Source organism: Streptomyces coffeae (assembly GCF_016741875.1).
In the GTDB taxonomy this organism is placed as follows: domain Bacteria; phylum Actinomycetota; class Actinomycetes; order Streptomycetales; family Streptomycetaceae; genus Streptomyces; species Streptomyces coffeae.
This window is the reverse complement of the sequence record NZ_JAERRF010000044.1, coordinates 1-50,337: the sequence shown is the minus strand read 5'-3', so window position 1 is coordinate 50,337 and position 50,337 is coordinate 1. Positions and strand designations below refer to the sequence as shown.

32 protein-coding genes and 6 pseudogenes are annotated in these 50,337 nt (G+C 68.7%); 14 read left to right on the top strand and 24 right to left on the bottom strand.

What is annotated here, in order from left to right:
* Positions 1 to 384: 384 nt before the first annotated feature.
* The 4 genes from JK363_RS38520 to JK363_RS43375 all read right to left on the bottom strand — a co-directional run bounded on the left by JK363_RS38520 (position 385) and on the right by JK363_RS43375 (position 5,638).
* A complete protein-coding gene (locus tag JK363_RS38520; RefSeq protein ID WP_307822041.1) occupies positions 385 to 1,956 on the bottom strand; it encodes an ABC transporter substrate-binding protein in 1,572 nt (523 codons plus the stop codon).
* A 41-nt stretch (positions 1,957 to 1,997) separates the two neighbouring features.
* Complete coding sequence (locus tag JK363_RS38515; RefSeq protein ID WP_201882772.1) at positions 1,998 to 4,070, bottom strand: ATP-binding protein; 2,073 nt, start codon at positions 4,068 to 4,070, stop codon at positions 1,998 to 2,000.
* Positions 4,071 to 4,085: 15 nt separating this feature from the next.
* On the bottom strand, positions 4,086 to 5,057 hold the full coding sequence (locus tag JK363_RS38510; RefSeq protein WP_201882770.1) for a hypothetical protein: 972 nt from the start codon (positions 5,055 to 5,057) through the stop codon (positions 4,086 to 4,088).
* 311 nt (positions 5,058 to 5,368) lie between these two features.
* Positions 5,369 to 5,638, bottom strand: coding sequence for an integrase core domain-containing protein (locus tag JK363_RS43375; protein ID WP_236076479.1), 270 nt, complete (start codon positions 5,636 to 5,638; stop codon positions 5,369 to 5,371).
* Between the two features lie 627 nt (positions 5,639 to 6,265).
* On the opposite strand from JK363_RS43375, the pseudogene JK363_RS38500 reads away from it, so the two are divergent.
* A pseudogene (locus tag JK363_RS38500) lies at positions 6,266 to 6,742 on the top strand (transposase family protein); the annotation flags it as partial.
* A 159-nt stretch (positions 6,743 to 6,901) separates the two neighbouring features.
* On the opposite strand, the gene JK363_RS38495 reads toward JK363_RS38500, so the two are convergent.
* Together JK363_RS38495 and JK363_RS38490 are read right to left on the bottom strand one after the other, a co-directional pair.
* Positions 6,902 to 7,696 carry a tetratricopeptide repeat protein gene (locus JK363_RS38495; protein ID WP_236076475.1) on the bottom strand — a complete coding sequence of 265 codons (795 nt, stop codon included), beginning with the start codon at positions 7,694 to 7,696 and terminating at the stop codon, positions 6,902 to 6,904.
* 250 nt (positions 7,697 to 7,946) lie between these two features.
* Positions 7,947 to 8,090, bottom strand: a complete 144-nt coding sequence (locus tag JK363_RS38490; RefSeq protein WP_201882768.1) for a hypothetical protein — start codon at positions 8,088 to 8,090, stop codon at positions 7,947 to 7,949.
* Positions 8,091 to 8,203: 113 nt separating this feature from the next.
* On the opposite strand from JK363_RS38490, the gene JK363_RS38485 reads away from it, so the two are divergent.
* Positions 8,204 to 8,830: a HutD/Ves family protein gene (locus JK363_RS38485; protein WP_236076474.1), complete on the top strand. Its 627-nt coding sequence runs from the start codon at positions 8,204 to 8,206 to the stop codon at positions 8,828 to 8,830.
* A gap of 115 nt (positions 8,831 to 8,945) precedes the next feature.
* On the opposite strand, the gene JK363_RS38480 is transcribed toward JK363_RS38485, so the two are convergent.
* The gene (locus tag JK363_RS38480) at positions 8,946 to 9,497 is read right to left on the bottom strand and encodes an integrase core domain-containing protein (protein WP_307822040.1); all 552 of its coding nucleotides are present in this window, start codon (positions 9,495 to 9,497) and stop codon (positions 8,946 to 8,948) included.
* Positions 9,498 to 9,787: 290 nt separating this feature from the next.
* Between JK363_RS38480 and JK363_RS38475 the strand changes: the two genes are divergently transcribed.
* Complete coding sequence (locus tag JK363_RS38475) at positions 9,788 to 10,210, top strand: integrase core domain-containing protein (protein ID WP_201882766.1); 423 nt, start codon at positions 9,788 to 9,790, stop codon at positions 10,208 to 10,210.
* Positions 10,211 to 10,238: 28 nt separating this feature from the next.
* Positions 10,239 to 10,394 (top strand): annotated as a pseudogene (locus tag JK363_RS38470) (ISL3 family transposase); the annotation flags it as partial.
* Positions 10,395 to 10,626: 232 nt separating this feature from the next.
* Here the strand turns inward: JK363_RS38470 and JK363_RS38465 are convergent.
* Together JK363_RS38465 and JK363_RS38460 are read right to left on the bottom strand one after the other, a co-directional pair.
* The gene (locus JK363_RS38465) at positions 10,627 to 11,046 is read right to left on the bottom strand and encodes a PIN domain nuclease (protein WP_201882765.1); all 420 of its coding nucleotides are present in this window, start codon (positions 11,044 to 11,046) and stop codon (positions 10,627 to 10,629) included.
* Positions 11,043 to 11,255: a type II toxin-antitoxin system VapB family antitoxin gene (locus tag JK363_RS38460; protein ID WP_014059306.1), complete on the bottom strand. Its 213-nt coding sequence runs from the start codon at positions 11,253 to 11,255 to the stop codon at positions 11,043 to 11,045. The genes JK363_RS38465 and JK363_RS38460 overlap by 4 nt, the downstream gene beginning before the upstream one ends.
* A gap of 1,013 nt (positions 11,256 to 12,268) precedes the next feature.
* Here JK363_RS38460 and JK363_RS38455 point away from each other — a divergent pair.
* Positions 12,269 to 12,742 (top strand): GNAT family N-acetyltransferase, encoded by a 474-nt coding sequence (locus JK363_RS38455; protein ID WP_201882763.1) that lies wholly within the window; start codon positions 12,269 to 12,271, stop codon positions 12,740 to 12,742.
* A 27-nt stretch (positions 12,743 to 12,769) separates the two neighbouring features.
* On the opposite strand, the pseudogene JK363_RS38450 reads toward JK363_RS38455, so the two are convergent.
* Both JK363_RS38450 and JK363_RS38445 read right to left on the bottom strand, forming a co-directional pair.
* A pseudogene (locus JK363_RS38450) lies at positions 12,770 to 12,970 on the bottom strand (IS630 family transposase); the annotation flags it as partial.
* A gap of 3 nt (positions 12,971 to 12,973) precedes the next feature.
* Positions 12,974 to 13,307, bottom strand: a pseudogene (locus JK363_RS38445) (IS110 family transposase); the annotation flags it as partial.
* 749 nt (positions 13,308 to 14,056) lie between these two features.
* Here JK363_RS38445 and JK363_RS38440 point away from each other — a divergent pair.
* The gene (locus JK363_RS38440) at positions 14,057 to 14,962 is read left to right on the top strand and encodes a hypothetical protein (protein WP_307822039.1); all 906 of its coding nucleotides are present in this window, start codon (positions 14,057 to 14,059) and stop codon (positions 14,960 to 14,962) included.
* A 71-nt stretch (positions 14,963 to 15,033) separates the two neighbouring features.
* Entirely contained in the window at positions 15,034 to 16,164 is a 1,131-nt protein-coding gene (locus JK363_RS38435; protein ID WP_307822038.1) for a hypothetical protein, read from the top strand.
* Positions 16,165 to 16,683: 519 nt separating this feature from the next.
* Here the strand turns inward: JK363_RS38435 and JK363_RS43370 are convergent.
* Both JK363_RS43370 and JK363_RS38425 read right to left on the bottom strand, forming a co-directional pair.
* Positions 16,684 to 16,866, bottom strand: a complete 183-nt coding sequence (locus tag JK363_RS43370; protein WP_236076477.1) for a hypothetical protein — start codon at positions 16,864 to 16,866, stop codon at positions 16,684 to 16,686.
* A gap of 419 nt (positions 16,867 to 17,285) precedes the next feature.
* Positions 17,286 to 17,703: pseudogene (locus JK363_RS38425) on the bottom strand (dienelactone hydrolase family protein); the annotation flags it as partial.
* On the opposite strand from JK363_RS38425, the pseudogene JK363_RS38420 reads away from it, so the two are divergent.
* Together JK363_RS38420 and JK363_RS38415 are read left to right on the top strand one after the other, a co-directional pair.
* Positions 17,704 to 17,932, top strand: a pseudogene (locus tag JK363_RS38420) (Atu4866 domain-containing protein).
* Positions 17,933 to 18,100: 168 nt separating this feature from the next.
* Positions 18,101 to 19,696: a GMC family oxidoreductase gene (locus JK363_RS38415; RefSeq protein ID WP_201882760.1), complete on the top strand. Its 1,596-nt coding sequence runs from the start codon at positions 18,101 to 18,103 to the stop codon at positions 19,694 to 19,696.
* A gap of 207 nt (positions 19,697 to 19,903) precedes the next feature.
* Here the strand turns inward: JK363_RS38415 and JK363_RS38410 are convergent, their stop codons facing one another.
* The 5 genes from JK363_RS38410 to JK363_RS43365 all read right to left on the bottom strand — a co-directional run bounded on the left by JK363_RS38410 (position 19,904) and on the right by JK363_RS43365 (position 25,359).
* Positions 19,904 to 21,502, bottom strand: a complete 1,599-nt coding sequence (locus tag JK363_RS38410) for a hypothetical protein (RefSeq protein WP_201882759.1) — start codon at positions 21,500 to 21,502, stop codon at positions 19,904 to 19,906.
* A gap of 268 nt (positions 21,503 to 21,770) precedes the next feature.
* Positions 21,771 to 22,721: a hypothetical protein gene (locus JK363_RS38405; RefSeq protein WP_201882758.1), complete on the bottom strand. Its 951-nt coding sequence runs from the start codon at positions 22,719 to 22,721 to the stop codon at positions 21,771 to 21,773.
* 60 nt (positions 22,722 to 22,781) lie between these two features.
* Entirely contained in the window at positions 22,782 to 22,970 is a 189-nt protein-coding gene (locus tag JK363_RS38400; RefSeq protein ID WP_201882757.1) for a YbdD/YjiX family protein, read from the bottom strand.
* Complete coding sequence (locus JK363_RS38395) at positions 22,967 to 25,087, bottom strand: carbon starvation CstA family protein (protein WP_201882756.1); 2,121 nt, start codon at positions 25,085 to 25,087, stop codon at positions 22,967 to 22,969. Before JK363_RS38395 ends, JK363_RS38400 begins: the two co-directional genes overlap by 4 nt.
* 47 nt (positions 25,088 to 25,134) lie before the next feature.
* A complete protein-coding gene (locus tag JK363_RS43365; RefSeq protein WP_307822037.1) occupies positions 25,135 to 25,359 on the bottom strand; it encodes a DUF3311 domain-containing protein in 225 nt (74 codons plus the stop codon).
* 169 nt (positions 25,360 to 25,528) lie between these two features.
* Between JK363_RS43365 and JK363_RS38385 the strand changes: the two genes are divergently transcribed.
* From JK363_RS38385 to JK363_RS38375, 3 genes are read left to right on the top strand one after another with little or no spacing between them, the layout of a single operon-like run.
* Positions 25,529 to 27,100, top strand: coding sequence for a sodium:solute symporter family protein (locus tag JK363_RS38385; protein WP_201882753.1), 1,572 nt, complete (start codon positions 25,529 to 25,531; stop codon positions 27,098 to 27,100).
* Positions 27,097 to 27,738 carry an RNA polymerase sigma factor gene (locus JK363_RS38380; protein ID WP_201882752.1) on the top strand — a complete coding sequence of 214 codons (642 nt, stop codon included), beginning with the start codon at positions 27,097 to 27,099 and terminating at the stop codon, positions 27,736 to 27,738. The genes JK363_RS38385 and JK363_RS38380 overlap by 4 nt, the downstream gene beginning before the upstream one ends.
* Complete coding sequence (locus JK363_RS38375; RefSeq protein WP_201882751.1) at positions 27,735 to 28,040, top strand: hypothetical protein; 306 nt, start codon at positions 27,735 to 27,737, stop codon at positions 28,038 to 28,040. Before JK363_RS38380 ends, JK363_RS38375 begins: the two co-directional genes overlap by 4 nt.
* 78 nt (positions 28,041 to 28,118) lie before the next feature.
* Here the strand turns inward: JK363_RS38375 and JK363_RS44905 are convergent, their stop codons facing one another.
* The 6 genes from JK363_RS44905 to JK363_RS38340 all read right to left on the bottom strand — a co-directional run bounded on the left by JK363_RS44905 (position 28,119) and on the right by JK363_RS38340 (position 47,774).
* Positions 28,119 to 29,258 (bottom strand): tyrosine-type recombinase/integrase, encoded by a 1,140-nt coding sequence (locus JK363_RS44905; RefSeq protein ID WP_372444937.1) that lies wholly within the window; start codon positions 29,256 to 29,258, stop codon positions 28,119 to 28,121.
* 205 nt (positions 29,259 to 29,463) lie between these two features.
* Positions 29,464 to 30,231: a dienelactone hydrolase family protein gene (locus tag JK363_RS38360; protein ID WP_014173938.1), complete on the bottom strand. Its 768-nt coding sequence runs from the start codon at positions 30,229 to 30,231 to the stop codon at positions 29,464 to 29,466.
* A 243-nt stretch (positions 30,232 to 30,474) separates the two neighbouring features.
* Entirely contained in the window at positions 30,475 to 30,732 is a 258-nt protein-coding gene (locus JK363_RS38355) for a Tn3 family transposase (RefSeq protein WP_201882750.1), read from the bottom strand.
* A 180-nt stretch (positions 30,733 to 30,912) separates the two neighbouring features.
* Positions 30,913 to 31,776, bottom strand: coding sequence for an SAM-dependent methyltransferase (locus JK363_RS38350; protein ID WP_201882747.1), 864 nt, complete (start codon positions 31,774 to 31,776; stop codon positions 30,913 to 30,915).
* 74 nt (positions 31,777 to 31,850) lie between these two features.
* Entirely contained in the window at positions 31,851 to 35,918 is a 4,068-nt protein-coding gene (locus JK363_RS38345; protein WP_201882745.1) for a type I polyketide synthase, read from the bottom strand.
* Between the two features lie 54 nt (positions 35,919 to 35,972).
* Positions 35,973 to 47,774, bottom strand: coding sequence for a type I polyketide synthase (locus JK363_RS38340; protein WP_201882743.1), 11,802 nt, complete (start codon positions 47,772 to 47,774; stop codon positions 35,973 to 35,975).
* 378 nt (positions 47,775 to 48,152) lie between these two features.
* Between JK363_RS38340 and JK363_RS38335 the strand changes: the two genes are divergently transcribed.
* Entirely contained in the window at positions 48,153 to 48,674 is a 522-nt protein-coding gene (locus tag JK363_RS38335) for a pyridoxamine 5'-phosphate oxidase family protein (protein WP_201882736.1), read from the top strand.
* A gap of 318 nt (positions 48,675 to 48,992) precedes the next feature.
* A partial coding sequence (locus JK363_RS38330; RefSeq protein ID WP_307822036.1) for a beta-ketoacyl [acyl carrier protein] synthase domain-containing protein occupies positions 48,993 to 50,337 on the top strand: 1,345 nt, incomplete at its 3' end.

Here is a 50,337-nt window from a genome sequence, read left to right as displayed (position 1 = left end):
CGAAGCCTTCTACAACGCACACCGCCCGCACAGGGCCCTGAAGCAAGCCGCCCCATGCCGCCCGCTACCCCCACCCATCACGCAACAAGCCCAACTCGCCCACCTGGAAGTCAGCCGACGAGACCGACTCAGCGAACCCTCCACGCATACCAACACGCGGCCTGACCTGCGCGGATGACGTATCGGCACCCGCAGTGCTGACGGCAGCTGCGCGAGAGTGCCGGCTCAGATGACCGTGGCCAGATTTCGGGAAACCCGATGCACCGGCCCCTACCAGGACGGATGAGGTTTCTGGCAAGGGCACTGCTCGCCGACATCCCGGGCACCGACCGGGGAGGCTGTGTACGTCAACTTCAAACGCGACTGGCTCTGACGAGCGAGGTGTCACGGGCAGGCGCCGTCGAAGATGTCCTCGTGGGTCCGGTACAGCGTGCGGGGCTTCTTCCCGGCGGTGGAGGCGGCCGATGGCGGCGGGTATTCGATGACGGGGACGGGCTTGCAGACGGGCCACTTTTGTGTGTCGTGTGAGTCATCGAAACCGTACGTACCGCTGGCTCCGCGCACGCAGTTGACGCAGTCCGCGCCGTCGGCGGTACCGAGGATGTTCATGTCGATGATGGTGTTGTAGACATCGTCATTCGTCGGCATGCCCGGGGCGTTCGAGCTCTTCTTCCCGCTGTCGTTGACATCGTTGAACGTCTGGTCAACGGCCTGGGAGAGCACGGTGAAGGCATCGTGGTACATGATCGCGTATCCGTCGTCCAGCGGTCGTTCACCCAGGTCCTGCTCCTTGCCCAGGGCTTCGAACCGCTGGAGGAAACCGGCGAGGCCCGGCGGCTGTGTCGGCCGGCTCTCCGGGCTCCGCGTCCACCACTGAGGATCGACCGAGGCGGCGTCCACCAGGGTGATCTTGGATTCCCGCATCTGCCGGGTGAGGTCGGGCGTGGTGAGCACGGGGTCGATACCGATGCCCACTGTGAGGATGCGCAGCGGCTTGGCGTCGTCACAGGATGGCTCCTTCGCCAGCCTGCTCACCAGGTCCGGCAGATCGCCGTCGCGGCCGGCGTAGAAGACCGTGTCCGCACCGGTCACACAGATTTTCTGGGCGGCCGACGAGAAGCGGCGCGGAATCCCGGCTTCGGCACCGATCGCACCCAGAAAGTACGCCTGGCGCTTCCGCAAGCCGTATTTCTCGTCGAAGCGGTCCAGGAAGACCTTCCGGAGATCGATGGAGTAGTTATCCCGAGGCCGGTTGTCCGACACCAGGAATCCTTTCCCCGTCCCCGGCTCCTCGGCGAGATACTGTGCAAGCGCCTCCGCGAAGAGCCCGTTCGACGGGGAGGTCTTGAAGAAGTACTTGGCGTTCATGTCCGATGACGTAATGATGGGGCCGACCGCCGGAATCCGCTGGTCGGAGAGGGCTTGGACCGCGTGTAGCGTCTCCGGATTGCTGCTGGGCATCCCGATCACCCCGATCAACGGAGCCTTGTCGTCGACCATCGCGGTCAGCCGGTCGACGACGGGCCGCCAGTGGTTGAGGTCCTTGCCGTCGTTGGCCAGCAGTAGTTGGTAGTGCGGACCGGATTCCGAGTTGGCCCGCAGCTGGGCGGTGTGCGCGCCGGCCACACCACGCCTGATCTGCTCGATCGTCATGGCGCTGCTGGCGTCGGAGGTGAACGGCATCATGAGCGCGATCCGCACGTAGGGCATGGGGGGCTTCCCACCCTCCGGGGCCTCCCAGTCCTTCCTGACCCGGACATTCTCGCGCGCCACGGCGTGTACCAGGTCCTTGAGCTCCGGATCGGCGTCGGCCAGGGCCTTCTCGGTGACGCCCACGCACTCGCCCCCGGACTTCTCCAGACCATCACCACACTCTTCCGGGAGCAGGGACCAGACGACGACGGACAGCCCCGCGATCAGCGTGAGGCTCACCACCAGCACGATCGCCTTGTCCACAGGGCCCCAGACACGGCTTCGTAACCCTCTCAGCAGACCCCTCAGCACGGTGGTTCCCTTCGCAAGCTCGTCGGCCACGTCCGGGACGCCTGGTTCAGTGCGGCGCGGCCTGACGTATGCCGCATCGACAGGAATGCCAGCTCGGAGCCGATGCCGTCACAGATGTCAGCGAAGGGCTCCGCGTACGTTTCGCAGAGGTACCAGAGTCCGTGCAGCAGCCTGTTGACGGATCGTCGCACGTCGTCGGCTTCGGCGTAGCGGTGGTCGTGATCGCCCCGGGCGATCTGCAGGCGGTGATCGGTCCACTCGGCCCGTGGGGGGTGGGGCGCCGTGGCGACATGCCGCAGCGTCCGAAGCCAGCAGTCCGCGTCCCCGTCGGCGAAGTGCGCGGTCAGCTGGATCACCACCGGACGCGCGTCACCGGCGGCGAGTGTATGCCGCAGGATGTCCGCCGCGTCTCCCGTACCGAGGGCGGTGTGGTGCTCCCGCAGGATGCGGTGCAGGTCGGACCAGCGTCGGCCGGGGCCGGCCACGGCGGAGCCGTTCCGGGCGGCGTGGACCAAGAGGGCGTGGAGGAACGGGGCGGGGGCGAACGGCGAGGTGCCGCGGTACTCATGGCCTGGTGTGCCCACCTCATCCGGCCGGTCCGTCCACTGCTCCTCTTCCAGGTAGCGGGCGGCCGCGGCTACGGGGAGCGGGTCGGCGCCCGAGAGCGCGCACGCGGCCGCCAGTGCCTCCGCGGCGTCCCGGTCGCGGGCGAGGGACAGCAGCGCCAGATGGTCGCGGAGCTGGGGCGGCGGGATCAGCTGTGCCAGCAATCGTTCGGTGACGGACCGGCCTTCCGCCGTACACAGGTCGAGTAAGTCTTCAGGAAGAACGGGGCGTTGGGCGTTGGTATGCACGATGGCATCGCACAGAAGGCCGCTGCCCAGTGGATGGCCCCGGGTCAGGGTGTGCAGCGTCGATGGCAGCCGGCGGTGCAGCGGCTCTTCGGCCCGGTCGAGCATCATCAGCAGGTCATCGAGGCTCAGTGGCGCCAGTGCGACGGTGAGCAGTCCGGCGGACGGCGACCCGGGGGCGGTCCGCTCCCAGCCGGAGGCGACGGAGAGTTCGGGAAGCTCGCTGTGTGAGGCGTCCGGGTAGAGGTCCGCGCCGCCGCCCAGCCGGGTCGCTACGACGACCAGCGGGTCCGGATCATCGGAGCCGCGTCCGGCCCGGTGCTCGAGGATCAGGTCGAGTACGCGGCGCCCGGCCGCCGTGTGGACGTTGTCGAGCAGGATGAGCGGCTTGGGCGTCCGGTTCATCCGCTGCCAGCGGCCGTAGGCATCGCTGACGTCCTCGATCAGGGCGGAGGTCAGGAGCCGTTCGACGGCGTGCCGGAAGGCACCGCCTTGGTGGAAGCGGAGGCTGAGCCGTACGAGGGCGGCTTCGCCGTCGGCCGTCCCCGCGGACCGCTGGTGGTACCACTCCCGTACGGCCCGTCCGGCCCGGGCGCGGGTGTGCCGGCTGAAGTACTGCTGGACGACCGCGGCGGCGACCGGTTCCAGGCCGTGCTGCTGATCCGTGTCGGCCAGGCGTTCACTGACGTCGGACATCCAGTCCGTACCGGTGTCCGTACTCTCGTCGCCCTTCTCCAGTCCGCAGGCGGCGATGAGGCGGGCGATCCGGTCCCGCGCCAGGCGCTGCTCGTGCTCGTTGCCCCGGTGCCAGCTGGATATCGCGAACAGCCCTGGCAGCAGCCGGGGGAAGCGGAGCCGGCTGGTGCCGGGGACCACCGCCGCCAGCTCGCACACCAGTTGTTCCAGGAGTTCCAGCACGGGTGAGGTGTTCGATACGGCGAAGCCCGCCCAGCGCGCCGGGTCGACCTCCGCACTGTTGGCTCTGCCGAGCGGAACCCTGCCCCGATAGGCCGTCTCCAGGGCATCGAGGACAGCGGTCTTGCCCATGCCGTGGCGGCCGGTCAGCAGCACGACGGGCAGGTCGTCACGGTGCTCCTGGGGCACCAGGTTCCGCTTGTCGTACGCGAGGCCGACCAGCCGCGGCACCAGTGCGCGCAGGATCGGATCACGTGCGTACAGCCGCATGGCACCGCCCTCCTCGGTGTGTTCACGCATCGGCCTCGCCACGGCTCACCCTCCGAAGAGCCGCCCCAGCGCCTGGCCGACCGAGTCCAGCATGAGCTGTCTGCCGACCGTGTCGGGAGCGCCGCCCAGCAGGCGGCGCATCCGCTCCATCAGACCGCGCTGCCGGTCCCGCTCCGGTTCGTCGTCGGTGTCACCCCGCCGCCCCAGCGCCTCCGCGGTGCGAAGCAGCGCCGCCCGGGACTCCGTGTCGAGGCGCAGCGCGGGGGCCAACTCGCCTACAAGCCGGGCGAGATCATCGGGTGACAACCCCGTATGGACGTCGATGGTGTTGTGGATGTTGCTGTGGGTGCCGCCTTCCGCTGCGTAATGGACCGTGCCGGCCCTAATATGGGTCTGGCTGGCGGGCCGCGTCTCCTCGTGCCGCCGGGCCAGGTACTGGTCCGGTTCCTGGCTGTTCTGTACGGCTTCCACGCCCAGCGGCGTGAGCTCCACGTGCGATCCGACTCCGTTGTGGAACGTGGGCCCCGCACAGGTGATCAGTCCCGCCTCTTCCAGATAGGAGAGCGTCCGGGCGACCTCGCCCCGCGACAGGGCCTCACCGAGGAAGTAGATCCCTGGCGAGTCGAGGAATCCGCTGATCCGCAAGGGCCGCCGGTCGGCCTGCGCGTAGATCCAGTGCAGGACGGCCTTCACGGCATGCCGCCCGCGCTCGGTCGGGTCCGCCCGACGGACCTGCAACTGACGGGCCCGCTCGGCGCCCGCGGCGAGCAGGGTCACCACAGGGGCGTCCGCGTGGCCGCCGTACGAGCGGATCAGTGCCTGCCCGCTCAGATGGTCGGTGAGGGACCGGACGGCGCTCATGGGAATGCTCTGCCAGGAGCCGAACTCGATGCAGGAGACCGGAACGTCCGGTTCGCCCTCGGCCCGGTCCCAGACCCACAGCAGCAGGCGCGGGCCGTAGAAGCTCACGACGAAGGACTCCGCGTCCTCGGGTGACGAAGGCGCTGCGGCTGACACTGACTGGGTCCTGTTCCTCTCTTCGGGCCGGTGGCTCACAGTCAGGAAGGTCGCGCCCGTGCCGTCCCCCCGGCTGGCATCTTCGTCAAATTATACAGGATTCACTCCGTTCGCCAGCCCTCGCACGAGGCAAACTCCATTACCCACAAGAGAGTTGAAGACCGGAGGCATGAGACCTCCCGGAGTGGATAGCAGAGGCTCAGACGTGCGGTTTCCAAGGCCCTGGGGCAGCCCCGCCCGGTAGGTGAGATCACGTTCGAGCAGTGCCCGGCGGCGTGGCCAGTCCGGCCCCGTGGGTGCCGGAAACGCTGTCACCCTATGCGACCTGCCTGTATTCGTGGATGAGGCCACCGAGCCGATCGCGCCGGGAGAACCGATGTGGGGTCGCTGACAGGGCCAGGTTCAGGGGTGATCAGCGGGTCTGGTGGCCGTTGTCCGAGGCTTCGGTGTGGCCAGTGTCTGTTGTAGTGCTCCGCGTACTCGTTGACGATGAGGCGGAGGTGGTTCTGTCCGGTGATCAGGATGCGGTCGGTGGCTTCGCGGCGGCATGATCCGATCCAGCGTTCCGCGATGGCGTTCATCCGGGGCGCCTGAGGAAGTGTGGGGACGACACGCGCGCCGATTGCTTGGAAGACGGCGTCGAAGCTTTCGGTGAAGTACGCGCCGCGGTCCCGGATGAGGAACCTGATCGGCTCCGCACGGTTGCCGACGTCCATGAGGTAGTTGCGTGCCTGCTGGGTGATCCAGGGGCCGGTCGGGTGTCGGGTGATGCCGGCGATGTGTACGCGGCGGGTGCCGTGGTCGATGAAGAACAGTACGAACCAGCGCCGTAGGAAGATGGTGTCGATGTGGAAGCGGTCGGTGGCCACGATCGCGGAGGCCTGGGCCTTGAGGAAGGCGGCCCAAGAGCGGTCTGCTCGTTGCGGTGATGGGTCGATCCCGGCCTTCTTCAGGATCTCCCAGACGGTGGAGGCGCCGATTTTGTGTCCCAGCCCCAGCAGTTCGCCGTGGATCCGTCGGTATCCCCATCCGGGGTTCTCCCGGGCGAGATGCAGGACCAGCCATCGGAACGTCTGACAGGCGAGTAGGCAGATCAGCCGTATCACCAGGACCCGCATGCTCCCCCAGAACACCCTGCAGCTACCCGAGCTCTGGCAAACTCGAACCAGCAGGTCAGGCCAGGTGACATACTTTCCGGCACCCACAGCCGCAGAATCCAGGGCGAGCTCGCCCGGCTGGGCCACAGCATCGGCGCCTCCACGGTCTGGAAAATGTTGACGACAGCCGGTGTCGACCCTGCTCCCCACCGCAGCGGGCCGACATGGCGCGAGTTCCTTACGGCTCAGGATGGCTCCATCGTGGCCTGCGATTTCCTGCACATCGACCTGGTAAGCCTTCGCCGGGTCTACGCGCTGGTCTTCCTCGAGCACGGTACACGCCGCCTCCACGTCGCCGGGGTGACCGCACATCCGACCGCACGGTGGACAGCCCAGCAGGCCCGCAACCTTGCCCTCGACGAAGGTGTGCGCCTGGAGTCACTGCGCTTCTTGATCCGCGATCGGGACAGCAAATACACCGAATCCTTCGACGCGGTCTTCGAAGCCGAGCGCATCGAAGCCCTGAAGACCGCCCCACGGTCCCCGCGGATGAACGCGCACTGCGAGAGAGTCGTCGAGCTTGCCCGCTGACCACGGAGGGAGGGCTCGCGTGTCGTCCCAGATGGGACCGGATACATCATGACGGATCAGCCGAGGTCTTGGCGAAGGCGGCGGAGATAGGCGTCGATCTGCGCCAGCCCCGGCCAGTCGCTTTCCCGTAGATGGGAGGTTTCCGACCGGAGACGGTCACCGCCCTCCAGTGCCTGGGGGAGGTTCTCCGCCGCTGCATAGGCTCATCAGTCGTGCGAGGGTATCCAGGTGGCGGTTGACGGCATCCTCGTCGTCAGGAGAAGGCGTAATCTCCGCGATGTGGTCGAAGGCCAGGATGGCGGCGCTCGCTTCACGAAGTTCCATCCGGCACTGCGCGGCGTAGTACCAGCACAGCTGTGCTTGCTCGTCGTCATCACCGTAGTGGTTGGTGTATTCATGCGCGAGTGGCTCGAACAGGGCGAGAGCCTCGCGGTGGCTTCCGGCCAGGAACTTCACTTGGGCGAGGCTGAACTGCATGCCTTCCCTCAGCCCTGGATCCGTGGCTCTCGCGATGGCCTCGTCCAGAGCGTCGGCGGCCTGGGTGAACTGGCCCTCCTGAGCCAGCCGAGATGCCCGGTCCGAAATCGCGTCCGCCTCCTGCTCCGTCAGTGCGGCGGTGCCTGACTGCGCCGCTGCCGACTGGACTGCGAGTGGCGAGGGAACCACCACGGTAGGTGTGTAAGAAGCAGCGACGCCGGTGCTGCGCACCCGACCACCGAAGGGGCGCAGGAACGGCAGTCGAGGGTCGAGGACCCCGTCGTCCGTAGCGGCAAAGGCGCCGACGGTGGCATGAATGAAGGGCAGGAGGACGTCGTAGACCTCCATCGCGCCCATGCGCTGCTCGGATTCCTTGGTGAGCATCGCCAACAACAGCTTCTCGATGTCGGCCGGCTGCTCGCGGTGCTGGTCACCGCGGCCAGCGTGCAGGACTCTGTGGTCGGCCGGCCTCACGGTGCTGATCGGTTGGTGTGAACTCGAGTAAGCGAACTGCCGGAATCCCGGCTCACGGTGTTGAGCGCATGCCCCCATGCCTTGCAACCGACGTCCTGGTCGCGCTCGGTGTCCCGGTCGACAACGGTTGGGCCTCCATCAACCTGCTCGCGAACACGGAGGAATAGAACAGCCAGTTCTCAGCGGGAGGGGGGAGGCGCAGTCGCCTCGGGCGTTGGATGCCCCGGAGGATCCAGTGCCTGCACCGCTGTTACACGACCACGTAGAGCGCCCATGCCAGGCCGAGGGAGACGAGGAAGGCGGCGGTCGTCGCTGCGAGGGCAGGGGCACTATCGAGGCGGGGGCTGACGGTGAAGAGCTGTTGGCCGGTGCGCATGACCAGGATGTGGATCATGTACCACATGGGATCGCCACGGCCCCGGCGCGGACCTTGCACGCCTCGCCCTCCTTCGGGCCTGCGAAGACGCACGGCGCGGCCATTTCCAACCCCACAAGTAAGATCTCCGCATGCCCGAACCACTCACCGCCGAGCCGAAAATCACCCGTCGCACGCGACGAGAGATGCCCACTGACGGCCCGGCGCGCGCACGTCTGCTGCCGGCGGCAGACCATGCGACCCTCACCTGGAAGAACGGTGGTGGGACCACCCGCGAGATCGCACACTTTCCTTCCGGCGCCGGTATGGACGACTTCATCTGGCGCATAAGCCTCGCGGAGGTCCGTAAGGACGGGCCCTTCTCCGAGTTCGGGCAGGTCGACCGCATCCTGACCATGGTGGATGGTGCGGGGATGGAACTTACCGTGGACGGACACAAGCGGCTCATCGATACGCGTTACGTCCCACACGCGCTGAGCGGCGACGCTCCCACAGCGTGTCGCCTTCTCGATGGGAAAGTCGTCAACCTCAACGTGATGTGGCGCCGAGGACAAGCCCAGGTGTCCGTGGCCATCGTCCGTGGATGCCGCGCGCTCTCCGTAGCCGTCGGCGCGCAGTCGCTGGTCGTGGCGCTGGACGCGCCCACCACGGTGGCCGGGCTGTCCCTTTCCCGTTACGACGCCGCTCTGCTGAGCTGCGGGGAGGCAGAGTTGGACACCGCGGGCGCCGCAGCCGTGTTCACGCTGGCGGGCGCCTAATCACGCGGTGCCCGCTCGATCAGCGGACCCAGCCAGTCCGCTTCGGCCTCGGCGAGCTCTTCCAACGCCGTCCGCCGGCTCTCCCCGACCTGTGGGTGCCGGAAACGGTGTCACCCTATGCGACCTGCATGTATTCGTGGATGAGGCCGCCGAGTCGATCGCGTCGATGGATGCGAGTGTTGTCGGTGGGGGTGAGTGGTTCGGGCTCGGTGAGTCGGTCCGGCGCCCGTTGTCCGAGGGATCGGTGCGGCCTGTGTCTGTTGTGGTGCTCCGCATACTGACCGACGACGAGGCGTAGGTGGCGCTCTCCCGTGATCAGGATGCGGTCAGTTGCCTCACGTCGGCATGATCCGATCCAGCGTTCGGCGATAGCGTTCATCCGTGGCACGGCAGGCGGGGTGGAGATCACACGTATGCCGGTCGCCTGGAAGACGGCGTCGAAGCTGTTGGTGAAGTATGCGCCGCGGTCCCGGATGAGGAATTTGATCGACTCTGCGCGGTTGCCCAGGTCCATGAGGTAGTTGCGTGCTTGTTGGGTGATCCAGGGGCCGGTCGGGTTCCGGGCGATGCCGGCGATGTGTACGCGGCGGGTGCCGTGGTCGATGAAGAACAGTACGAACCAGCGCCGTAGGAAGACCGTGTCGACGTGGAAGAGGTCGGTGGCCACGATGGCGGAGGCCTGGGCTTTGAGGAAGGCAGGCCAGGAATGGTCCGTGCGCTGGTGCGCGGGGTCGATCCCTGCGGAGCACTACAACGCGGGGCGGGCCCACCGCAGCCTCGGCCTACGTGCCCCTGACGACGACCCGAACGTCATTCCTCTTCCCGCTGCCACGGTCGGGCGCCGCCAGGTACCTGGCGGGCTGCTCGACGAGTACCGCACCATGTCACCCCGGTTGCCTCATCATCCGCAGGAGACGCCCAGCTCAGCCGCCTGATCGGAATATTGACACCCTTCAGGTGCAGCAGGCGAGGAATCTCACCGGCGACCTGGGCATAAGCATCGAGAACCTGCGCTTCTTACTGCGCGACCGCGATGGCAAGTACGGCGAGGCGTTCGACGCCGTCTTCCAGGCTGAGGAGATGGAGATCCTCAAAGGTGCGCCACAAGCTCCCCGCATGAACGCACACTGCGAACGCATCATCGGCAGTATCCGACGCGAAGCCCTCGACCATGTCCTGATCATGACCGAGGCCCATGCCCGCCACGTCCTTGCGGCCTACGAGCGGCACTACAACCAGCACCGGCCTCACCAAGCCCGGAACCAGCTCCCACCCGACGCTCACGAACAACCCGCCGCAGCGCATGACCTCCACACCCACAAAGCCGAGCGCACCCGGATCCTTGGCGGCCTCATCAATGAGTACAGATATGTGGCCTGACGTACAGCGATCATTCGAGCGGGACAGGATCGCGGCGGCCCGCGCTGTCGTCCTGCCCCACCTGCGCAGTCTCATCAACGGTCTCGAAATCGACCGGCTCGCCGTGGACGGCGGCCTCACCCTGCCCTACCACAACGGCCGCACCGAAGGCGTCAACACCCGCACCAAGAGGATCACGAGATAAATGCACGGGCGCGCCGGATTCGGCCTTCTCCGCCACCGTATCCTCCTGCCCTGACAGATACCCAGCGTCACCACCGACTACGGGCCAGAGCCGCGATTTACAGTCCCTTCTCGGCAAGCGCAGGGGTGCGGGCGAGGCCGGTGCCGGTGAGGTAGCCGTCACCGGTGTGCTCAGGTTCCTCTTCGAGTGGCACGTGCGCCGCGTGGCAGCAGGGGCGCCCTGCGCAGTGAAGTCAGTGGTCCGCTGTGCCTGCCTCCGTGACCCACTTCATGGGCTGGCCTGTTATGGCGGCGATCATGTCGTAGTCCTGGTCGTAGTGCAGCACGGTCACCGCATGTCGTTCGGCTGTTGCGGCGATCAGCAGGTCGGGCATGGACAGTGCGCGGTGGTTGCCCTTGGTGATGGCCTGTCGCTGGATGTCTTTGGCCCGGTCCCACACTTCGTCGGGCATCGGCAGGTAGTCGAAGCCGGACAGGAACCAGTGCAGGCGCTTCGCGTCGTTGTCGTTGCGTGCGGAGTACATCACCTCCATCTCGACTGGTCCGCACACAGCCAGTACGCCATCCTCGTGGAGTGGGTCGAGGACCTCGGCCACCTTCGGCTTGCGCCATCGCTGGAGGGCGGAGTTGTCGATCAGGAAGCGCTCACTCACGCCACGTTCCTGCTGTCGGGCTCCGTCCGGCTGTCGTAGGTCAGGTCCAGGTCACCGGACTTGATCGCGTCGATGCCCTCCTGCCGCAGCCGACGCTTGACAGCTTCCTCCATGGCCATGCGCACAGCCTTGGCCTTCGTCTTCACGCCGTACAAGCGCATGGCGTGTTCCACCATCTCATCGTCGAGATCGATCATGGTGCGCGACATCGAAACTCCTCTCGGTGGGGGCGGCGACCTTCAAAATGATAGCATTATGAGGCGTTGAAGTGGTGTCGTTTGAGAATTGATGCTCGTGCCGGAATCTCTGCGGCCTTGCGCGGACGCAAAACCGCAAAGGGGGCTCCGTTCGATGATCAAGTCTGCGGCCTGGACGTATGAATTGCTGGCACTCACGGTGTTCGTTGGGTGCGCCGCACCCCGTAGATCGTTCACGGGTTCGGTTTCCTCGACCCCTGCTCTGGGGGCGCGTGGGACGACTTCCGTGAGGTGCTGAGGATGTTGGGCGGGTCTGATTCCAAGCTGGTGGTGCCGAAAGAGGAGCGGTCGGGTTCGGGGAGGCTACGAGTTTCCCCGGGGGCGTTGTTCGTCAAGGGGTCGCAGGTTCAAATCCTGTCGTCCCGATCAGCGTTTTCGCAGGTCGGAGGCCGTATTTCCAGAGATGGGGAAAGCGGCCTTCTTCGTGTTGTGCGGCGTGGTGGTCGCAGGGTGGTCGCATGCACGCCTTGTGGTGTGGAGGCGCTGGGTGAACTGGCGGTCGGGGCGGCGAAGTAGGGCAGTGTGAGGCGCGGCCGGTGCGCGTTCGGGTGGTCGCGGTGTGGTCGCAGCCAGGCGGGCCAGTGGGTGTGGCGGTCGGCGCTGGGGTCGGCTTCGGTCAGAGCGGCGTCGATGGCGTCCACGGCGTCGTGGCTGCTTGCTGGGTGAGGTGGCTGTAGAGGTTCGCGGTGGTGGAGAGGGTGGAGTGCCGCAGGCGGCGGCGGCGTGCAGCAGCCGGTAGCGGAGCCTCTTCGGCCCGGCGGTGACCAACCCGCTGGCCAGTCACAGGGTTTGAGCCAGGCGAGCAGGCCGATGCCGCTCGGTGGGCACGGTGACGGACCTCCAGCTACTGCATCCGTCCTCCGCGGTAAGGGGGTCGTCGAACAGGGAGAGCTAGTGCTGTCACCGGCAACGTTCACCGGGTTAACCGCTGGATCGAGCCTTTGCCGGCCTTGTAGGTTCCCGAAGTGAGTGATGACGGCGATACTCGGATCCGGTTCGCGGAAGAGGCAGATGCAGCCGTGATCGCGCGCATCCACGAGGCCTCCCGGTCAACGACCATGCCCTATCTGCCCCCGCAGAAGCGCGATCATGAGCAGGTGACCCGATGGGTCCGGGACGTCTTGCTCAAGCAATGCCGCACCTGGGTCGCAGTGCGTGATGCGGAGATCACCGGCTACGCGGCCCTCGACGGCGACATGCTCGAACACCTCTATCTGCGCCCTGACGTCCGTCGTCAGGGCATCGGCACGCTATTGCTCGATGAGGTCAGGCAGCACAGCCCTGACAGGGTGTCCCTGCACGTCTTCCAGCAGAACACCGATGCCCGCGCGTTCTACGAGCGCCACGGTTTCACCGTCCTCGACACCAACGATGGTGATCGCAACATGGAGAACCTGCCCGACATGACGCTTCGCTGGACACCGAACAGCGTTCAGTAATCCGTGCCGCCCGGACAAGTCGAAGGCTTACGTCGCAGTGGCGAGGGGGCATCCGCCCCAGCGCAGGCCCTTCTCGCTGCGGATGCGGACGCGTTCCTTGCGCTGTGCGGCGAGTACGTCGGAGTGGCGGGCGTTGGCGTTACGCCACCGCGGAAAGCGATGCAGAGCCCAGTTCTGCGCAGGATGGCTCCGATGGTCGGAGTTGGCCAGGGTGAACTGGCCGGTGGGGAGTCGTGACCACGAGGGTGCCCGCTCCAGCGCAGGGAAGACACCGGTCAGCACGTCGCGCAGCACGATTGATCATCCTCGTGCGGTCGGCCACCAGGTCGGAGCGGTGGGCTGTCAGCAGCGCGAGGTCTGCGGCCAGCTGGGCGAGCACGTCGATCGCGGCGAAGTCGTTGCGGTGGCGGGCGGTTTCAGCGATGACGTAAGCGTCGCGGGAGTCTGTCTTCGCATCGCCCCGGTAGGCGCCCGACATGCGATTGACCGTGCGGCCGGGCACGTAGACGGCCTGCTGGCCATGGGCCGCGAGCAGGGCGAGCAACGGCGTCGAGGACGTCCCGGAGGCCGGACGGCCACTCCTTCGGAGCCACAACTGGCAAGCCCCCATCAGCCACATCCGGGCCTCCCGGGTCGCCTGACAACTTACGGAGCCCTCATGGCGCACCGGCGTTGGCGCGCAGCTCGGCGGTGATCAGGGGTGAGCGTCTCGTTGACGTCGCTGTCGTAGGAGTGGCCCCCGGAGTCCAGGTACCGCGCGACCAACAGCCGGGCCAGGTGGGCGCCTCGGGGGGTGAAGGACATGGCGCATTCGGGTATTGCCGTGGACGCGACGGGAGGGTAGGACCGGGACGGGAGATGTGTATGCCGTCAGCGTCGCGACGGTGACAGTGTGTCACCAGGGTGACGTCTGCCGGCAGGGCGCTGTACGCGACGGGCAGTGCCCGTACTCGAACGGGGCGCGTTGTCCGCAAGTGACGGGACGACGACGGTGCTTTTCCTTATGGTGGGCCGCGAGGCACGGCCGGCGCCCCGTACAGCCGGGTTCTGTACGGACGCCTGTGTCCGGTGCCGAGCGCACGGGGCGACTCACAACGTGGGGGAACTGGCATGACGGCAACCGCACCAACGGACGGGACACCTGAACCGCAGCCGAGCGCCGACGGAGACACCGCTCCGGAGCCGACGGGGCAACAAGGAGGCTCGGACGCGACCATGCCGTCCGCCGCTACTCAGCCCCCGCGGCAGAGGTCCGCCGATACGGGAGGCGGAGCCGACGAGAGCTTAGGGGCGATCACCTCCGAAGTACTCGGAGTGGACCCTGCTGCCTCCCGGCGCAAGAAGATTCTGTGGCTGTCGGTGACGGCGACGGTCGGTCTCCTGAGCGTCCTGGGCGGGACGCTCCTTGGCTACTACATGATCAAGCCTGGCGTGACCAGGGAGAACGATTCCAACAAGGGGTACGACGCCTCCCAAGCCCCCTTCACGGTGTCCGTGCAAACCGAGTTGGGCGACCCCCGCCAGGACTGGGTCATGGTCCTCGACCGCGAACTGACCGAGGGCGAGACGCGGAAACTGACCTCCAGCGATGACGCCTCCGCCGCCTTCGCGTACCTCAAGTCACTCGGCGGCCGCCTGCTCAACTACGCGTCCTACTTGGAACACGCCCCGGAGCAGTACACGCAGCGGACGTCGAACGGCCGCATGGAACTCTCCGGCACCTTCAAGCTGAGACTGTTGAGCACCCGGTCCGCCGCCGTGGTCATCGACGACTGGAAAGCCACCGACGTCACCTGCCGGCCGAGTACCGCGAAGACGGTCGTCGGCTATCCGTCGCAGGGCGGAGTCGCTTACCAGGGGATCCGGGTCCACGTCCCGCCCCGGGGCGGCGAGCCGGTGCTGACCGATGACGACGAGGGACAGGGCGAGCCCTACTTCGACACCCACAATATCGAGGTCGGGAACGGCCAGTCCTCGGGCGCCATGCGGGTGGAGGCGATCGCGCCGCCAGGACAGTCGTGCGAGTGGGGGATCAAGGTCCACTACGTCGACGCATACCAGAAGGGGCAGTGGCTCCAGTTGAAGGACAGCGACGGAAAAGCGCTGCGCATCCGCACCGAGTCCGTCCCCGCCGACCCCCGGCAGAAGTGGGTCTTCGGGGCAGTCCCCTGGACGGCGTGCCACCAGAAGACCGAGGAGCCGATGTGCGACCTCGTCTAGCCGGAAGTGCCGCGGTCCTCGCGGTCCTGTCCCTTCAGGCCTGCACCTCGCAACCGAGCGCGGAGAAGCCCGTGTCCGGGTCTTCGGCGCGCTCGGCACCCTACCTGGGCAACCGCGGATACGCCCTTTCGGACAGTCCCTTCACCCGCGAGGACACGGTCGTCACCGCCAGGTGCGGCGTGGGCGCCCGCTACGCCGGCGTCGTGGTGACGGCATGGGATCCGGAGAGCTGGAAACCACGTGCGACACGGTGGTTCGCCGTTCCGGAGGACGCCGCGTTCAACAACTATTCCGGTGCCAAGACGGTCCACAGCCCACTCGTGGACCTCTGCGCCGAGAACCCGGAGGCACCGGCCCCCTATCCCACGGACAGCCTGGAGCACATCGCTCCCCGGGTCCGCGCGCTCTTCGACCTGTCGTACACGCGCATGGCGGTGGTCCTCCGGGACCCCGGAGGCAAGACCGCCTCCCACGTCGGTTTCGTGAAGAGCGACGCAGAACAGGATGACTTCGTGCGCCTGAGCGGTGCCGCGGGCGACGACGAGCAGAACGCGGTGATGTCGCCGGACGGGCGCACTGTGTGGTTCACGTACGCGGACCGGGACGGCCGGAAGAGGATCGGTTTCCGGTCCGCCGAGGGCGACCACCACCTGTCGGACGAGGGCCCGGCCGCGGGGAACGACCTGCCCCTGACCGTCACTGGCAAGCCCGCGCGCGCCGTCCAGGCGAACATGGTGCACCTCGCGCCGCACGGCCGCCGGCTCACGGCGACCGCACCCAAAGTCTTCGGCACCGTCTTCGACACCTGGAACTCCTCGGCGCCGCTCAGCAGGACGTCGGCGCGCGGTGCCCTGCTGCTCAGCGGATGCGCCGGCGTAGTCGGCTGGGCCGGTGACGACCGGGTGCTGTGCCGCACGTCGTCCGGTTCGTTCCGGACCATGGACGCCCGCACCGGCCGCGCCGCGGGCGCCCCGATCAGCGTGGTCGGCCCGCAGGACGGCACCGTCGCGGAGGGGATGCTGGTGTCGCCCGACGGGACGAAGTTCATCATCTCCGTCCACCGGCCCAATGCCGAGCAGGACCCTGACTATGGGTACCATGCGCCCGACTTCCGGGTGGTGCCGACCACACGGGGAGGAACGGCGACCGATCTCGCTGACGAGGAGCTGGACTTGCACACGGTGTTCCTGAGCTGGTCGTGAGCGGCTGTGCGGGGCCCGGCGTCGGTGCGGTCACGGTGACTGTGCGGGGGTGGATGCCGCTGTGGGGACATCGGATCGGTCCGCACGGACGGCTGCCGCACGCGGGCCTTCGCCCTGACTGTAGGGGGCGCGAACCGTGGCGAAAGTTCCACGCTCCGTATACGCAGGCGTTGAAGCGGCCGGCCGATGTTGCGGCCGGCGGGCCTCCTCCGCTGGCTGGTGTGGACACCGCCGCTGTGAATCAAGGGTCGGCAACACCACTGTTGTAGGTGCTGACTGTCATCCCAAGTCCCCTTACCAGGGGTCCGCTCGTACAACACGGCAGACGGACATGGAGCGCTGCGTGACGGGGATGGAGCGTTGGTGTGGAGACGAACGGTTCGGTGAACCTGTACGTCCAGTGCCACGACCCCGCCGCGGAGAGCAGACCAGCCGGCTCCACGTGGTACCGCACATGTGCCCAGCTCGGACCGCGGTAGCGGTGCAGGGCGGCGATCGGGCAGGATCGCCGCCCCGGGTTCACCTACGGCTCAGAGGATTCTGATCCAGTCCAGCGCGACCCCGCCAGGATGGTTCGGGAAGTCGTAGACGGTGTTCTTGTCGATGGGAGTGGCGGGCTGCCAGCGCCCGTCCCCCCCACCACTGGACGCGGTTGTTGCCGGTCGTGATCTTGTCGAGCCACTCGGTCCCCATCACGTCCATGTCGATCTCACCGGCATTGGCGAAGCAGGACTGCTCGGTGGTCCAGGAGCCCCCGTACTCGATGGCCAATCCACTGTGAGGTAATCACTCGGTCCGCACTCCACCTTGTCGATCGCGTGGGCTTGCGGTGAAGTGGCGATGGCTAACGCGGTTGCCATCCCTAGGGTCGTCAGCGCGGATAAGACTGACCGTTTGACGGTTCGTTTCACGGTAGTTGCCCCGCTTTCGAAGCTGCGGAAGCCTGACGGTCGTCGTTCTGGCTTCTGCGCGATCCAGTCTCAAGCGTGGCAAGGCTAAGCCGGCAATCCATCACGTTAACTTCGCAATCTACGCAACTCCTCCACGTGAGGACCGTCTTGCCGGGCACCCCCGTCGCCATTCCGCCGCCGGCAGCGCCCGACGAGATGTGAGACATGCTTTCAGATGTTGGCCAGGGTGCGGTCCAGGAGGGGGAGCAAGACCCCAGTGGCGCTTCAGCCCTGAGGCGCTGAAAGCGTCGGTGTCGGACATGGCGAAGCCGTGGATGGCGCCAGGGTAGATCTCGGAGGTGTAGCCGACACCTGCGGCATCCAGGGCCTGGTTGAGCTCGCCGAGTGCCTCAGGTGCCATGTCGCCTTCGGCGTGGCCGAGGTGGACCTGGGCGGTGAGCTTGGAGAAGAAGTCGGGCCCGTCGACGCCCACGGGGGCGTGGAACGCGGCGACGGCGGCCACCTGGCCGGGGTGGGCCGCGGCCGTGCGCATCGCCAAGAGGCCTCCTATGCGGTAGCCGGTCACCGCGACCGGACCGGCGCCGACCTCGGGCTGGGTGGTGAGGAACCTGAGGTAAACGTCGGCGTCATGTGGGTGACCTCGGACGGTCACATCCGTCAGGAAGGAACTCCTGGCGGACGGCCGCTACGACGAGGCCCCCGGTGAACGGCGCAGCGCGTACACGGGCCGGGACACGGTAACCGGCAGCCACCTGGACTACGTCCACGACACCGGGTTCACGGCGACGGGCGACATCCGGGACGGCGTGCTCCACCACCAGCACCTCGTTCTGTACCGGGGGCAGAAGTCGCCCTGAATCAGGCCGCCCAGGTCGGCTCACTCACCGGGGCGGGCAGCCGGAACGGCGGGGCCCATATGTCAAGGGCGGCCCTTCGGCCAAGCTCCCGGTAACCGCGAACGCTCCTGGCGATCCTCGACCAGACTGGTCGGGCAGGCATCAGAGGCACGCGCCGAAAGGACGTCGATGTACGACTACATCATCGTGGGGGCGGGATCTGCCGGCTGTGTGCTTGCCGCCCGTCTCAGTGAGGATCCGGACGTGCGGGTCTTGCTGGTGGAGGCCGGCCCGGTCGACGACGCGCGGGAGATCCACGTCCCGGTGGCGTTCGCGAAGCTGTTTCGCACCAAGTATGACTGGGACTACCTGACCGAGCCCGAGCCGGGTCTCGAGGACCGTCGCTGCTACCTGCCGCGCGGCCGGATGCTGGGCGGCTCCTCCTCCATGAACGCCATGATTTACATCCGCGGCAACCGCCGGGACTACGACGCCTGGGCCGCGGCCGGAGCCCAGGGCTGGGGCTGGGACGATGTCCTGCCGTACTTCCTGCGCGCCGAGGATCACCACGCCGGTGTCTCCAGCTGGCACGGTGCGGGCGGGCCGCTCCCGGTCAATCCGGGGCGATCGCGCAGCCCGCTGGTCGATGCCTTCCTGGCTGCGGCCCAGCAGGCGGGGCACCGGTTCAATCCCGACTTCAACGGCCCGGAACAGGATGGCGTCGGGTACTACGAACTTACCCAGCGCGACGGCCTGCGGTGCAGCGCAGCCGCCGCCTACCTGCATCCCGTTCTGGATCGGCCGAACCTGCGGGTGCTCACCGCAGGCCAGTGCACCAGGATCCTCTTCGACGGGGACCGGGCCGCCGGAGTCGAGGTGGACCGCGGCGGCGTCATGGAAGAACTGCGGTGCGAGGGCGAGGTCATCTTGTCGGCGGGTGCCTACAACTCGCCGCAGTTGCTCATGCTCTCGGGGATCGGCGTCGCGGACGAGTTGGCGGCCCATGGCATCGCGCCCCGGGTGGACCTTCCGGTGGGCGAGAACCTCCAGGACCATCCGCACCTGCCCGTCATCCATCTGACCGACACCGAGTCCCTGTTCACCGCGGAGACCCCCGAGAACGTGCGGCTGCTGGAGTCCGAGGGCCGTGGCCCGCTGACCTCGAATGTCGGCGAGGGCGGCGGATTCTTCCGTACCGCCGACGGCCTCGACGCCCCGGATGTGCAGATCCATGCCGTGCCCGCGATGTTCCACGAGGAAGGCTTAGGCGTGGCCACCGACCACGGCTTCCACATCGGCGCGGTGCTGCTCGCGCCTACCAGCCGCGGTAAGGTCGCGCTGCGCTCGGCCCTGCCTAGCGCGAAGCCGCGCATCGTGCACAATTACCTGGCCACCGGGGAGGACCGGGCGACGGCGGTACGCGCGCTGCGGCTGGTGCGCGATATCGTCGGCCGCCCTGCCTTGCGGGCGCACCACCGGGCGGACTTCCTGGTACCGGCCGACAACAGCGATGCCGGCCTTCTCGCGCACGCGCGGTGTGTCCTGCACACCCTGTACCACCCCACGAGCACCTGTGCGATCGGCCCGGTGGTGGACCACAAGCTGCGTGTGTACGGCGTGACGGGGCTTCGGGTGGCCGACGCCTCGGTGATGCCCTCTGTGGTCCGGGGGAACACCAACGCGCCGACGATCATGATCGCGGAGCGGGCGGCGGATCTGATCCGCGGTACGTCGGCCGCGGCGGGCTACCGCAGGGAGCCGACAGCAGTACAACACCCGGCGTAGCGGCGGAAAGAGGCAGTCATGCGGGAGGCCGGGGCGAACACCGTGATCATGATCTCGCGTCTCAGACCGTCCCGCCGTGGTCCACACGCCCCAAGCTCACGCGTGGTTACCGCCTCACAGCCGAGAACTGGCGACTGTTGATGACGCGAGCTTGCCAGTACCAAGGTCGGAAAGGCCCCGTAGGGCCGAGTATTCGTGACGAGCGAGTCACTGCCAGCCGGAGCACACTCCGTATCCGGGGCGATGCGCACAAATCTGGACGTTCACATAGCGGATATCAACGGCCGTGTTGGACCACACCTCGTGGTCCTGATCGCACACGGCCTCGAGGAGACGGAGTGTCTGCATCTTGAATGGCATGCACGTCATCCCGGCCTCCAGGCTGAGGTGTGCGCCAGGCATGTGCGACGCCATGTTGACGAGGGTGGACAGGAGTGGGCGGCACTCGTGGTTCGGCGATGGTTCGGCTCCGCCGAACAGAACAGCGAATGCAGCGCGGCATTCGGGCTCACCGGAGGCGACGGCCAGCCCGACACGGAGGCCGACGTTGTGCAAGGTCCTGGCCATCAACTGTGGGTGCAGTGGCCATTCCACCATGTACTCGCGGATGGCCTGCAGGTTGTCCAGGGCATCGCTCCAGCGATGTTGAAAAGCCAGGGCCTCCGTGAGGAATGCGGTCAGTTGGAGGCGCTGCGGCCGGGGAAGACTGTCGTCCTCAAGGAGTGATCGGCAGCGCTGCTCGACTTCCTCGTCCGACATATGCCCGTTGCTCAACGCCAAGTTGATCTGGCGAATCTCGCGTTGCACCTGCGTACGCCGTGTGCCTGGCACTCGTCCCTGCAATGACTCAAGATCGTCTGCGAGAGCCTGTACCACTGGGTCCGCAGCCCCACGGCCCGCGTGACTGGCAAGGATCGTCAGGCAGTTGCCTACAACCAGGGAGACGTCCTCGGGCCGGGAATCGGCCAGTTGGTAGGCAAGGTCTCGCGCGCGGTAGAGGTGCTGCAGCCACACTGCCGACATTTCTCCGATGTTTCGCAGTACGTCGGCGAGCTGGGTGCGGGTCTTGAGTTCAAGCAAGGGCGCGGGCTCCTTGCGGGCGAGCAGGTGCGCTAGCTCGTTCTCAAGCGCTTCTCGAGCGTCGTCCAGTTCTCCCAGTAGCACGTACGCGCCGGCCAGATTGGCCCACATGACAGCCAGTACGTCGGTGGCGATGCCCAGCCGACCCGCATGGTCGGCGAGGCTCTGGACATGAGGCAGGACAGCAAGGAGATGCTTCTCGTCATTCGCCTCGATGAACGCTGCCAGCCACCCCTGCGCGTGGAAGGCGGCCTGGCTCAGGATGTCGGGCACGTCGCTGCCGTATTCCGCCAGCGTACGGATGACGTGCTGCACGATCTCGTTGACGCTGATGGTGTCGTCGACGCCCTCGCAGTGCGCGGCCGACCATTCCTGCTGAGGCAGCGTGCACAGAGGTTCGTCACGCTGGGCCAGTGACTCGGTCCGCAATGCGCGATGCATCTCATGGGCGGTGAAGGGAACCTTGGCTGCTGGGCCAAAGACGGCTGGATGGCGAAGGCCGGCCCTGGCGGCGTTGTCGCTGGACATCAGGGTGGCGAAGTAGAGCAGCCAGATCGGAATCATCCTGGAGGCGAAGTAGGCCGCCGGAAACAGCGCGTGGGCTGCGCCGGTAGACGCCGGCTGCAGCTCCTCTTTGTTCATCAGGCGCTGCAGAGCCAGCCGGATCGCTCCGACCAGCGTTTCGGGGTATCCATCCGGGATGGAGGCTGTGTCGTCCAGTGCCACATCACGGATCTGCTCGAGGTAGCGGCTGCTTCAATGAGCCCGAACTCGCAGCCGGCGAGATGGCCGCAGGCGAGCTCTCGACGCGGCGTGTGGCATCCCAGGGGCGATGTCGAGGCCGTCGGCCACCTCAGCGTCGGGGCGCAGGACTACAGCTGGCGCGCGGGAATCCTGCGCCCCGTGCGAGCATCACCGGGCACCGTCGTCTGCCGGGGTCAGGAAGGCCGATGGCACCCCTTTGACGGCCGCTCTTGCCCTGTCTCGCGGGGCATCAGGTGCGGCCCCGGTCCCTCCAGTAGAGGAACGTGTCGACGGGATCGGGGACGAGGTCCCACGGGTACAGCGTCATGTGGCGGCCGATGCGGCGGAAGGCCCGGGCCGCCTCGGGAAGGCGCTGGGTGCGGGTCAGGGCGAAGGCGAGGAGGTTGAGGTCGGCCATGGCCTGGGCGTGCGGGGCGGCGGGGGTGTCGAACCAGCGGGTGAGTGCGGTGTCGATCTCCTTGGCGACGTGGGGGCCGTGCCAGTGAGTGCCGGCGCCGATGGTGTCCGGGCTGTCGGGGCGCAGGCGGTGAGCATAGTGCTCGGTGCGGGCGGCGAGTGGGAGCATGGCGAGGGGCGAGCCATGCGGTGCGGTTTCCGCGGCGCTTCTGGCGAACTCGTCCATGCCGATGAGGGATCCGCATTCACGAGGGGAGATGTAGCGCAGGAGTTCGTGATGTGCGCAGCGGTTCGTGGGATCTCGTGCGGCGATCTCATTCCAGACCGGCCTGGCGTGCCGTACCGGTATGCCCATGGCGCGCAGCAGGGACAGCAGCGCGATCCAGGGAGCGGGGTCGGCCGGGCAGGCTTCGGCGGCGCGTAGGCAGAGCTTTTCGGCGCGGGCTGCGGCCTCCCGGCCGTGCTCGGGGGCCCGGCCGGCCAGCACGTGGGCCTGGACGACAGCCGCATCCGGTGACTCGGGGCGGGCGGTGGCCCAGCGGTCGGCGACGGCCGGCGGCAGGGTCCGGGCGAGTACGCAGATCCGGTGAGTACGGCGGTCCCAGTCGGAGCCGGTCGCGCGGGGCAGATCGGCGATGGGCTGCCAGGCCGCGTGGGTGCGGTCGGCGCCGAGGCCATGCAGTTGGTGGGAGGGGCGGATCTCGGCCAGGGCGCGGCGCAGGTCGCGGTCGTCGAGTTCGGGGCTGATGCGGACCTTTCGGATCCGGTCTCGGCGTCGCAGCATCTGGGGTCCTGGAGGGGAGGGGGCGCCGCGCTGGGACAACGGCGCGGCACCCCGGGTCGGTCAGCAGCAGCGGCTGCTCGGGTGGGTCTCTCGGTGCTGTGTGCGCAGCTGCTCGTACTCCCGGCGGGTGGGGACGGGGGCGTATGGGTGGTTGCGGCGGTGACGTTCGCAGTAACGGTCGTAGGCGGTCTCGCCGGTGAACTCCCGTACGTACCAGCGCAGTCCGTCCAGAATGTGACGGAGCGTCATTCACGCGCTCCGGCAAGCTCCTTGCGGTGTCCCGGCACCGGTGCTTCGATCTGCGAGGCGACGTACGGCGCCTCCGTGGTCGGCAGCAGGGCAGGCGAGCGCAGAGTGCGGACGCACACCACGGCCGCGTTGACGATCACGATCGCGACCAGCAGGAGGAAGACGGCGATGAGGACGCCGTCGACGGTGGAGTTGGTGACCACGGTGTGCATGTCATCCATGATCTTGGCGGGAGGAAGGACGGTGCCGGCGTCAATGCTGTCGGCGTACTTCTGCCGCTGGGCGAAGAAGCCGACGCGCGGGTCGTCGGAGAAGATCTTCTGCCAGCCGGCTGTGAAGGTGACGGCGACCACCCAGGCCAGCGGGACGGCAGTGACCCATGCCCAGCGCAGCCGTCCGGACTTGACGAGGACGGTGGTGCAGACGGTGAGGGCGACGACGGCAAGCAGCTGGTTGGCGATGCCGAAGAGCGGGAAGAGCTGATTGATCCCGCCGAGCGGGTCGGTGGCACCGGTGTAGAGGAAGTAGCCCCAGGCGGTCACGACCAGTGCACTGGTGATCCAGATGCCCGGCTTCCAGTTGACGCGGCCGATCGGCTTCCAGACGTTGCCGAGCATGTCCTGGAGCATGAAGCGGCCCACCCGGGTGCCCGCGTCGACCGTGGTGAGGATGAACAGCGCCTCAAACATGATCGCGAAGTGGTACCAGAAGGCCTTCATCGCGGCGCCTCCGAAGACCCCGGAGAAGATCTCCGACATTCCGACGGCGAGGGTGGGCGCACCGCCGGAGCGGGCGATCAGCGTCTGCTCCTCCACCGCCTTTGCGGCGGCGGCCAACTGGTCGGGAGTGATGGAGAAGCCGAGGCCGGCCACTGCCTGGGACGCGGATTCGGCGGTGGTGCCGAGCATTCCCGCGGGGGCGTTCATCGCGTAGTACAGGCCCGGGTCGAGGACCGCGGCGGCGATCAGGGCCATAACGGCTACGAAGGACTCCATCAGCATCGCGCCGTAGCCGATCATCCGTACCTGGGATTCCTTCTGGATCAGCTTCGGGGTGGTCCCGGAGGCGACCAGGGAGTGGAAGCCGGACAGAGCGCCGCAGGCGATGGTGATGAACAGGAACGGGAAGAGGGAGCCCGCGAATACCGGTCCGGTACCGGAGGCGGCGAAGTCGCTCACCGCGTCCGCCTGCAGCGTGGGTGCCGCCACCAGCACGCCGACCGCCAGCAGCGCGATGGTGCCGATCTTCATGAAAGTGGAGAGGTAGTCGCGCGGCGCGAGCAGCATCCACACAGGCAGGACGGACGCGACGAATCCGTAGCCGGCCAGGCAGAAGACGAGGGTCGTGGGGCTCCAGGTGAAGGCGTCCGCGAGTGAGGAGTTCTCGATCCAGCCTCCGCCGACGATGGCGAGGAGCAGCAGCGCGACACCGATCAGGCTGGTCTCGGTGATCCGTCCGGGGCGCAGGTATTGCAGGTAGAAGCCCATGAAGAGGGCGACGGGGATGGTCATGGCAACTGAGAAGGTGCCCCACGGGGAGTGGGCGAGGGCGTTGACGACGACCAGCGCCAGCACACCCAGCAGGATGATCATGATGACGAAGACGGCGATCAGCGCGGCCGCCCCGCCGACCTTGCCGATCTCCTCGCGTGCCATCTGACCCAGGCTCTTGCCGTCACGTCGCATGGACAGGAAGAGCACCACCATGTCCTGCACCGCCCCGGCGAAGATCACGCCGACGACGATCCAGATGGTCCCCGGCAGATACCCCATCTGGGCCGCGAGCACCGGCCCGACCAGCGGCCCGGCCCCGGCGATCGCCGCGAAATGATGGCCCAGCAGCACCCGGCGGTCGGTCGGCTGGAAGTCGACCCCGTCCTCCAGCCGCTCGGCGGGGGTGGCCCGGCTGTCGTCGAGCTTCAGCACACGCCGGGCGATGAAGCGTGAGTAGAAGCGGTACGCGATGGCGTACGAACCCAGCGCCGCAGCCACCAGCCAGACGGCAGAGATCTCCTCGCCGCGGGCCAGGGCCACCATGCCCCAGGCGACGGCCCCGAGGAGGGCGATACAGGTCCACAAAATGATGGATTTCGGACGCGCGTGGGTGGTTTTGGGCATGGCGGATCCTCGCCTCGGTGGGTCAGGAGAAGACTGAAGGGAAAGCGTCAGGGTTGGGGCGGACGCCGGGTCAGCAGATACGCCGCGAGCAGGGCGAGGCTGCACCCCGGTACCCAGGCGAGCTGGTACCAGTAGAAGAACGGCACCCCAGCCAGCTGCGGCCGGTCCTGCGCGTACCAGGGCACCCAGAGCAGGGCGACCACGGGAGCGACGAGGCAGACACCGGCCGCGACCCGGCGCCAGACGTGGTAAGGGGGTGCGATCCGTACCACAGCGCCTCCTCGTTCCTGTCGGTCTGTGCAAGAGTTGCCGATGTCCGCGATTCGGTTGACAGCAGATTTCCAAGAAATTTCCCCGGAGTTCCTGTCATCGCAGCCGGCTCCCCGCGCAACTCGTATGCGACAGGGATCGCGCACCCCAGGACACCAAGGACGGTGACCGATGATCGAAGGCCCCATGGCCGCGGCGTTCCTCGCCGTCATCGGCGGTGCGTCCCTGCTCGCCGTCACCGCCCGCCGCCTGCATACCAGCGACGACCTGCCCTCCCTGGAGGTCTGGGCGCTGGCCGACCGGAGCCTCGGCACCCTCTGGACATGGCTGCTGCTGGGCGGAACGATCTTCACCGCGTACACCTTCGCCGCCGTACCCGGCCTGGTGTACGGCAACGGTGCGCCCGCCTTCTTCGCCCTCCCCTACACCGTGATCGTCTGTCCGCTCGCCTTCATTCTGCTGCCCCGGATGTGGAGCGTGGCGCGGGACCACGGATATGTCACCGCAGCCGACTTCGTACGCGGACGCTACGGTTCTGCGCCGCTGGCCCTGGTGGTCGCGCTCACCGGCATCCTCGCCACGATGCCCTACCTTGCCCTGCAGCTCCTGGGCATCCGCGCCGTGCTCACCGCGGGCGGGCTCTACCCGAGTGCCGTCACCGGTGACCTGGCGATGGCCGCGGTCTTCGCCGGTCTCGCCGTGGCGACCTACCGGCACGGTCTGCGCGCACCCACCGTCATCTCCGCGCTCAAGGGCGTGGCGGTCTTCGGCTCGGTACTCGCCGTCAGCTGGCTCGTCCTGGCCCGTCTTGGCGGCCCCGGGGCGGTCTTCGACCAGGCTGCCCACCGGCTCACCGGCCCGGACTCCGGCGGCGCCGCCCTCGTCCTCACCCCTGACCAGCAGCCGGCCTTCGCCACTCTGGCCCTGGGTTCGGCACTGGCCCTGCTGATGTACCCGCACGTCCTCACCGCCGCCTTCGCCGCCTCCGGTCCGCGCGTCCTGCGCCTGGTCGCCGTCGCCCTGCCCGCCTGGACCGCGCTGCTCGCGCTGTTCGGACTGCTCGGCATTGCGGCGCTTGCCTCGGGCGTCGAGGCTCCCGAGGGCGGCGCCGAGGCCGCCGTCCCCATCCTGGTGAACCGCCTGATGCCGGCGCCCCTGGCGGGTGTGGTCTTCGGCGCGATCACCGTGGGGGCGCTGGTCCCGGCCGCCGTCATGTCGATCGCGGCCGCGACCTCGTTCGTACGCAATGTGTACGCCGAGTATTTCCACCCCACCGCCACCCCCAAGCGTCAGGTACGGATCGCCAAGACTGTCTCCCTCACTGCGAAGGCGGGAGCGGTCGCGTTCGTCTTCGGGCTGCGGGACCAGGACGCCATCAACCTCCAGCTCCTCGGCGGCGTCTGGATCATCCAGATCTTCCCCGCGGTGGCCATCGGACTGTTCACCCGCCGGCTGCATCACCGGGCACTGCTCGCCGGATGGGCCGCCGGGATGGTGTGGGGCACGGTCATGGTCGTACGCGAGGGCTTCTCACCCGTCGTATCACTCGGCCTGCCCGGCATGTCCGGCCATCCCCCGGAGATCTACGCGGGACTGGCCGCCCTGATCATCAACCTGGTGATCGCGCTGACCGGCACCGCGGTACTGGACTGGATCGGCACACCCCGAGGCACGGACTCCACCGCACTTTCCCCCTGCCTGAAAGTCAGGCACCGGCCCGGGACGGGAGCGAGCAACTCATGAGACGCACCATCAAAACCACGGCTGTCCCGCGGCCCGCGGGACAGCCGGTGGTGAACGGCGGCGCTGCCGATAACGCTGCCAGGCCGGGCCGGACGGCAGCGCCGGCTCCTGCGTCTCCCTCGGCCTCGGCCTCGGCCGACCCGGTCGGCCAGGAGCGGGAGGCGGCCGTCGCCCGGCTCTTCGACCAGCACTACGCCTCGATGCTCCGCCTCGCCGCGCTGCTGGGCGCCGACGACCCCGAGAATATCGTGGCCGAGGCCTACTACCAGATCTACCGAAAGTGGCGGAAACTTCGCGATGCCGAGTCCGCGGAGGCGTATCTGCGCTCCACCGTCTGCAATCTGACCCGCATGCGCATACGCCATCTCCAGGTCGTCCGCCGGCATTCCGAGGTCTCGCCGGCCGACCCGGTCGCCTCGGCCGAGAACTCGGCTCTGCTCCGTGACGATCAGCAGGTGCTGGTCAACGCCCTCGAGCAACTGCCCACCCGGCAGCGCGAAGCCCTCGTGCTGCGCCACTGGCTCGGCCTCAAGGAAAGCGAGATCGCCGCGGCGATGGGCATTTCGGCAGGATCGGTAAAGACCCACACCGCGCGCGGCCTCGCCGCTCTCACCCAGGCGATGGAGGCACGGCGATGACCACCACCCCGGGCGCTCCCGGCACCGAGAAGCAGCTCCGCGAGACCCTTGAAGCCCTCGCCCACCAGGTGCAACCCGCCCCCGACGCCTACCGCACCGCCCGCGGCGACTGGCTCCGCCGAGAACGCAGGCGCCGCCTGGTCCTCGCGGTCCTCATCACGGTCGTCTTCGCCCTCGCCGTACTGATCGGCCTCTGGGTCCTCAACCAAGCGCCCTCCGGCTCCGGAGCGATCTTCACCGGCGCCCACAGCCCGGCCGGCTCAGCACCCCACACGCCGGTCCGGCCGGTCATCAGCCCATGAACGTGTAGTCCGTATGGGTCGATGGCAGGCCTGGGCTTGATCCGCTGCCCTCCCTCACCGCCGCCGAACAACTCCAGGTCACGGCCCAGATCGACGGCCGCTCACCGAAGAAGGCCCGTGGCCGGGCCCTGGCACTGCTCGACGCCTTCGGCCTCGCCGATCACGCGCACCGCCGTCGCGTTCGGCGACGTGCCGGGCGACCGAGTCGACGCCGGGGCGGGCGTAGCGCTCCAGGGAGCGGACGGAGGCGTGGCGGGAGCGGGCCAGCAGCATCGGGGTGGAGGTGCCGTCCTCCGCGTCGTGCGTCAGGGCACTGTGACGTAGCCGGTGAAGCGTCCAGCCGTCCAGGTCCTCGATGTCGTCGGGCGAGGCGAGGGGGTTTGCCAGCAGCCGGGTGTTCTCCTCGAAGATCTCCTCAGCGCGGCGGTAGGAGAGCCGGGCCCGGCCGGTCTCCGGGCACACGTCGAGCGTGGGTGTTCCGGCCGGGGCCTTGCGGTCGGTGAGGAACAGCGGGCCGCGGGTACGGCGGGCGATGAGGCGGGGCAGGAGCTGGGCGGTGCCGGACTGCCAGTGGATCCACTCGGTCGCCCCGCGCTTGGCGGTGATCCTGCCGCGCTTGTCCTGCGGGTAGAGGTCTTCCACGTTGAGGCACAGCACCTCGTCGGCCCGTGCGGCGGACTCGTAGAGCATCTTCCACTGCGTCTTCTCCCGCAGCGCGACGTCGAGGCGCCACAGGGCGGCGATCTGGTTCTCCGCGAGAGCCTTGGTGCGGTCCGGCGGCGCCGGCCGCCGCTCGATGCCGATCGTCGGATCGCACTCGATCCAGCCTTGGCGCTGCCACCAGCCGATCGCCTTGCGCGCGATGGACAGCTCCCGGTTGACGGTGTCGGCGTCCATCTCGTCCGCCCGCGCCGCCGCCAGCTCGGCCAAGAACTCCGGCAGCGCCGGGTCGTCGATCGCGGCGACGGGGAAGACGGGCGGTTTCGCGCCTCGGCGGGCGGGTCCGGTCGGCGGCGGTTCGCCGGCGAGCATCCATCCCCACGTCGTGAGGGAGATCCGGTAGATCCGCGCGGAGGACTTCGCGATGCCCGCGCCGGTGAGGTACCGCTCGACCGCCGCGGTGTACAACGACGGCGGGGCGGACAGAGGTACGACCCGAGCGCGCGGCAACCGAAGTGCGCCCCCGCTCCCGAGTTCGGTCGCCGGTTCGATCGTCACGCCGTCCCGCCCTTCCGGTACTGCCGCAGTAAATGCGTACACCTCGCCCCGGCGGCCGGATTGGTCCGCCGCAGGTCGCGGTGATCACGGTAGGGGCTCTGCCGCAGTAAATCCGGTATTTACTGCGGTAGTTGTGAATACGTCTCCGCGATCGAGTAACCGCCCGAATGCGTTTCTGCTGTGCGGACTTGAGGGGAGTGGACTGTCAGTGCCCGGGGCCAGCATGCTTACCTGGGTCATGCCCCAGATCCTCCGTCACGGGCAGGCACTCGGCGAGCAGGTCGACGACGTCGCGCCAGGCTCGCTGCGCGTGCCGTGGGTGGTAGCCGACGCCGGGGACCACGGGGTGGCCGACCGGCGGGTGGTGGAAGGCGTGCAAGGCGCCGCCGTAGACCGCGAGGCGCCAGTCGACGCCCGCGGCCTGCATCTCAGCGGTGAACGCGTTCCGTTGCGCGGGCGGCATGATCGGGTCTTCCGACCCGACCCCGGCCCACACCGGGCAGCGAATGCGCGCCGCCTCGCCCGGTCGGCCCGTGGTCAGTGCGTTGACTGTCCCGATCGCGCGCAGGCTGACGCCGCCGCGCCCGAGTTCCAGCCCGACGGCACCCCCCGTGCCATAGCCGACGGCGGCGATCCGGTCGGGGTCGGTCCGCGGTTCGGTGCGCAACACATCGAGCGCCGCGTGGCCGATGCCTCGCATCCGCTCGGGATCAGCGAGCAGCGGCAGGCAACGGGCCAGCATCTCCTCGGGGTCGCCCAAATAGCGCCCGCCATGAAGGTCGAAGGCCAGCGCTATATATCCCAGCTCGGCGAGAGCATCGGCCCGGCGGCGCTCGACGTCGCTGAGCCCCATGCCCTCTGGTCCGAGCAGCACCGCGGGCCGGCGGTCGACACCGGCCGGGAGCGCGAGGTGCCCGATCATCGTCAAACCGTCGGCCGGATACTCGACCGTACGCGTCGTAATCGTCGTCATGAGACTGGACTGTAGTGATCGTCGAGCCCGGTCCGGCCGGTGTTCTGCCGCTGGCAGAACAGCGCGGGTATCCCTCTGAAATACGGCGAGGGCCCACAAGAACCGTCACAAACCCCGCCCCCACGGCAGCGCTATCGGATCACCTGCCCGGGCCACGGTGTTGGAGGCTGACCCTCGCAGCAGGATTCTGGGGTATACCGGCCCGCTCCAGTGAAGGGCGTCACCAGCTAGTTCCCTCACGGCTCAGGCAGCCTGGCCGAGACCGGCGGCGGTCAGGTCCTGCTCGCGCAGCGGGGTGAAGTCGACGTCGAGTTTCGGGTCGTACGCCTCGGGCTGGATGCCGAGTTCGTGGGTGCTGTACTCGCCGAACCGGTTGATGTGTTCGGTCAGGTACGGCGAGATGTGCGCCAGGTCTTCCGGGTCGATCTCCCATCCCTCTTCCAGCAGCTGGCGGACGATCTCCGCGATGTCCACCACGACGCACGCATCAAACTGCGCCACCTCTATCCCAAAAATTAACCGCGACAATCTACGAGTACTCCAGTGTGGTTTCGTGATCTATCCGCCGGTCCGGTCGGCTGACCGTCGTTGCACGGCCTGCCGTCCGCGGTGAACATATCGGCTCGCCGAGTCGTTGCCATGCCGGCATCATCGGTGGTCGCGCGCCGGCCAGCAACGCGCTTACGGCATCTTGCGCGCCGTGGCCACCAGGTAGCCGAACTCTGGCAGCGCGGACATCGGATGCACCAGGACCTCGATCAACTGTCGGGCCGCGTCACCGAACTGCTCCTCCAGGGTGCTACGGTGCTCGCTCGCGCCATCGGCCATAATCCGCAGCGTTCGCCTGGTGTGCTCACTGACGTCCAGCAGCTCGTCCAACTCCAGGCCCGCGCCGGTGATCAGGGCCCGGTAGTCGTCGATGCTGGGAAGTTCGACGATGGCGAACTTCGCCTTCGCGTCGTCGAGTATGTCCTGGTACTCCGGCCTGATCGGTTCACGTTGGCACGTGTCCGCGATCACCAGGCGGCCGCCGGGGCGCAGCACACGCCTCATCTCCGCCAGCGCGCGGGAACGCTCCATGTGCAGTAGCGATTCGAACGCCCAGGCCACGTCGAACGAGGCGTCCGGATAGGGCAGCGCCATCGCGTCGGCATGATCGAACCGGACGCGATGGGACAGGCCCACCACCGCGGCGCGGGCATTGGCCTCCTGTGCCTGTCCCGAGTTGATCGTGACGCCGGTGATGTCCGCCTCGACCGTACCGGCCAGGCGGAGCGCGGGCGTGCCGATACCGCAGCCGACATCGAGCATCCGCTGGCCGGGCCGCAGCCCCAGATGCTCGATGAGCAGGTCGGTGAGCCGATCTGTAGCGACGTCCACGGAACTGTCGTCCTCGTCGGAAAGCCAGTATCCGTAGTGGAAGTTCTCACCCCAGAAACGCAGGAACATATGGGTGAACACGTCGTAGAAGTCCGATACTAACTCTGGCTGGGTATCCATTTTGTCAGTCATGTCCTTCTTCTCTATGGCGTGATCAGTCGACACGGACGGGCAGGCTGTCCACACCGCGCAGAAGCAGCGTGGGGCCTTGACCCGGAATCCATGATCGAGTCGGCGTGTCAGGGATGGGCGGGCCGTCGGGCCAGCCAGCCGCTGATTGCTGAGGCGGTGCTCGCGGCGTGTTCGTCGATCATGCTCAGGTGGGTGCCGGGCACGTCGATGGCGTCGTGGTCGGGACCCCAGTGGGCCTGCCAGTGCTCGCCTGTGCGGGGCTGGCCGCCCATCCGTTCGGTGGCGCGCAGCAGCAGTGTCGATACGCCGCCGATGTCGGTTGGTACCCAGTCGTCGAACAGCTGTAGGTGGTGTGCCATCGCGGTCAGTTCGGCGCCGCGCAGCGGTTGCGTCGCGGTCCATTCGGCGTACGCGTCGCCGAGCAGGTCGACCTGGATCTCGGCCAAACCCGTACTGCCGGGCAGGTGGCTGTCCAGCAGCACGAGTGACTCCGGTGCGGTGTTGAGATCCTTGAGTCGGGCGGCTGCCGCGTGTGCGATCCAGCCGCCGGAGGAGTATCCGACGAGGACGTAGGGGCCGGTCACGTTGGAGAGCACCGTCTCAGCGACCGCAGCCACCAGATCGGTTCGGGTCGGGGGAAGGGACTCGTGGTCGGCGTAGCCTGTCAACGGCAGCACAGCCATGTTGTGCGTCGTGCGCAGCGTGTCGGCCATCCGAGCGTATTGGTAGACATTGGAGGGAGCCATCACGGACGGGATGCAGACCAGGGTCGGGCCCGCGAACCCCTGGGAGAAACTCACTGGTTCCCGCATCTTCGGCGAGCCGGTACCCACGCGCATCCGGGCGGCGACGGCCAACAGCTCCAACCCGTCCTTCACCTGGTTCTGCGCGCAGGCCTGGGCGAAGAGGACCGGCAGCGGATCGGTCGTTGGTGGCGTCGCCCGGCCCGCGCCCGCCGGCGTCGGACGCGCCGGTGCGGCGGCGGGGGCGGGGGCGGCCGGTGGTGTTTCGAGGTCCTCGAGCGCGGCGAAGCAGTCGGCCAGATGTGTGGCGACGGCGTGCGGCGTCGGCCAGTCGATGACCAGTGTGCGGGACAGCTCCAGACCGGTGACGGCCCTCAGGCGCTCGATGAGCCAGGCTGCGGTCAGCGAGTCGAAGCCCAGCTCGGCAAAGCCCCGCTGGGGGTTCACGTCTTCGAGCGCGTCGTAGCCCATCAGCCGCGCCACTTGTTCACGCACTTCGGCGAGCAGGATCCCCGCCCACTCCTGGCGCGGGCGATCGGCCATCTTGCCGCGTACGGAGGGAATCTCGGTGACCGTCTCGGCCGTCACCGCGTCCGGCAGCGGGGCGCCCGTCCCGCCGACGACGCCCTGGTCGGCCAGCAGGCTCGCCCCCGCCGGCAGGTGATCGACCAGCCAGTAGCGGCGGCGCTGGAAGGCGTACGTGGGCAGGTCGAGCTGGGCGGCGCCGGTGCCCGCGTAGACCGCGCGCCAGTCGACCGGCACACCGCGGACGAAAAGGGCAGCCACCGCGTCCAGCAGCGCGGCCGGCTCGGCCCGGCCCTGACGCAGTGTCGGCACGAAGGCCCGCTCTGGTACGCCCGGACCGGCCGGCGGCAGGCAGTCCTGGCCGAGGGCGGCGAGGACCCCGCCCGGCCCGAGCTCCAGGTAGGTGGTGACACCGGCCTCGCTCAGGCGCACGACACCGTCGTGGAACCGCACCGCTGCACGGGCCTGGGCGACCCAGTAGTCCGCCGAACGCATCCGCTCGCCCCGGTCCGCTTCGCCCGGAGCGAGCGGCACGATCGGGATGCGCGGCGCGGCGTACGAGATGCTCTCGATCGCCGATCGGAAGTCGGCCAGGATCGGGTCGATCCGCGGTGAGTGGAAAGCGTGGCTCACCCGCAGTTCGCGCGGGTGGAGGCCCTTGTCGGTGAGTCTCGCCATCAGAGTGGTGAGCGTCTTCTCGTCGCCGGAGAGCACCACCGAGGTGGGACCGTTCACCGCGGCGACGGACACGAGGCCGGTCAGCTGATCCAGCATCGGCAGGATGTCTTCTTCGGCCGCACGGACAGCGACCATCGCGCCGCCGGGTGACATGCTCTGCATGAGGCGCGCCCGGGCGGCGACCAACGCGCAAGCGTCCTCGAGTGACAGTATCCCGGCCACGTGCGCGGCAGTGACCTCGCCGATGGAATGCCCCGCGACGAAGTCCGGGCGTACACCCCACGACTCGACGAGCCGGAACAGAGCGGTCTCGACGGCGAAGAGGGCCGGCTGGGCGAATCCGGTGCGGTCGAGCAGGCCCAGCGGGTCGTCCTCGGCGAAGGTCAGGTCACGCAGCGAACGGCCGAGCGGACCGTCCAGGTGCGCGCAGACAGCATCGAACGCCTCGGCGAAGACGGGGTGCTCCGCGTACAACTCGCGGCCCATGCCCAGCTTCTGCGCCCCCTGGCCGGTGAACAGGAAGGCCAGCCGTCCGCGCGCTGTGGTGCCTGTCGTGACCGCGGCATGCGGTGTGCCCCCGGCGAGTGCGCTGAGCCCGGCGAGCAGGTCGTCTCGATCGGCGGCCACGACGACGCCGCGGTTGTTCAGCGCGGCGCGCGTGGTGGCCAGTGAGTATCCGACGTCGGTGAGGTCGGCCGGCTCAGCCCGATTCGTCAGGAAGGTGGCCAGCCGCGCGGCCTGGGCGCGCATCGCGGCCACGGTGCGGCCGGAGACCAACCAGGGAACGGCCGCGAGCGTGCGGTGCGCGACGCCGTCGCCCTCCCGTCCGGCGTCCTCTTCGGGCACCGCCTCGAGAATGACGTGCGCGTTGGTGCCGCCGATGCCGAAGGCGGAAACTGCCGCACGCCGTGGCCGGTCCTCCGTCTCCGGCCACGACCGCAACTCCTGCAGGAGTTCGACGTCGCCGGCCGTCCAGTCGACCTCGGTGGACGGTGGGTCGGCGTGCAGTGTCGGTGCCAACATGCCGTGCCGAAGCGACATCACCGTCTTGATCAGACCGCCCACTCCAGCGGCGGACTGGCTGTGGCCCAGGTTGGACTTGAGCGACCCCAGGAACAGCGGACGACCAGGCTGCCTGTCACGCCCGTACGTGGCCAGCAGCGCCTGGGCCTCGATCGGGTCGCCCAGTGTCGTGCCAGTGCCGTGTGCCTCGACGGCGTCGATGTCGGAGGACTTGAGCCCGGCCGCAGCCAGCGCACGCCGGATCACCCGCTGCTGGGACGGGCCACTCGGTGCGGTCAGCCCGTTCGACGCCCCGTCCTGGTTGATGGCCGAGCCGCGCAGCACCGCCAGGACCGGGTGCCGGTGGCGGCGGGCGTCGGAAAGCCGCTCGACCACGACCATGCCGACGCCCTCGGCCCAGGACGTACCGTCCGCGGCATCGCCGAAGGACTTGCACCGACCGTCAGGAGCGAGCCCGCGTTGGGTGCTGAACTCGACGAACGAGCCCGGCGTGGCCAACACGGAAACGCCACCGACCAGGGCGAGTGAGCAGTCTCCGGCGCGCAGCGCTCCCGCCGCGAGGTGCAAGGCGGTGAGTGACGAGGAACAACCGGTGTCGAGGGTCACTGCCGGACCCTCCAGCCCCAGAAGGTAGGAGATTCTGCCTGAGATGATGGCTCCTGCCAGGCCGCCGAGCAGGAGCCCTTCGAACCCGGTCGGGTAGCGCGCCAACAGGGCCGCGTAGTCGGTCACACTCGGGCCCACGAACACCCCGGTCTCGCTGCCGTGCAGCGAGTGCGGATCGATCCGAGCCCTTTCGAGGGCCTGCCACGATGTCTCCAACAGCAGTCGCTGCTGTGGATCCATTGCGGTGGCCTCACGGGGCGAGATGCCCCAGAACTGCGCGTCGAAGTCCGCGACGTCGGTCAGGAAGCCGCCCTGCTGGGTGTAGCTGGTGCCCGGGTGATTCGCGTCGGGGTCGTAGAGCGAGTCGAGGTCCCAGCCCCGATCGCGGGGAAACGGGGTGATCGCGTCCCGCCCGGTGATCGCCAGCTCCCACAGATCTTCCGGTGAGCGCACGCCGCCCGGATAGCGGCAGGCCATGCCGACGATCGCGATCGGCTCGCCGACCCGCCGCTCAAGCTCCTCCGACCGCTTGCGGGCCCGCACGAGGTCTGCCGTGACCAGATTCAGGTAGCTCCGCAGTTTGTGCTCGTTGTTGTCCATCTGCTCCTCAACCTCTCATCCGACGCCGCGGCAAGTCCCACGTGTGTACACGGATCACTCGTCCTGGCGGCCGAGCTGCGTGTTGATGAAGCTGAACAGTTCGTCGTCGGAGGCCGCCGTCAGCGACGCCACGTCGCCCTCGGCGCTCGCGGCCTGCGTCGGGCCCGAGAGCCGGCTGAGCAGTTCTCGCGCCCGGCTGACGAGGGCGTCGCGCACTTCCGTCTCCTCGGTCGGTAGCGCGGAGAGCGACGCCTCCAGCCGGTCGAACTCGGCCAGTGCCGCGTCCGTCGGCGACGGCACACTCGCGGCCACCTCGGAGCGCAGGAACGAGGCCAGGCTCGTCGGATTCGGGTAGTCGAAGACCAGCGTCACCGGCAGCCGCAACCCGGTTGCCGCATTGAGCCGGTTGCGCAGCTGGACGGCGATCATCGAGTCGAAGCCGACGTCCTTGAAAGCCCGCTTGCGATCGACCTCCTCCGGAGAGTCGTGGCCGAGCACGGCCGCGACGTGCGAGCAGACCAGATCGAGAACGGCCGGTTCCCGATCCTCCTCGGGCAGCGCGGTGAGCTTCTCGATCAGGGCCGCGCCGCGTTCGACCGAGGTCTGGGACTCCGCCGTCGGCAGCTGGCGAACATCCGGCAGGTCGGCCAGCAGCGGGCTGGGCCGCAGCGAGGTGAAGCGGGAATGGAACCGGGCCCATTCGACTCGTGCGACGACCGGGCAAGGTTCGTCCTCGGTGACGATTCGGTCCAGGGTCGCCAGTCCGGAGTCCACCGGCAGCAGGGGCAGACCTCCGCGGCGCAGCGAGTCGGCCATCTCCTCGTCCTCGGTCAGCATTCCGGCCTCCCACGGGCCCCACGCCACCGAAATGGTGTGGCCGCCGCGGTCGTGCCGCTCCCGAGCCAGGGCATCGAGGTACGCGTTGGCAGCCGAATACGCGGACTGGTTGCTGACGCCCCAGGTCGCCGAGATGGAGCCGAACAGCAGCACCGTCTGGATGCTGTCGTGGTCGAGCAGCTCGTCGAGGTGCGCCGCACCGAGCACCTTGGCAGCCAAGATGTCGCCGAACTCGGTCAACGTCGTGTCGACGATCGGCCCGCCATCGAGGCTGCCCGCGGCATGCACGACCGCGGTCAGCGGGCGCTCGGCGGGAACGGAGGCCAGCAATTCGATCACGGCGGCCCGGTCTGCGACATCGCAGGCCATCACCGAGACCGAGACGCCCTTGGCGGCCAGTTCCTCGACCAGGCGCTGGGCCCCGGCCGCATCGGCGCCGCTGCGGCTGGCAAGCACCAGATGTTCGGCACCGCGGTCGGCCAGCCAGCGGGCCACTTCGGCACCAAGGCCACCCGTGCCACCCGTCACGAGCACGGTACCGCGCGGCCGCCACTCGGGCGGCTCCTGCTCGGGCACTGTCGCCCTGACCAGACGGCGGGCCAGGACGGCCTGGGATCGTACGGCGACCTCGTTCTCGCCGTTGCCCGCGAGCACACCGGCCAGTTCGGCGACCGCGTGGTCGTCCACCGTCTCCGGCAGATCGATCAGGCCGCCCCAGAGCCGCGGGTGTTCGAGGCCTGCGACACGTCCGAAACCCCAGACCAGCGCCTGGGTGGGCGAGCCGATGCGGTCCTGGGGACCGGCCACCACCGCGCCCTGGGTCACCGCCCAGATCGGGACGTTGAGTTCGGCGTCGAGCAGGGCCTGGGTGAGCACCACCGTGCCCGCGAGCCCTTGCGGCAGCGCTGACGAGTCTTCGCACGGAGTCTCGTCCTCGGCCAACAGCGACAGCACCCCGACCGGGCTCGTGCCGTTCGCCGCGAGCTCGCGGAGCCGCTGGGCCAGCGCCGCCCGGTCGAGGTTCCCGCACGGTACGGCCCAGGTCACCAGGCCGGGCGCGTGGGCAGCGAGGCGGCGCACGGTTTCCGCGGCCCAGCCCTCGGCCGGCTGCCCCTCGGCGACCACCGCCAGCCAGGTACCGCCGATCGGCGTGGGCGTGCCGCTGGGCAGCGCGCGCCACTTGACGCGGTAGCTCTCGTCGTTGAGGTTCGTGTCGGTCGCGGTGTCCACGGCGCTCCGCAGCTGTGCACGACTGACCGGCCTCGCGACGATGGAGTCGAACGAGGCGACGGGCTCGCCCGCGCCGTCGGTGAGCAGCATCGTGGAGGAGTCAGAGCCCTTGCGCCGGAAAGCGACCCGCAGCGAGCTCGCTCCTCGGGTGTGCACGGTGATGCCGTTCCAGGAGAACGGCATCACTGCCTCGCTCTCGCTGTCGATCAGTCCGGCGACCGGCACCTGCAGGGCGGCGTCCAGTAGCGCCGGGTGCAGGCCGAACCGCCCCGCCTCGGCACGGACCGTGCTCGGCAGCGCGACCTCGCCGTACATGTCCTCGCCGTCCCGCCACAGCGCACGGATCCCGGCGAAGGCAGGCCCGTAGGCGTATCCGCGCTCGGCGAGCCGAGCATAGATGTCGGTCACATCGACCGCCTCCGCGCCGGTTGGCGGCCAGGCCGTCGGATTGCCCGGCACCGGGCCGGTACCGACAGGGGCGAGCGTGCCTTCCGCGTGCAGGATCCACCTGCTGTCGGCGCCGGACTCGGTGCGCCGAGAGTGCACCGTGACCGAACGCCGACCGGTGGAGTCGGCGGCGCCGACCGCGACTTGCACCGCCACACCTGACTTCTCCGAGAGCACCAGCGGCGCCTGAAAGGCCAGCTCTTCCAAGCGGGCGCAGTCGACGTGACGCCCGGCGTGGGTGACCAGCTCGACGAAGGCGGCTCCAGGCAGCAGGAGGGTGCCGAGCACGACGTGATCGGCCAGCCACGGCTGGGTCGCCAGCGACCACCTGCCGGTGAAGAGCACGTGGTCCTCGCCGGCGCGTTCCACGGCGGCGCCCAACAGGGGGTGATCGGCGGACGCCAGCCCCAAGTCGGCGGCACTCGCGGTCACCGCGCCGACGGGCTCGACCCACAACCGGCGGTGTTGGAACGCGTAAGTGGGCAGGTCGATTCGCCCTCCGGCGGGAAACGCCTTCCCCCAGCGTACGGTTGCCCCGTGCACGAAGGCCGTGCCCAGAGAGCGGGTGAACGCGACGTCACCGCCGTTCCGCCGCAACGACCACGACGCGGCGACCTCGGCGTTTCGGGCCTCGGCAACCGCCTCGACCGCGTCGACGAGGGCCGGGTGCGCGCTGAGCTCCACGAAGCAGCTGTGCCCGTCGTTCAGAAGAGCCTCGACGGCCGCGCTGAACCGCACCGTCTCTCGAAGATTGCGATACCAGTAGTCGGCGTTCAGTTCGGTGCCGTCGACCCGCCCGCCGGTGACCGTGGAGTAGAACGGCACTTCTGCCTCAGCAGGCGCGACGTCGGCCAGCGCGTCGATGAGTTCGGCGTGCAGCTCCTCCACCCCGTGCGAGTGCGACGCGTAATCGACCAGGAGCGTGCGCACCGGGACCTCCTCGGCCGCGAGCGCCGCGCACAGGCTCTGCAGTTCGTCGGCGGCGCCGGAGACGACCACCGACCGCGGCCCGTTGACCGCGGCGACGCCGAGCCCCGGGTAGTCGACGAGCCGTTCCTGGACCCGGGCGACCGGCAGGCCGATCCAGCCCATCCCGCCGCGCTCGGTCAGGCCGGCGATCAAGCGCGAGCGCAACCCGGCGATGCGGGCGCCGTCGGCCGGCGTGAGGACACCGGCCACCACGGCCGCCGCGATCTCGCCCTGGGAGTGACCGACCACTGCTGCCGGCTCGACCCCGAGCGACCGCCACAGCCGGGCCAAGGACACCATCACCGCGAACAGCGCGGGCTGGACCACGTCCACCCGGTCCAGGCTCGGCGCGCCCGGAGTGCCGGTGAGGACGTCCGACAGTGTGGCGCCGTTCCAGTCGACGTGCGGGGCCAGCGCCGCGTCGCACTCGGTCATGGCGGCGGCGAACAGCGGGCTGGTGTTCCAGAGGTCGAGGGCCATGCCACTCCACTGGCCACCCTGACCTGCGAAGACGAAGACCGGCTGGGTCGTGTCACCGCCGTTGCCCAGCACGACGTCCTCGTTGGAGTCCGTCGTGCCGGCGGCGATCGCCGTGAGCCCCGCGGTCAGCGTGCCCAGGTTTTCGGCGAGCACCACGGCCCGGTGCTCCAATGTGGCTCGGCCGCTGAGCGAGCGGCCGAGCGCGTCGAGGTCCACCTCCGGGTGCTCGGCGAGGTAGGCGCTGAGCCTGGCTGCCTGACCGCGCAGTGCCGCCGCGCCGCGTGCTGAGAGGACGAACGGCTTGACGGATGGTGCGAGCACCCGATCGGGCGCGGGCGGAGCGGGCGGCTCGCCGAGCTCCGGTGCCTGCTCCAGCACCACGTGCACGTTGGTGCCGCTGATTCCGAACGCGGAGACGGCGCCGAGCCGGGGCTGGTTGCGCTCTGGCCACTGCTGTGCTGTGGTCAGCAGCTTCACGGCACCGTCCGACCAGTCCACGTGTGGGGTGGGCTCCTCGGCGTTCAATGTCCGGGGCAGTAGGCCGTGTCGCAGCGCTTGGACCATCTTGATCACCCCGGCCACGCCGGCAGCCGCTTGCGCGTGGCCCAGGTTCGATTTCAGAGAGCCGAGCCAGAGCGGGCTTTCCTCGGTGTGCTCTCGCCCGTACGTCGCCAGTAGTGCCTGCGCCTCGATCGGGTCGCCGAGCTTGGTGCCGGTGCCGTGTCCCTCCACGACGTCCACATCGGCAGCGGAGACACCGGCATTGGCCAGCGCCTCTCGGATCACACGCTGTTGCGAGCGGCCGTTGGGCGCGGTCAACCCGTTGGAGGCGCCGTCCTGGTTCACCGCGGAGCCCTTCACCACCGCGAGGACCTGGTGGCCGTTGCGGCGGGCGTCCGACAAGCGCTCCAGCACGAGCAGTCCGACGCCCTCAGCCCAGCCGGTGCCGTCCGCGTCCGCGCCGAACGCCCGGCAGCGGCCGTCCGCGGAGAGGCCGCCCTGCAGCGCGAACTCCTGGAACACCACCGGTGTGGACATCACGGCCACACCGCCGGCCAGCGCGAGGTCGGACTCACCGGTCCGCAGCGCCTGGGCCGCCATGTGCAGCGTGGTCAGCGAGGACGAACAGGCGGTGTCGACCGTCAACGCGGGGCCCTCGAGGCCGAACTCGTAGGCGATGCGGCCCGAGGCCACGCTGGGCGCCGTTCCTGTCAGCAGGTGGCCATCGAGACCGCGCGATTCGAGCGCGAGCAAGTTGCCGTAGTCATGGGCGCTGAGGCCGACGAACACGCCGGTCTTCGTGCCGCGCAGCGCCAACGGGTCGATACCGGCACGCTCGAACGCCTCCCACGCCGACTCGAGCAACAGACGCTGCTGCGGGTCCATCGCGGTGGCCTCACGAGGTGAGATGCCGAAGAACTCGGGATCGAATGCGGTTGCGCCGGGCAGGAAGCCGGCCGCCCGGGCGTTGGTCGTGCCCGAGCGGCCGGGCTCGGGATCGAACAGCTCGGCCAGGTTCCAGCCACGGTCGGACGGGAACTCCGTGGCGGCGTCCCGGCCCTCCTCGACCATCGCCCACAACGCCTCCGGCGAGTCGACCCCGCCGCCGTAGCGGCAGGCCATGCCGACGATGGCGATCGCGTCGCCGCTGGTGTCCGCCGTGACGATCGCGGGTGCCGCCGACGCGGAGGAGCTGGCGCTGACCACCTCGCCGAGCACGTATTCGGTCAGCGAAGTGAGGTCCGGGTAGTCGAAGACCACCGTTGCCGGCAGCCGCAAGCCGGTGAGCGCGGTGATCCGGTTGCGCAGCTCCACCGAGGCCAGCGAATCGAAGCCGATGTCCTTGAAGCTCCGGTCCGGCGAGAGTCTCGACGCCGACGTGTGCCCGAGCACGGCCGCGGTCTCGGCGGCGAGAGCGTCCAGCACGATCCGATGCCGGGTGGCCGACGGCCGGGCGAGCAGACGGCGGGTCCACGAGCCGGCACCGCCGCCACTCGCGACGGCGGTACGTCGCACCCGCCCGGAGACCTGGTTGCGCAGCAGGGGCGGCACCTCCCCGCGGAATGCGGCCAGGTTGAGCCGGACCGGTAGCACCACCGGGGCGCCGACGGTGAGGGCCGCGTCGAAGAGGGCCAGGCCTTCCTCGTCGGATATCGCCTTGATACCGGCGCGTGTCATCCGTTCCCAGTCGGCCTCCTGCAGGGAGGTCGTCATGTGGCTCGTGGCGGCCCAGAGGCCCCAGTCGAGCGAGACGGCGGGCAGCCCCAACGCGCGGCGGTGTCGGGCAAGAGCGTCCAGGAACGCGTTGGCGGCGGCGTAATTGGCCTGGCCCGGCGCGCCGAATGCCCCGACGGCGGAGGAGAACAGCACGAAGGCGGAGAGGTCGAGGTCCTTGGTCAGCTCGTGGAGGAGCCAACCGGCGTCCACCTTGGGACGCAACACGGTGTCGACCTGCTCGGTCGTCAGCGAGCCGATGACGCCGTCGTCGCTGGTGCCCGCGATGTGCACAACCGCGGTCAGCGGATGTTCGGCGGGGATCGCGGCCAGCACCCCGAGCAGCGATTCGCGGTGGGAGACGTCACAGGCAACAGTCGTCACCGAGGCGCCGAGCTCGGTCAACTCGGTGGCGAACTCGGTGGCGCCGGGGGCATCTGGGCCGCGCCGGCTCGCCAGCACGAGGTTGCGTACGCCGTGCTCGGCGACCAAGTGCCGGGCGACCAGGCCGCCCAGTGCGCCGGAGGCGCCGGTCAGAAGCACGGTCCCGGCTGGATCGACGGGCACCGGGATGGTCAGGGCGATCTTGCCGATGTGCCGAGCCTGGCTGAGGAACCTCAACGCATCCGGGGCCCGGCGGACGTCCCAGGTGGTGGTCGGAGGCAGGGTGAGAGCGCCACGGTCGAACAGGTCCAGCAGTTCGACCAACATCTCGTGGACCCGTTCGGGCGCCACCCCGAGCAGGTCGAACGCCTGATAGCGCACACCGGGGAACGCCTCGGCCGCCCAGTCGGCGTCGCGGATGTCGGTCTTGCCCATCTCGACGAACCGGCCGCCGCGCGGCAGCAGTCGTAGCGAGGCGTCCACGAGCTCGTTGGTGAGCGAGTTGAGGACCACGTCGACGCCGCGGCCGTCGGTGGCGCCGAGCAGATCGGATTCGAACTGTGCGGTGCGGGAGTTCGAGATGCGTTCGCGGGGGATGCCGAGCTCGCGAATGGCCGCCCACTTGGCGGGGCTGGCGGTGGCGAAGATCTCGGCGCCCAGATGGGCGGCCAGCTGCACGGCCGCTATGCCGACGCCACCGGCGGCGGCGTGGATGAGCACGGACTCGCCGGGTTGCAGGTCGGCCACGTCGACGAGCCCGAAGTACGCGGTCAAGTAGGTGATCGGGACTGTCGCGGCCTGCAGGTACGACCACCCGTCCGGGATCGGTACCACCATCCGGTGGTCGCCCACGGCCACGGGCCCGAACGGCCCGAAGAACAGGCCCATCACCCGGTCCCCGGGCTTGAGACCGATGACTCCTGGGCCGACCTCGGTCACCACGCCGGCCGCCTCGCCGCCGAGCACTTCTTGACCGCGGACCAAGCCCAGGGTGGACATGACGTCCCGGAAGTTCATGCCGGCGGCTCGGACAGCCACCCGCACCTCACCCTCGGCCAGGGGTGCGACCGCCTCCGGTGACTCGATCAGGGCGAGCCCGTCGAAAGTGCCGGGGTGGGGGGCGGACAGGCGCCAGGCGGTCGACTCCGCCGGCACGGCGAGCGTCGTCGAAGAGGAGACCTTGACCAGGCGCGGCACCAGGATCGTGCCCGCACGTACGGCGACCTCGTCCTCCCCGGCGTCGAGCGCCGCCACCACGGCCGAGTCGGGCTCGCCGGGCGCGAGGTCGACCTGGACGAGCCGGCCCGGGTTCTCGGCACGCGCCGAGCGGAACAGGCCGTGCAGGGCCGCGCCGATCAGGTCACGGACGTGTTCACCCTCGTACGTGGCCAACGCGCCACGGGTGACCAGGACCAGCCGTGAGGTGGCCAGCCGTTCGTCGGCCAGCCAGTGGCGGACCAGTTCGAGCATCTGGTTGACACCTGAGTGCACGTTTGCGGCCACGTCGTGGTCGTGGTCGTGACCGGGAGCGGCCAGCACCACAGTGGGCACCTCGCCCCCGGCGTCGAGGGCGGCCTGCAGCGCGGGGAAGCCGTCGTACGCCGTGCCTGTCGTGGGCGCGCCGCCGCCCAGGTTCGCCCAGCCGGTGGGCGACGAGGCCTCGACCTCACCCGCGGAGATCCACTCGATCTCGTAGAGGGAGTCGTGGGCCTGGGGAGCACTCTTGGCGATCTGTTCCGCGGTGGCGGACCGCAAGGTCAGCGAGTCGACGGACAGCACCGTGCGGCCGGTCCCGTCGGCGACCAGCAGTGCCACTGTGTCGGTCCCCACCGGAGTCAGTCGTACGCGCAGCGCGGAAGCACCGACGGCGTACAGCCGGACGCCCGACCACACGAAGGGGATGACACCCTGGGTGGTGCCGGTGACCGCGATCGTGTGCAGCGCGGCGTCCAGCAGGGCAGGGTGCATGCCGTACGCGCCGGCGTCGCCCACGTGCTCGGGCAGAGCCACCTCGGCGAAGATTTCCCCGTCACGCAGCCAGGCGGCCTTCAGGCCGCGGAACACCGGCCCGTAGGCGTACCCGGCCGCGGCGAAGGTCTCGTAAAGATCGCTGAGCTCGACTTCCTCGACACCGGCGGGTGGCCACTCGGCCATCTCGGGGTCGTCGCGGCTCACACCAGCGGTCGCTGAGACGAAGCCGCTGGCGTGCCGTGTCCAGGCCGCGTCGATATCGGGGGAGTCCGGGTCCTGCTGTTGCGACCAGATGGTGATCGACCGTCGGTCGGTGGACTCCTCCGGCTCGCCGACCACGATCTGCAGCGCCACGCCGCCTCGCTCCAGCAGCAGCGGGGCCTCGATGGTCAGGTCCTCGACCAGCTCACAGCCGACCTGGTCCGCCGCGCGCAGCGCGAACTCGACGAATGCGGTGCCGGGCAGCAGGGTGCGGCCGAACAGGGCGTGGTCGGCAAGCCAGGGCTGGGTGGAGAGCGACAGCCGGCCGGTGCACAGGAAGCCGCCGTCGTTGGCGAGCGAGACGCCGGCACCCAGGAGCGGGGCGTCCACCGAGCGCAGGCCGATCGAACTGAGGTCGTGCCCTCCGACGTGGCTGGTCTCGAGCCAGAAGCGTTCGTGCTGGAACGCGTAGGTGGGCAAGTCGACGCGTTGCGCGCCGGTGTCGGCGAAGAAGGCTGCCCAGTCCACCTCGACGCCGGCGGCGTGCAGGGTAGCCATCGCCACGGCGATGCATTCCACCTCGTCGCGCCGACTGCGGAGGGACGGCGTGACCACCACCGACTCGTCGCCATAGCATGTGCGTACGTCGCTGCTCATCGACGCGGCGGGCGACAGTTCGATGAATCGGGTGACGCCGCGCTCGCGCAGCCGAGCCACGCCGCCGACGAGGTCCACCGGGTCGCGCATCTGCCGGACCCAGAACTCAGGGGTGCACAGCACCTCGGCGGGCACCACCATCGGGATGGTCGGGGCCGAATAGGTCAAGGTCTCCACCACGGCCCGGAACTGGGCCTGGATCGGCTCCATCGTGACCGAGTGGCCCGCGACGCCGACCCTCAGCGTGCGGGACGCGTGGCCGAGCTCGGACAGTCGCGCCACAGCCGCCTCGACCGGGCCCTCCAGCCCCGAGAGGGTGACTGAGCTCGGGCTGTTGATACCGGCGAGCGAAACGCCCTCGATGTCGGCGATGACCGGCTCCACCACGTCGGCGCCGGCCGCGACCGAGACCATCACACCGGCGGCCGAGGTCTGGATCAGCCGTGCTCGGGCGGTGACCATGGTGGCCGCGTCCTTGAGCGACAGCACACCCGCGACGTGCGCCGCCGCGATGTCCCCACAGGACTGACCGAGCAGGTGGTCGGGCCGCAGACCCCACGACTCGACCAGGCGGTAGAGCGCCACCTCGATCGCGAACAGCGCGGGATGCGCGTACTCGGGCCGATCCAGCGTCGGGCCGCCCTCGGCGATGATCTGCGGCAGCTCGGGGTCGAGCCACCCCAGCACCTCCGAGTACGCCGTGTCGAAGGCGGGGAACGCGGCCGCGAGCTGGGCGCCCATGCCGATGCGCTGTGAGCCTTGTCCGGGGAACATCACCGCGGTGAGACCGCGGCACTCGGTGCCGACGACCGCCGTGGCACCGCTGCCGCCGCCGGCCAGCAGGTCGAGCTGCGCGAGCAGGTCCTCCTTGTTGCCCGCGACCACGGCGGCGCGGTGCTCGAACGTCACGCGGTGCAGCGCGAGCGACTTCGCGACGTCGAGCAGGGCGACGTCCTCGTCGGCGAGCCAGTCACGGAGCCGCGTCGCCTGACCGGCCAGGGCCTGCGGAGTACGGGCGGAGAGCAGGAAGGGCAAGGCGGTCGGCTGTGCGCTCACCGGCTCGGCCTCGACCGCCTCCGGAGCGGGCGCCTGCTCGAGGATGACGTGCGCGTTGGTACCGCTCATGCCGAACGACGACACACCTGCCCGGCGCGGCCACTCGTTCTCCGGCCACGGGCGGTTCTCCGTCAACACCTTGAGCCCGCCGGCCGACCAGTCCACTTCGTGCGTCGGCTCATCCACGTGCAGCGTCTTGGGGAGGACGCCGTGGCGCATGGCCATCACTGCCTTGATCACGCCGACGACGCCCGCGGCCGCCTGGGTGTGACCCACGTTCGACTTCAGCGAACCCAGCCACAGTGGCTCGCCGTCCTTCTTCTTGTGGCCGTAGGTGGCCAGCAGGGCCTGTGCCTCGATCGGGTCGCCCAGCCGGGTGCCGGTGCCGTGCCCTTCGACCAGGTCGACCTGCTCCATCGGAACCTGGCCGTCGGCCAGCGCCGCCTGGATGACCCGTTGCTGGGCGGGGCCGTTGGGAGCGGTCAGGCCGTTGGAGGCACCGTCCTGGTTGATCGCCGAACCACGGATGACGGCAAGCACCGGGTGGCCGTTGGCCTGCGCGTCGGAGAGCCGCTCGAGCAGGACCAGGCCGACCCCCTCCGACCAGCCGGTGCCGTCCGCGGTGTCCGCGTACGCCTTGCACCGGCCGTTGGGCGCGATCCCGCGCTGTCGACTGAAGTCGACCATGACCAGTGGCGAGCACATCGACGCGACGCCGCCGACCAAAGCCATCGTGGACTCGCCGCGGCGCAAGGCCCGAACGGCGTACTCCATCGCGACCAACGAAGAGGAACAGGCGGTGTCGACGGTGACAGCGGGGCCCTCGAAGCCGAACGTGTACGCGACGCGGCCGGAGAGCACGCTGGGCGCGTTGCCCAGCAGCAGATAGCCGTCGACCTCGCGGGGTGCCGTGACGGTCAACGGCACGTAGTCATGGGTGTTCGAGCCGATGAACACACCTGTCTCGGTGCCGCGGAGGGTATCCGGGTCGATGCCGGCACGTTCGAACGACTCCCAGGCGGCCTCGAGGACGATCCGCTGCTGCGGGTCCATGGCAAGAGCTTCGCGTGGGGAGATGCCGAAGAAATCCGCGTCGAAGTCGGCCAGGCCGGACATGAAGCCGCCCTCGCGGGTGTACGTCTTTCCGGGCTTGCCGGGCTCCGGGTCGTAGATGCTGTCCATGTCCCAGCCCCGGTCGGTCGGCGAGTCGCCGATCGCGTCCCTTCCACTGGCGACCAGCTCCCAGAGGTCCTCCGGCGACCAGACGTCGCCGGGCAAGCGGCAGGCCATCGAGACGATGGCGATCGGCTCGGTGTCCTGGGCCTCCATCTCAGTGATCTTCTTGCGAGCCTGGTAGAGGTCGCTCGTGACCAACTTCAGATACTGGCGAAGCTTGTCCTCGTTCTCCATACGAACAACCCCATCTGTCTCTGTCTGTTCCAGTGGCCCGGGGGACCCCGGAGTGGTCCGGCGTACCCCGGACTTGTCGTGCCTGGACACGTGGCAGGCGTCTGCTGAGGCCGGCAGTCCGGCGAAGAGCTTGCGCAGAAAAGGCTTGGGTGGGACCACGATCAAGACCGCCTCTGGGCGGTCGCGTGAACAACCATGCTCTTGCGACGTCGGCGCGGGCACCCCCTAACCCCCCTAAACCCCCCTAGTCGCCGCCCCGGTGGTCGCGCGGTTCTTTTGGGGTGTCGGTGTCGCAGTCGCGCTGCGAGCATGAGCCGTGAAAGCCAGACCGGTGCGTCTCGCTGGTCGCCCACAGCGGACGAGCGAAGGGACAGCAACATGACTGCCGAGGTGTTGAAAAACAAGGAGAAGCCGAAGGGGACGTCGGCATTCATCTTCAGCCAGACCGCGCCGGGGCCAACACAACCGTGGAGCTGGGCGGAGAATTTGCTCGAGTCCGCGTCCACGTACTGGCTGGTCACCTCCAGCCCGGACGGACACCCGCACAGCAGGCCCTTGTGGGGTATCTGGCAGAGGAACACCTTCTGGTTCTCGAGCCAGAACCGCTGCGGTGAATTCCTGAAGGTCAACCCGCGGGCCTCCGTGAACCTGCAGGTTGGCGAGGACGTGGTAATGATCGAGGGCAGTTGCTCCCGAGTGATCGGGGACGACGACATCAACGTGCTCGCCGAAGGCGTCGGGGTGAAGTACGACTGGGAACTCTCGGTGAGCGAGGATCGTGTCCACACGCGTTTCGGCCAGAGCGCTCCGGTGTTTCGGCTGAATCCCGAACGGGTCTACGGTTGGGCGGGAATTGCCGGATGGGAGTCCGCGACCAGGTGGGACTTTCCGCAGTCTTGACCGACTGAAATTGGCTGCGCAGTAATCTGGCCGAGGGAATTCGACGCGCCACGGCCGAGAATGAGGCGAACGTGTGTCGTGCTCGCGGCACCGTTCTCCAGGTCTCTTTTCCCACTGTGCGATCGATCACGTCCTGCCGCACGGTCACGCTCAAGATTTCATTCCATTTCGTGGACCGGTGGTGGCGCAACCTGTGGGAATCACGCCGCGCTGGTTGTGCCAGACCTTCGCCCTGGTGGGGCCTCTGGCAACTCACTGTGTCTGGCGCTCGCTGCCGTGACCTCGCACGCAATTTGAACGTGGAAGGGGACGATCCGGGTGGATGTCCAGGCCCAAGGTGGCAACATCGCGGTGGTTGGTGCGTCCTGCCGTTTCCCCGGCGCTGATGGGCCTCGGCAACTGTGGCGCCTCCTGGCTGCGGGACGTCATGCGATCACCGAGCGCCCGCCCGGACGTCGTGGCTCGGACAGGACGGTCGCGCCCCCCTGGGGTGGGTTCCTCGACGCCGTCGACGAGTTCGATGCCGAGTTCTTCGGTATTTCCGCCCGCGAGGCGGCGTCCGTCGACCCGCAGCAGCGACTTGTGTTGGAGCTGGGGTGGGAGGCGCTGGAGGACGCGGGGATCGTGCCGGACAGCGTGCGCGGCGGCCGACTCGGTGTCTTCGTGGGTGCCTTCGCCGACGACTACGCCCATCTCGTGCACCGCAACGGTTCCACTACGGCGACTCAGCACACCTACCCCGGCATTGAACGTGCGGTGATCGCCAACCGGCTCTCCCACTTCCTGGATGTGCACGGGCCCAGTGTGGGTATCGACAGCGGTCAATCCTCATCGCTGGTCGCCGTTCACCTGGCCTGCCAGAGTCTGCTCACCGGTGAGTCGGACCTCGCCGTCGCGGGCGGCGTGCAGCTCAACCTGCTGCCGGAGTCCGTGGACATCGCAGACCGTTGGGGGCCACTGTCACCGGACGGCCGTTGCTACACCTTCGACGCTCGCGCGAACGGTTATGTGCCAGGTGAAGGCGGCGGTCTGGTCGTACTCAAGAGGCTCGAGGACGCCCTGGCCGATGGTGACACCCCGCAATGCGTGATTCTCGGGAGCGCGGTGAATCACGGCGGCAACGGTCACGCCCTGACCCAGCCTGATGAGCTCGCACAACGAGACGTCCTGCGCCGCGCTCACGAGCGCGCTCGAATCAGTGCCACACAACTCCAATACGTCGAGTTGCACGGAACGGGAACACCCGCCGGCGACCCTGTGGAGGCCTCGGCGCTCGGTGCCGTTGTCGGCTCTGCCCGGCCGCGAACGCAACCGCTGCCCGTCGGATCGGTCAAGACGAATCTGGGGCATCTGGGGGCAGCCGCGGGGATCGCGGGCCTCATCAAAGTGGCGATGTCGATCCGCCACCGCAAACTCCCCGCCAGCCTCAATTTCGAGCTGGCGAACCCGGAGATCGCGCTGGACGAGCTCAATCTTCGAGTGCAGCAGGACCTCGGTTCGTGGGAAGCGCCCGATAGCCCCTTGATCGCCGGCGTCAGTTCCTTCGGAATGGGCGGCACGAACTGTCACCTGGTCATCAGTGATGTCCCGCCCGGCTCGACCGCCTCGCGCAGGAAACCTGAGCCCCCTGAGACCGCTGAAGCGGACTCCGGGCGGTCACCCG

Coding starts and splice junctions, on each gene's coding strand:
- JK363_RS38515 (WP_201882772.1), bottom strand. CDS start 4,070: ATGCGTGAACACACCGAGGAGGGCGGTGCCATGCGGCTGTACGCACGT.
- JK363_RS43375 (WP_236076479.1), bottom strand. CDS start 5,638: ATGAACGCCATCGCGGAACGCTGGATCGGATCATGCCGCCGCGAAGCC.
- JK363_RS38490 (WP_201882768.1), bottom strand. CDS start 8,090: ATGATCCACATCCTGGTCATGCGCACCGGCCAACAGCTCTTCACCGTC.
- JK363_RS38485 (WP_236076474.1), top strand. CDS start 8,204: ATGCCCGAACCACTCACCGCCGAGCCGAAAATCACCCGTCGCACGCGA.
- JK363_RS38460 (WP_014059306.1), bottom strand. CDS start 11,255: ATGTCGCGCACCATGATCGATCTCGACGATGAGATGGTGGAACACGCC.
- JK363_RS43370 (WP_236076477.1), bottom strand. CDS start 16,866: ATGGACGTGATGGGGACCGAGTGGCTCGACAAGATCACGACCGGCAAC.
- JK363_RS38415 (WP_201882760.1), top strand. CDS start 18,101: ATGTACGACTACATCATCGTGGGGGCGGGATCTGCCGGCTGTGTGCTT.
- JK363_RS38405 (WP_201882758.1), bottom strand. CDS start 22,721: ATGCTGCGACGCCGAGACCGGATCCGAAAGGTCCGCATCAGCCCCGAA.
- JK363_RS38400 (WP_201882757.1), bottom strand. CDS start 22,970: ATGACGCTCCGTCACATTCTGGACGGACTGCGCTGGTACGTACGGGAG.
- JK363_RS38395 (WP_201882756.1), bottom strand. CDS start 25,087: ATGCCCAAAACCACCCACGCGCGTCCGAAATCCATCATTTTGTGGACC.
- JK363_RS38385 (WP_201882753.1), top strand. CDS start 25,529: ATGATCGAAGGCCCCATGGCCGCGGCGTTCCTCGCCGTCATCGGCGGT.
- JK363_RS38380 (WP_201882752.1), top strand. CDS start 27,097: ATGAGACGCACCATCAAAACCACGGCTGTCCCGCGGCCCGCGGGACAG.
- JK363_RS38375 (WP_201882751.1), top strand. CDS start 27,735: ATGACCACCACCCCGGGCGCTCCCGGCACCGAGAAGCAGCTCCGCGAG.
- JK363_RS38360 (WP_014173938.1), bottom strand. CDS start 30,231: ATGACGACGATTACGACGCGTACGGTCGAGTATCCGGCCGACGGTTTG.
- JK363_RS38345 (WP_201882745.1), bottom strand. CDS start 35,918: ATGGACAACAACGAGCACAAACTGCGGAGCTACCTGAATCTGGTCACG.
- JK363_RS38340 (WP_201882743.1), bottom strand. CDS start 47,774: ATGGAGAACGAGGACAAGCTTCGCCAGTATCTGAAGTTGGTCACGAGC.
- JK363_RS38335 (WP_201882736.1), top strand. CDS start 48,153: ATGACTGCCGAGGTGTTGAAAAACAAGGAGAAGCCGAAGGGGACGTCG.